General features: G+C 72.3%; 45 protein-coding genes, 1 tRNA gene and 2 pseudogenes (1 of these 48 cut by a window edge). 24 read left to right on the top strand and 24 right to left on the bottom strand.

From position 1 onward, the window contains the following. Positions 1 to 193: the 5' portion of an LCP family protein gene (locus ACIRFL_RS07805; RefSeq protein ID WP_404025110.1), read on the bottom strand. It extends 1,388 nt beyond the left edge of the window; 193 of the gene's 1,581 nt are visible here — the first part of the coding sequence; it begins with the start codon at positions 191 to 193; the stop codon falls past the left edge of the window. A gap of 155 nt (positions 194 to 348) precedes the next feature. Here ACIRFL_RS07805 and tatA point away from each other — a divergent pair. Then, positions 349 to 504, top strand: a pseudogene (gene tatA / locus ACIRFL_RS07800) (Sec-independent protein translocase subunit TatA); the annotation flags it as partial. A gap of 532 nt (positions 505 to 1,036) precedes the next feature. Further along, positions 1,037 to 2,155, top strand: coding sequence for an acyltransferase family protein (locus tag ACIRFL_RS07795; RefSeq protein ID WP_404025304.1), 1,119 nt, complete (start codon positions 1,037 to 1,039; stop codon positions 2,153 to 2,155). A 40-nt stretch (positions 2,156 to 2,195) separates the two neighbouring features. Here the strand turns inward: ACIRFL_RS07795 and ACIRFL_RS07790 are convergent, their stop codons facing one another. The 6 genes from ACIRFL_RS07790 to ACIRFL_RS07765 all read right to left on the bottom strand — a co-directional run bounded on the left by ACIRFL_RS07790 (position 2,196) and on the right by ACIRFL_RS07765 (position 9,434). Beyond that, positions 2,196 to 4,178: an N-acetylmuramoyl-L-alanine amidase gene (locus ACIRFL_RS07790; RefSeq protein ID WP_404025109.1), complete on the bottom strand. Its 1,983-nt coding sequence runs from the start codon at positions 4,176 to 4,178 to the stop codon at positions 2,196 to 2,198. Positions 4,179 to 4,371: 193 nt separating this feature from the next. Next, entirely contained in the window at positions 4,372 to 5,874 is a 1,503-nt protein-coding gene (locus ACIRFL_RS07785; RefSeq protein WP_404025107.1) for a M1 family metallopeptidase, read from the bottom strand. A gap of 127 nt (positions 5,875 to 6,001) precedes the next feature. Further along, positions 6,002 to 6,856 (bottom strand): hypothetical protein, encoded by an 855-nt coding sequence (locus ACIRFL_RS07780; protein ID WP_404025105.1) that lies wholly within the window; start codon positions 6,854 to 6,856, stop codon positions 6,002 to 6,004. 286 nt (positions 6,857 to 7,142) lie between these two features. Continuing rightward, positions 7,143 to 7,724 (bottom strand): hypothetical protein, encoded by a 582-nt coding sequence (locus ACIRFL_RS07775; RefSeq protein WP_404025102.1) that lies wholly within the window; start codon positions 7,722 to 7,724, stop codon positions 7,143 to 7,145. Positions 7,725 to 7,801: 77 nt separating this feature from the next. Further along, on the bottom strand, positions 7,802 to 8,269 hold the full coding sequence (locus tag ACIRFL_RS07770; RefSeq protein WP_404025100.1) for a hypothetical protein: 468 nt from the start codon (positions 8,267 to 8,269) through the stop codon (positions 7,802 to 7,804). A 424-nt stretch (positions 8,270 to 8,693) separates the two neighbouring features. Continuing rightward, entirely contained in the window at positions 8,694 to 9,434 is a 741-nt protein-coding gene (locus tag ACIRFL_RS07765) for a DUF4142 domain-containing protein (protein WP_404025098.1), read from the bottom strand. A gap of 212 nt (positions 9,435 to 9,646) precedes the next feature. Here ACIRFL_RS07765 and ACIRFL_RS07760 point away from each other — a divergent pair, with 212 nt between their 5' ends. From ACIRFL_RS07760 to ACIRFL_RS07740, 5 genes are all read left to right on the top strand, one after another. Further along, positions 9,647 to 10,255, top strand: a complete 609-nt coding sequence (locus ACIRFL_RS07760; protein WP_404025095.1) for a dienelactone hydrolase family protein — start codon at positions 9,647 to 9,649, stop codon at positions 10,253 to 10,255. A gap of 124 nt (positions 10,256 to 10,379) precedes the next feature. Continuing rightward, the gene (locus ACIRFL_RS07755; protein ID WP_404025093.1) at positions 10,380 to 10,955 is read left to right on the top strand and encodes a TerD family protein; all 576 of its coding nucleotides are present in this window, start codon (positions 10,380 to 10,382) and stop codon (positions 10,953 to 10,955) included. A gap of 305 nt (positions 10,956 to 11,260) precedes the next feature. After that, entirely contained in the window at positions 11,261 to 12,622 is a 1,362-nt protein-coding gene (locus tag ACIRFL_RS07750) for a hemolysin family protein (protein ID WP_404025090.1), read from the top strand. Then, complete coding sequence (locus ACIRFL_RS07745; protein WP_404025087.1) at positions 12,619 to 13,665, top strand: hemolysin family protein; 1,047 nt, start codon at positions 12,619 to 12,621, stop codon at positions 13,663 to 13,665. Before ACIRFL_RS07750 ends, ACIRFL_RS07745 begins: the two co-directional genes overlap by 4 nt. Before the next feature lie 330 nt (positions 13,666 to 13,995). Continuing rightward, a complete protein-coding gene (locus ACIRFL_RS07740) occupies positions 13,996 to 16,200 on the top strand; it encodes an N-acetylmuramoyl-L-alanine amidase (protein ID WP_404025303.1) in 2,205 nt (734 codons plus the stop codon). 147 nt (positions 16,201 to 16,347) lie between these two features. On the opposite strand, the gene ACIRFL_RS07735 is transcribed toward ACIRFL_RS07740, so the two are convergent. Continuing rightward, positions 16,348 to 17,238 carry an alpha/beta fold hydrolase gene (locus ACIRFL_RS07735; protein WP_404025085.1) on the bottom strand — a complete coding sequence of 297 codons (891 nt, stop codon included), beginning with the start codon at positions 17,236 to 17,238 and terminating at the stop codon, positions 16,348 to 16,350. Between the two features lie 105 nt (positions 17,239 to 17,343). Between ACIRFL_RS07735 and ACIRFL_RS07730 the strand changes: the two genes are divergently transcribed. From ACIRFL_RS07730 to ACIRFL_RS07705, 6 genes are all read left to right on the top strand, one after another. Then, positions 17,344 to 19,305, top strand: coding sequence for a BTAD domain-containing putative transcriptional regulator (locus tag ACIRFL_RS07730; protein ID WP_404025083.1), 1,962 nt, complete (start codon positions 17,344 to 17,346; stop codon positions 19,303 to 19,305). 420 nt (positions 19,306 to 19,725) lie between these two features. Then, positions 19,726 to 20,031: a trypco2 family protein gene (locus tag ACIRFL_RS07725; protein WP_351742983.1), complete on the top strand. Its 306-nt coding sequence runs from the start codon at positions 19,726 to 19,728 to the stop codon at positions 20,029 to 20,031. Positions 20,032 to 20,038: 7 nt separating this feature from the next. Then, positions 20,039 to 25,633, top strand: a complete 5,595-nt coding sequence (locus ACIRFL_RS07720) for a trypsin-like peptidase domain-containing protein (protein WP_404025081.1) — start codon at positions 20,039 to 20,041, stop codon at positions 25,631 to 25,633. A gap of 363 nt (positions 25,634 to 25,996) precedes the next feature. Next, entirely contained in the window at positions 25,997 to 26,836 is an 840-nt protein-coding gene (locus ACIRFL_RS07715; protein ID WP_404025079.1) for a lysostaphin resistance A-like protein, read from the top strand. Continuing rightward, positions 26,833 to 27,987 (top strand): sensor histidine kinase, encoded by a 1,155-nt coding sequence (locus tag ACIRFL_RS07710; protein ID WP_404025076.1) that lies wholly within the window; start codon positions 26,833 to 26,835, stop codon positions 27,985 to 27,987. The genes ACIRFL_RS07715 and ACIRFL_RS07710 overlap by 4 nt, the downstream gene beginning before the upstream one ends. After that, entirely contained in the window at positions 27,984 to 28,646 is a 663-nt protein-coding gene (locus ACIRFL_RS07705) for a response regulator (protein WP_404025074.1), read from the top strand. The genes ACIRFL_RS07710 and ACIRFL_RS07705 overlap by 4 nt, the downstream gene beginning before the upstream one ends. Positions 28,647 to 28,999: 353 nt before the next feature. On the opposite strand, the gene ACIRFL_RS07700 is transcribed toward ACIRFL_RS07705, so the two are convergent. From ACIRFL_RS07700 to ACIRFL_RS07675, 6 genes are all read right to left on the bottom strand, one after another. Then, positions 29,000 to 29,908, bottom strand: coding sequence for an alpha/beta fold hydrolase (locus ACIRFL_RS07700; RefSeq protein ID WP_404025071.1), 909 nt, complete (start codon positions 29,906 to 29,908; stop codon positions 29,000 to 29,002). A 331-nt stretch (positions 29,909 to 30,239) separates the two neighbouring features. Beyond that, on the bottom strand, positions 30,240 to 30,614 hold the full coding sequence (locus ACIRFL_RS07695; protein ID WP_404025068.1) for a hypothetical protein: 375 nt from the start codon (positions 30,612 to 30,614) through the stop codon (positions 30,240 to 30,242). A 37-nt stretch (positions 30,615 to 30,651) separates the two neighbouring features. Continuing rightward, positions 30,652 to 33,030 (bottom strand): tetratricopeptide repeat protein, encoded by a 2,379-nt coding sequence (locus ACIRFL_RS07690; RefSeq protein ID WP_404025066.1) that lies wholly within the window; start codon positions 33,028 to 33,030, stop codon positions 30,652 to 30,654. Then, positions 33,027 to 33,443, bottom strand: coding sequence for a hypothetical protein (locus tag ACIRFL_RS07685; RefSeq protein ID WP_404025063.1), 417 nt, complete (start codon positions 33,441 to 33,443; stop codon positions 33,027 to 33,029). Before ACIRFL_RS07685 ends, ACIRFL_RS07690 begins: the two co-directional genes overlap by 4 nt. A gap of 497 nt (positions 33,444 to 33,940) precedes the next feature. Continuing rightward, on the bottom strand, positions 33,941 to 34,444 hold the full coding sequence (locus tag ACIRFL_RS07680; protein ID WP_404025062.1) for a DUF3592 domain-containing protein: 504 nt from the start codon (positions 34,442 to 34,444) through the stop codon (positions 33,941 to 33,943). A gap of 199 nt (positions 34,445 to 34,643) precedes the next feature. Next, positions 34,644 to 34,874 (bottom strand): hypothetical protein, encoded by a 231-nt coding sequence (locus ACIRFL_RS07675; RefSeq protein ID WP_404025061.1) that lies wholly within the window; start codon positions 34,872 to 34,874, stop codon positions 34,644 to 34,646. Here ACIRFL_RS07675 and ACIRFL_RS07670 point away from each other — a divergent pair. Next, positions 34,862 to 35,041, top strand: coding sequence for a hypothetical protein (locus tag ACIRFL_RS07670; RefSeq protein WP_404025058.1), 180 nt, complete (start codon positions 34,862 to 34,864; stop codon positions 35,039 to 35,041). The genes ACIRFL_RS07675 and ACIRFL_RS07670 overlap by 13 nt on opposite strands. Positions 35,042 to 35,487: 446 nt before the next feature. Here ACIRFL_RS07670 and ACIRFL_RS07665 read toward each other — a convergent pair whose 3' ends face one another. Beyond that, positions 35,488 to 38,538 carry an FG-GAP-like repeat-containing protein gene (locus ACIRFL_RS07665; protein ID WP_404025056.1) on the bottom strand — a complete coding sequence of 1,017 codons (3,051 nt, stop codon included), beginning with the start codon at positions 38,536 to 38,538 and terminating at the stop codon, positions 35,488 to 35,490. Positions 38,539 to 38,888: 350 nt separating this feature from the next. On the opposite strand from ACIRFL_RS07665, the gene ACIRFL_RS07660 reads away from it, so the two are divergent. From ACIRFL_RS07660 to ACIRFL_RS07645, 4 genes are read left to right on the top strand one after another with little or no spacing between them, the layout of a single operon-like run. Continuing rightward, positions 38,889 to 40,400: an SDR family oxidoreductase gene (locus ACIRFL_RS07660; protein WP_404025053.1), complete on the top strand. Its 1,512-nt coding sequence runs from the start codon at positions 38,889 to 38,891 to the stop codon at positions 40,398 to 40,400. Positions 40,401 to 40,416: 16 nt separating this feature from the next. After that, a complete protein-coding gene (locus ACIRFL_RS07655; protein ID WP_404025052.1) occupies positions 40,417 to 41,784 on the top strand; it encodes a cryptochrome/photolyase family protein in 1,368 nt (455 codons plus the stop codon). A 55-nt stretch (positions 41,785 to 41,839) separates the two neighbouring features. Further along, on the top strand, positions 41,840 to 42,106 hold the full coding sequence (locus ACIRFL_RS07650) for a CopG family transcriptional regulator (protein ID WP_404025049.1): 267 nt from the start codon (positions 41,840 to 41,842) through the stop codon (positions 42,104 to 42,106). Continuing rightward, a complete protein-coding gene (locus tag ACIRFL_RS07645) occupies positions 42,103 to 42,546 on the top strand; it encodes a PIN domain-containing protein (RefSeq protein ID WP_404025047.1) in 444 nt (147 codons plus the stop codon). The genes ACIRFL_RS07650 and ACIRFL_RS07645 overlap by 4 nt, the downstream gene beginning before the upstream one ends. 535 nt (positions 42,547 to 43,081) lie before the next feature. Here the strand turns inward: ACIRFL_RS07645 and ACIRFL_RS07640 are convergent. After that, the gene (locus ACIRFL_RS07640; protein WP_404025044.1) at positions 43,082 to 43,432 is read right to left on the bottom strand and encodes a MerR family transcriptional regulator; all 351 of its coding nucleotides are present in this window, start codon (positions 43,430 to 43,432) and stop codon (positions 43,082 to 43,084) included. Between the two features lie 557 nt (positions 43,433 to 43,989). Between ACIRFL_RS07640 and ACIRFL_RS07635 the strand changes: the two genes are divergently transcribed. After that, positions 43,990 to 44,364, top strand: a complete 375-nt coding sequence (locus ACIRFL_RS07635) for a hypothetical protein (protein WP_404025042.1) — start codon at positions 43,990 to 43,992, stop codon at positions 44,362 to 44,364. 246 nt (positions 44,365 to 44,610) lie between these two features. Here ACIRFL_RS07635 and ACIRFL_RS07630 read toward each other — a convergent pair whose 3' ends face one another. From ACIRFL_RS07630 to ACIRFL_RS07615, 4 genes and pseudogenes are all read right to left on the bottom strand, one after another. Continuing rightward, positions 44,611 to 44,859: a CBS domain-containing protein gene (locus ACIRFL_RS07630; protein ID WP_404025040.1), complete on the bottom strand. Its 249-nt coding sequence runs from the start codon at positions 44,857 to 44,859 to the stop codon at positions 44,611 to 44,613. Between the two features lie 164 nt (positions 44,860 to 45,023). Then, the gene (locus ACIRFL_RS07625) at positions 45,024 to 46,514 is read right to left on the bottom strand and encodes a DEAD/DEAH box helicase (RefSeq protein WP_404025037.1); all 1,491 of its coding nucleotides are present in this window, start codon (positions 46,512 to 46,514) and stop codon (positions 45,024 to 45,026) included. Between the two features lie 178 nt (positions 46,515 to 46,692). Beyond that, positions 46,693 to 46,896 (bottom strand): cold-shock protein, encoded by a 204-nt coding sequence (locus ACIRFL_RS07620; RefSeq protein ID WP_030224351.1) that lies wholly within the window; start codon positions 46,894 to 46,896, stop codon positions 46,693 to 46,695. Between the two features lie 371 nt (positions 46,897 to 47,267). Then, positions 47,268 to 48,107: pseudogene (locus ACIRFL_RS07615) on the bottom strand (IS982 family transposase); the annotation flags it as partial. 128 nt (positions 48,108 to 48,235) lie between these two features. Here ACIRFL_RS07615 and ACIRFL_RS07610 point away from each other — a divergent pair. From ACIRFL_RS07610 to ACIRFL_RS07600, 3 genes are all read left to right on the top strand, one after another. Then, a complete protein-coding gene (locus ACIRFL_RS07610; protein ID WP_404025035.1) occupies positions 48,236 to 48,700 on the top strand; it encodes a helix-turn-helix domain-containing protein in 465 nt (154 codons plus the stop codon). A gap of 13 nt (positions 48,701 to 48,713) precedes the next feature. Next, entirely contained in the window at positions 48,714 to 49,283 is a 570-nt protein-coding gene (locus ACIRFL_RS07605; RefSeq protein ID WP_404025034.1) for a PIN domain-containing protein, read from the top strand. A 357-nt stretch (positions 49,284 to 49,640) separates the two neighbouring features. Beyond that, entirely contained in the window at positions 49,641 to 49,904 is a 264-nt protein-coding gene (locus ACIRFL_RS07600) for a hypothetical protein (protein WP_404025032.1), read from the top strand. A gap of 460 nt (positions 49,905 to 50,364) precedes the next feature. Here ACIRFL_RS07600 and ACIRFL_RS07595 read toward each other — a convergent pair. Continuing rightward, positions 50,365 to 50,438 (bottom strand) — tRNA-Gly (locus ACIRFL_RS07595). A gap of 681 nt (positions 50,439 to 51,119) precedes the next feature. On the opposite strand from ACIRFL_RS07595, the gene dcd reads away from it, so the two are divergent. Continuing rightward, on the top strand, positions 51,120 to 51,695 hold the full coding sequence (gene dcd / locus ACIRFL_RS07590) for a dCTP deaminase (RefSeq protein WP_404025030.1): 576 nt from the start codon (positions 51,120 to 51,122) through the stop codon (positions 51,693 to 51,695). Between the two features lie 5 nt (positions 51,696 to 51,700). Further along, on the top strand, positions 51,701 to 52,198 hold the full coding sequence (locus tag ACIRFL_RS07585; RefSeq protein WP_404025028.1) for a phosphoribosyltransferase: 498 nt from the start codon (positions 51,701 to 51,703) through the stop codon (positions 52,196 to 52,198). Between the two features lie 20 nt (positions 52,199 to 52,218). Here ACIRFL_RS07585 and ACIRFL_RS07580 read toward each other — a convergent pair whose 3' ends face one another. The 3 genes from ACIRFL_RS07580 to ACIRFL_RS07570 form a co-directional block, all read right to left on the bottom strand. Continuing rightward, a complete protein-coding gene (locus ACIRFL_RS07580; RefSeq protein ID WP_404025025.1) occupies positions 52,219 to 53,268 on the bottom strand; it encodes a YIP1 family protein in 1,050 nt (349 codons plus the stop codon). Positions 53,269 to 53,547: 279 nt separating this feature from the next. Continuing rightward, positions 53,548 to 54,891, bottom strand: coding sequence for an FG-GAP repeat domain-containing protein (locus ACIRFL_RS07575; RefSeq protein WP_404025023.1), 1,344 nt, complete (start codon positions 54,889 to 54,891; stop codon positions 53,548 to 53,550). A 79-nt stretch (positions 54,892 to 54,970) separates the two neighbouring features. Next, positions 54,971 to 57,238 (bottom strand): heterodisulfide reductase-related iron-sulfur binding cluster, encoded by a 2,268-nt coding sequence (locus ACIRFL_RS07570; RefSeq protein WP_404025020.1) that lies wholly within the window; start codon positions 57,236 to 57,238, stop codon positions 54,971 to 54,973. Positions 57,239 to 57,671 lie beyond the last annotated feature (433 nt).

The following is a 57,671-nucleotide window of genomic DNA, read 5'->3' as shown; positions in this document are numbered from 1 at the left end:
TCAGCTTGAGGTAGATCCAGCCGAGGCCGGCCGTGCCGAGCACCACCAGGGCGAGGGCGACCAGCAGTGCGGTGCGCCACGGACTGCGTCTGCGGCCACGGGTTGCGCGCCGGCCGTGCGGGGCGCCGCGCCGGGACGGTGCGTCCCGGCGCCGGTGAGACGAGGGTGTGTCAACGTCCCTGGTGGTGGTCATCCGCGCGCCCTCATCCGTCCGACTCGTACAGACTCATACACAGGGGACGCCCCGCCCCGCCCTATGGTTGTACAGTTGCGCAATGTAGCAACGATGGCAGATGGTACGCCGCCCGGGTCCGTGCCATTGCCCGGCGAGGAAAAGGGGAGGGCCGGATGCTCCGCAACGGACTGGAACCGTGGCACCTGCTGATCGTGGCGGTCGTGATCATCGTGCTGTTCGGTTCGAAGAAGCTGCCCGACGCGGCCCGTGCGCTGGGCAAGTCGATGCGCATCCTCAAGAGCGAGGCCAAGGCCATGAAGGCAGACGACGACTTCACCCCCGAGCGCCGCTGAAGCAAGGGGTTGGACATGCGCCCTGAGGGGGCGCGGGGCTGTATCGATATGCGGCTCCGCCGCGTGGGCGCGACAAGCCACAACGAACCCGCACCCGACCGACATCGCACACCCCCCTGCTCAAGCAAAGCTAAGGGCTCGCGATGTCGTACCCGTACCGCAACGGCTCGTCCTTCACCCGAAAGTCCCGCCGGTACACAAAAACCGCCTCAGCCCGAACCCCCGGCCAAGCCGGAGCATCCACCCCGCAGGGGAACGCCACCTGGATCACCCGCGGCCGCCCGAAGACCGTCATCCGCAGCCCGTCCGCGGGCCCTCCGTCGAGTACCGCACTCTCCCCGCCCGTCACATCGCTCGCATCCACGGCGACAGTTTAGAGGTTGCGCAAGTTTCCAGGAGTTGTGACCCCCGTCACGGTCGGGTTTACGAGTGCGACGACGGGTGACTACGGTGCCGGACGGGGACCGCAGCCGTTCCCCGCGTGACCGATGCGAAGGGGTGTTCCGCTCTGTCCGGTATCTCCGGGGTCTCCGGTTTCCGACGGGAAGGGACCGTCACCGACACGCCGCCCTCGGGCGGCCCCCGTCCGGAACCGGCCGCGCCGCCGGACCCCGGCGGCCGACGTGACGCGTTCTTCGACAACGCGAAGTACGCGGCCATCGTGCTGGTAGCCGTGGCACACGCCTGGGAGCCGCTGCGCTCGGACAGCCGCGCCGTCACCGCCCTCTACACGCTCGTCTACGCCTTCCACATGCCGGCGTTCATCGTCATCTCCGGCTACTTCTCACGGAACTTCGACGCGAGCCCGGCCCGGCTCAAGCGGCTGATCACCGGGGTCGCCCTGCCCTACGTCGTCTTCGAGGTCGCGTACACCTACTTCACGCGGTGGACGGACGACGCCCCGGACCGGCCGATCAGCCTGCTCGACCCGCTGTATCTGACCTGGTTCCTGGCCGCCCTGTTCATCTGGCGGCTGACCACACCCATCTGGAAGCTCGTGCGGTGGCCGCTGCCGGTCGCCCTCGGCATCGCGATGCTCGCCACCCTGACGCCGTCCATCGGCAAGGACCTCGACCTCCAGCGCGCCCTGCAGTTCCTGCCGTACTTCGTGCTCGGCCTGTGCCTGCGGCCCGAGCACTTCCGGCTGGTGCGGCGCCGCGCCGCGCGGATCGCGGCCGTGCCGGTGTCCGCCGCCGCGCTGGCCGTGGCGTACTGGGCGGTGCCGCGGATGAACTACGCCTGGTTCTTCCACCGCACGAGCGCCGAGCAACTGGCCGCGCCCTCCTGGTACGGGCCGGTGATGACGCTCGCCACCTTCGGCTGCTCGGTGACCCTGGTCGCCTGCTTCCTGGCCTGGGTGCCGGGGCGCCGGCTGTGGTGCACCGCGCTGGGCGCCGGCACCCTGTACGGCTATCTCCTGCACGGCTTCGTCCTGCAGTGGTCCAAGCCCGCGGGCTGGTACGACCCCGAGTGGATCTACCGGCCGGCCGGCGCGGTGGTGGTGACCCTGCTCGCCGCGGCCGGGGTGACCCTGCTGTGCACACCACCGGTGCAACGCATGTTCCGCTTCGTCATGGAACCGAAGATGGCCTGGGCGTTCCGCCCCGACCGCACCACCCCGCGCTGACCCTTTGGTCCGGGGTTCGCTTCGGCCGCAGGGGCGGGGGTCACTTGGGCTGGGGCTCGGTGGGGTGGGTGGGGGGTGTGCCCGGGGCGTTGATCACGTCCACGTCGTCGGCGCGGACGTAGGCGAGGCGGTGGCCGAACTGGATCTCGTAGTACTCCTCGCTGCCCTTGACCACCGGGCTCGGTGAGTAGACGAAGGTGGACCGGTCGGTGTACGAGCCGGTCAGGCGGGCCCCGGTGACATAGCGTTGGCCCGCCTCGATGGTGTACGGCAGCGGCGCCTCGGTCGCCTCCTCGATGCCCGCCGGGTAGGCGTCGCCCTCCGGCAGGGCCCGCCCGTACACCGGGATCTCGGTCAGCCCGTCCTTCGGCGTCACCATCTTGCCCGCCGCGCCGACGGCCGTCGGGCTGCCCTTCGGGTTCTTGAACCACGCCTTGCGGCCCAGGTACCAGATCGCCGTCCAGTCGCCCTGGCGTCCGGCGACCGCGTACGTCTGGCCGGCGGAGACCCGCGAGCCCAGGTCGTTGACGTCCGTGGTGGAACTCTCCCCGTCCGGGCGCCGGCCCCGGTCCTGGATCAGCGGGGCGCTCTCGCGCGGCTCGGTGTGCAGCCGCACGGCGGAGGAGCCGTGCGGCGCGCACGGCAGGCCGTCCCCGGCGCAGCCCGTGTACGTCGGCCTGTGCGTGGCGTAGTCCGGCAGGATGGTCACCATCGCGCTGTCCGCCCCGGCCGTGGCCTTCAGCGGCGCGCCGAGCAGGTCGAAGTAGTGCCGCCAGTCCCAGTAGGGGCCCGGGTCGTCGTGCATGTCGGGAATGGTGTCGCCGGTCGGTGCGGGCACGTTGTCGTGGCCGAAGATGTGCTGCCGGTCCAACGGAATGCCGTACTTCTGCGCGAGATAGCGCACGAGCCGGGCCGACGACCGGTACATCTCCTCCGTGTACCAGGCGTCGGGCTGGGTGAGGAAACCTTCATGCTCGATGCCGATCGACCGGGCGTTCACAAACTGGCTGCCCGAGTGCCACGCCTCGTCCTTGGTCCTGATGTGCTGGGTGATGTGGCCGTCGCTGGAGCGCACCGAGTAGTGCCAGGACGCCTCCGTCGGGTCCTGGATGGTCTTGAGCATGGAGTCCAGGGACGCCTCGGTGTCGTGGATGACGATGTACTCGATCTTCTCGTCGCGGGGCCGGTCGGCCAGGTCGTGGTTGCCGTACTCGTCGTCGAACTGGACGTACGGCGCGCTCAGCCAGGAGCAGGTCACCTCCTGCGGGCACTCGACCTGCTCGGGCCGGTCCGGGTCCTTCGGCGCCGGCTGCGGGCGCGGGCGCACGCTCGGCTGGGCGGCCAGGGTGATCTGCTGCCCGTCCTCGGTGGTGCGCTGCGCGCCCTTGCGGATCAGCGCGAAGACGTCGTTCGCGAAGGTCGTCGCCGTGGCGGCGTCGGTGGAGCCCGGGAACCGGGCCACCGCCTCCCACCAGTCGGCCGGATTGTCGCTGAGCGGCTTGCCGAGTTCCCGCTGGGTCGCCGCGAGCACCGCGGCGCCGCCGCGCACATTGGCGCCGGGGTCCGTGCGCACCCGCTCCGCCGGGACGCCGATCAGCCGGGCGGCGCGGCGCAGTTCGGCCGGTTGCAGGGACGGGCGGCTCATCGGGAGCGGTGCCCGCGGCGGCGGCCCGGCGAGGTTGCGTTCCTCGGTCGGCGGCGGCCCCGAGGAGGCGGTGGGCGGCATCCGGGCCCCGTCCACCAGGTGCATCGGCCCGTACCCGCCGGCGACGCTCGGGGCGCCGGAGTGCGTGTCCCAGCGTGACTGCAGATAGGAGACGCCGAGGAGCACGCTCTGCGGCACGTGGTACTCCTTCGCGGCGGCCTGGAAGTCATGCTGCAGGCTCCGGTCGTCCGGCGTGTCGCCGCCACTGGGCGGGATGACCAGCAGGGGGAGCGCGAGCACCGACGACGCGGCCACACAGACCGTCAGCCGGCGGCCGCGCAGGGCGATGAGGACACGGGAGGCGACACGTTTCTTCATTGCAGGTGACTCCAACGGGCTCGTCGCAACATGGACAAGCGCAACCAGGACAAGGGAGTTGCCCCGCACGCCACCTCTCATACGTTTCCCTGACCGGCGCGCAGGCGCGCGCCGAGAGTCACCGGCGTGGACCAGCCGCACGGCACAGGCCACCCGGTCGGCGGCAGCGTGTCCGGCGTGGCGACGGCCCCGTTCAGCCCTCGACCGGACTCACCTGCCATTCGGGGTGCCCGGGCATCGGCGGGGTGTGCGCGCCGTACAGCCACGGGGTCAGAAACGGTTTCAGGTCACGGCCCGCGACCTCGGAGGCGAGCGCGACGAAGTCGCGGGTGCCGGCGGCCCGGCCCTGATAGCGCGTCACCCAGGTGCGTTCGATCCGCTCGAAGGTCTGCTCGCCGACCTCCTCGCGCAGGGCGTAGAGCACCAGCGCCGAGCCGTCGTAGCGGATCTGACGGAACAGCGAGGGCCCGGTGGGCTCGGCGGGCGCCCCGTCGTCGTGCCGCCACCGGTCGTGCTGCTCGTACGCCGAGCGCATCGCGTCCTCCAGGCCGGGGCCGCCGTGCGCGTCGGTGTACAGGCGCTCGTAGAAACGGGCGTGACCCTCGCTCAGCCACAGGTCGGACCAGCGCCGCAGGGCGACGCTGTTGCCGGTCCACTGGTGGGCCAGCTCGTGCACCAGATCCCGTTCGGCGGCGACCCGGTCACCCAGCAGGGTGGCGCTCGGCAGGACGGACAGCGACTGTGTCTCCAGCGCCACCGGCAGGTCGGCGTCGCCGACCAGTACGCCGTAGCGCCGGAAGGGGTACGGGCCGAGCCGCTGTTCCAGCCACTCCAGATGCTCCGGGGTGAGCGCGCGGTACGCGGCGGTGTCGCCCACGAGGTGCTGCGGCACCGCGTCCCGCACGGGCAGCCCGCGCGGCCCTCGGCCCTCGGCGAACGCGAACCTGCCGATGGCCAGCTGCACCAGCTGTGCGGCGACCGGCTGCTCGGAGTCGTAGGTCCAGCGGATCCGGCCGTCGGTCCCGCGCACCCGCTCGACCAGCCGGCCGCCCGCCACCGCGGTCAGCTCCGGCGGGGTGGTCACGCGGAAGGTGACCGGGGCGCGCAGGCTCGGGTGGTCATTGACCGGGAAGACCAGCTTGGCGCCGTCGGGCTGGAGGCACAGCACGGTGCCGTCGGCCGTCGGCATCCAGCCGTAGTCCCCGATCGCGTCGTCGCGGTGGCGCTGCTGCGTCGGGTCGGCGGTGTAGGAGACGTGCACGGTGAAGGCGGCGCCGTCGGGGATCGGCCGGGCCGGGGTGACGACGAGTTCGTCGCCCTCGCGCACCGCACGCGCGGGGGCGCCGTCCACGGTGACCGTGTGCAGCGTGTTGCCCGCGAAGTCGAGGTCGAAGCGGGACAGCGCCTGGGTGGCGGTGGCGCTGATGGTGGCACCGGCGGCGAACGGCGTACGGGGTGCCCGCCAGTCGAAGTCCAGGGTGTAACGGCGCACCGTGTAGCCGCCGTTGCCGTCGAGCGGCACGAGCGGGTCGCCGATGCCCGGGGCGCCGGGGGACGGGGCCGTGACCGGCGCCTGCGCACCGGAGCGGGCGGGGGCGCGGCGGCCGTCGTGGGGGAGGGTGCCCACGAGAAGTGCGGCACCGGCGATCCCGACGGCACCGGTGAGGACGAGGGACGACGCCTTCGTGATCTTCATGGCCGCACTATGGCAGCGCCGGGTGGTCACAGCGACTTAAGTCCCCATATGCCCCTTCTGTGCGTATCCCTTCCGGCGGATGAGGGGGCGTGCGGGGGCCGAAGGCCGGCGGGTGCGTGATGCGGCGTCAGCCGAGGCACAGCACCAGCACGCACAGCCGCGGCGGCTGCGCGGACGGCGCCGCCGGCTCGGGGCTGCTGGTCTGCGGGGTGTCCGGGGCCGGCGCGGGGGTGGTTGCGGTCTCGGGCGCGCTCGGCTGCCGCGCCGCCGTACTGGTACGGGCCGGGTCCGACGCCGCGGCGGACGGCGTGGCACCCCGCTGCGCCGGTACGGAGGTGACGACCGGGCGGGGCGCGCGTGCGGCGTCCGGGTGGGTGGCCGACGGCGTCGCGCGCGGGGCGGTGGCCGCCACGGTCCGCTGCCGCGGGACGCCGCCGGTCCCCGGGTCCTGCGAGCGCGGAGCGCCGGTCGAGGGGTGGTCGGCGGTCGGCGTCGCCGCGGAGGGCTGCTCCGGCAGTTCGTCCGCGAGGCCCATGCTGCGGTTGTCCGGAGCCGCCGTCGCCTGCGGCCGGGCGGCCGAATGACGGTCCATCGAGACGACGGTGAGGCCGCCTCCGACGAGCGCGACGGCCGTCGCCACCACGGCCCGGCGCTGGCTCTTCTTCCACCGGGCCCGCTGCCGGCGGCGCGCGGCGCGTCCCTCGCCCGTGGGCGCCGGGCTGTCGACGTCGTCGGCCGGGGGCACCGCGTCGGTGGTGTCCGTGGTGTCGGGCGCGGCGCCGGGTTCGTCCGGCGGGGCCGTGTCGTCCCAGGAGTCCCACGCCGCGGGCGGCCTCGCGGCCGGGGCGTCGGCCGCGAGGACCGACAGGGCGGGGGCGGGGAGCGCGGTGGTGTGCGGTGCGATGTCGGGGGCGTAGGCGCCGCATCCGGGACACACCAGGGCGCCGTTGAGGTATCGACGACACGAGGAGCAGTAGTCCATGCGCGGGCTTCCTGGATAGCTGGCGCCGTGCGCCCGTTGGGGCACGGTCTGGTCGCGCTCGCACACCGGGCGAGCGGCCAGCAACGGTAACGAGCCTTTCGAAAGTCTGTGTGCAGCCCGTGTGCCACTCCTGCGCAGATTCCCCGCACACGGTGGGCGCCCACGGCACTGCGGGGGTGTTTGCGGGGGCGTGGGTGGCTGAGGCGGTCCGCGGAGGGCGGGGCGTCTCTCGGCCGGCTGCGCGGTGGGTGGGCAGCGGTGGGATGTGCACATGTGGGTGTGGAGGTCAGCCTGTTTTGCCGCCCCAGCGGGTGTCTACGCGCTCCCATTCCTTCGCCCACTGCTCCATACGGCGGTGCTCGAGCCGGGAGCGGGCGAACTGGGCGCAGCCTGCCACACCGCCGGCCGTGGCCACCGCCACCAGGACTCCGGTCCAGGCCGACTGGAACGTCGCGTCACCACCGGACAGCGGCTTCGACGTCAGCTTGCCGTGCGCGTCCGTCCACACCGTGACCCGCGTGCCCTGCGGTGCGCCGGGCGGCACCTCCGTCCGGGCGAGGTGCGTCGAACCGTCCGGGGACTGCCAGCGCACGGGGGCCCAGACATGACCGCCGTCCAGGGTCTGCGCGGACGGGCCGGCCGGCGCGTCCTGGGTGACGACGGCCGCGACCGGGTGCCGCTCCGCCCGCTGCTGGGCCAGGTCCCTGCCCACCGTGGACGCCGCCGCGACTCCGGCGAGCGCGCTGCCCAGCAGGGCGATCACCCACGCCGCGAGCACGAGCCAGGCTTCGACCAGGTCACTGCGGCGCCTGAGCGGATTGCGGCGCCAGCGCCAGGCCCGCACCCGGCAGAGCTGTGTCCTTGCCATGGTCGACACCCCCTTGCGGCACCGACAGGCCACCCCTCGCCTTTCAGTGTCCTCCTGTGACGGCGCGATGGCAGGTCCTACCCGGAGTGGTCCCTCGGCGTCGGCCCGGGCGGCGTCGGTACGGTCGGCGAGGCGGTCGCCGTGGGCAGCGGCTCGGGGACGTCCTCGGACCGCTGCGAGGTCGCGTCGTCGGGGCCCGCCGGGGCGCCGCCCGTGCCCGCGGGCAGCAGCGAGAGGGCGGACAGGGCCAGCGCGGCCCCGGCGATCGTGCCGAGGACGCGGCCCACGCGGCGGCGCCGGGCGGGGCCGTCCAGGTCCCGCCAGGCCGGGCCGTACGACAGCTCCCGCGGCTGCCACAGCTCGCCCACCGCGTCCGGCTCCGGTGCCGCCGAGGCCCGCTCCCGCGCGGACGGCTCCCTTGGCGCCGACCTGCGGATGGCCCGCTCCGAGTCGTCCAGAAACCGCTGCCACACCGTGTCCGGGACGGGCGGAGCGCCGTCGTCCCCGCCCGTCGGTCCGTCGCTGTCCGGTTGCCGAGTGGACACGGCGCCCCCTTCTCCTCGCCCGTCGCATCCCCACCCGGAGGACGGCACCGGACGCCGCCGCGTTCCCTTTCGCCGTCACACACATACGGGTGCCGGCCGGCGGACGGGCGGGAGCGGTGCGGCGTACGCGGAGAAAAACGCGGGGGAAAGAGACGTACGCCGGAGCTTGGGCCCCCGGTGGAGTGCCTGAACGACATCGACGCCTCACCAGGGCGGCCCCGCTGTCCGCGCTCCGCCGGCCGGCGGTGCCGCAGGCGTGATCGCCGGCTGGGAGCAGGTGCGTGCCGCGGTGTCCGAAGGTGGGGCCGGCGAGCCGGGACAGGGCGACACGGACCGAGACGACGGCGTGCCAGGGCGCCGCGTGGCTCGCGGCGGCGACCCGCAGGGGTCGGCGACGGCGGTGCGGCTCCTTCCGGGGAGGGCGTCAGCCTGATGACGGGCTTGGGGTCGGGGACTTGGTGTTGATGTTCAGGTCGGGGCGGGGGGTCAGGGCGACCACCGGGGCGCCGGCCTGGGGCGGGGGCGGGGTGAGCTGGTCCTTGGGGAGCTTGGGCGGGGTGGTCTGCTGGAAGTTGACCTGGTCGAAGTTGATCACCCCGGTCTTCTCCAGCACGGTGATGTGGTCGAGAACGGTGTCGTTGGCGAGGTCGGCCAGCTCGCGCACGAGGGTGTTCTGCGTCTTGGCGCGGATATTGGCGATCGCCGGGAAGATCTGCCCGTGGGTGATCCGCATGATGTTGGCGGCGGTCGTGTCGAACTGCCTGCCGGACTGCGCGGCCGAGGTCTCCACGAACTGCTGCTGTTGCGGCGTGGCCTGGTTGGGCAGGGTGATGCCGAGTTCCGGGGCGATCTTGCGGCACAGCTCGTCCAGCCCCGCGTGCCCCACGATCAGATGTTTGCCGGCCTCCTTCATCTGCGGGGTGGACCCCTTCTTCAGGGCGATCTCGCCCAGCGGGTACTCCCACAGCCCGGCGGAGCGGACCTTGACGACGAAGTCGCGGTCGGCCTCGGTGAGCGGCCCGTAACGGGTGTTGGCGATGATCCTGGAGGGGCTGCTCGACGTCTTCTGCACGCCGAGCATCGCGGGATAGGCGAGGGCGGTGAGGGTCATGCCCAGTGCGCCGGCCACGAAGACGGTGCCGATCGTGCTGCGGGACATGCGCATGGTGCCTCCTGGGGCGAACGACTCGTACCACGAGGTACGCGGCGACCGCGACGGCCGATCATCGCGCCCGGGTAAAAAGTGCCGCCCGCTGTGTGGTGTGCATCACATCGCTACCGTGCGGGCGGCACGGACGCCGAGGTGAGGGGGCGTTGTCGGTGCGGGCGAGTAGGTTCGGGCCGATCGCAGTCGCCGACGCACAGCAGGAGGCAGGGATGGCCGAGGTCGTCCTGTTCCATCACGCACTCGGGCGCACCCCGGGGGTGACCGGCTTCGCCGACGAGCTGCGGCGGGCCGGGCACACGGTGCGGACCCCGGACCTCTTCGAGGGCCGTACGTTCGACACCCTGGAGGAGGGGATGGCCCACGTCCGGCGGATCGGATTCGGCGAGGTGATCGAGCGCGGCGCCCGCGCGGTCGAGGGCCTGCCCGCCGAACTGGTCTACGCCGGGTTCTCGCTGGGCGTGCTGCCCGCGCAGATGCTGGCGCAGACCCGGCCGGGGGCGCGCGGGGCGCTGCTGTACTACGCGTGCGTGCCGGCCGCGGAGTTCGGCGCCGGCTGGCCCGAGGGCGTACCGGTCCAGGTGCACGGCAAGGAGTCCGACCCGTTCTTCGCCGGTGAGGGCGACCTCGACGCGGCGCGGGCGCTGGTCGCGTCGGCGGACCGGGCCGAGCTGTTCCTCTACCCGGGCGAGCAGCACTATTTCGCCGACCGCGCGCTCCCGTCGTACGACGCCGAGGCCACACGTCTGCTCCTCGACCGCTCACTGGCCCTGCTGCACACCCTGGACGACCCGACGCCCCGGCGGACCCCGGCTTCCTAGGACTGCCCCGGCCCTTGCCGCGCCCGCGAATACTTTCGTTGTTGCGCAAGGATTGGAACCGTGCGGGCGGGGAGCGCGTTGGGAGGAGTGACGGTATCGACGGATCACACCGGAAGGACCAGCCGTGGGAATCTCCCTCGCCAAGGGCGGCAACGTATCGCTGAGCAAGGAGGCGCCGGGCCTGACGGCCGTACTGGTCGGCCTGGGCTGGGACGTGCGCACCACGACCGGCGCGGACTACGACCTGGACGCCTCCGCGCTGCTGCTGAACACGTCCGGCAAGGTCGCCTCCGACGCGCACTTCGTCTTCTACAACAACCTCAGGAGCCCGGACGGCTCGGTGGAGCACACCGGTGACAACCTGACCGGTGAGGGCGAGGGCGACGACGAGAGCATCAAGGTGAACCTCGCGGCCGTACCCGCCGACATCGACAAGATCGTCTTTCCCGTCTCCATCCACGAGGCGGAGCTGCGCGGACAGAGCTTCGGCCAGGTGCGCAACGCGTTCATCCGGGTGGTGAACCAGGCGGGCGGCCAGGAGATCGCCCGGTACGACCTGTCGGAGGACGCCTCGACCGAGACGGCGATGGTCTTCGGCGAGCTGTACCGGCACGGCGCCGAGTGGAAGTTCCGCGCGGTCGGCCAGGGTTACGCCTCCGGCCTGCGCGGCATCGCCGCCGACTTCGGCGTCAACGTCTGACACGACGACGCCCGCCCCCGGCCTGCCCGCGGTCGGCACGATCGCGGGCGGCCCGGCGGCCCGGCGGCCCGGCGGCCCGGCGGCGCGGCGGCGCGGCGGCCCGGCGGCGCGGCGGCCCGGGGGCGCGGGCGCGGGAACCTGTCGGTGGCCGCCGTCGTTGCACCGGTTCCACCCTTGTTCACCGGTTCCACCCCCCTTCGAGGAGCACCAGCCTTGTCCGCCAGACCGACGGACCCCCCGGGGCACAGTCCCCGACCATCCCGCCAGAACGATTCCGGGCACGGCACGCGGCGGGGTGGTGTTCGATGAGTGCCGCGAGCGCATCGCTCGGCCTGTTCGCCGTGTTCGTACTGACCGCCGCCACCGGCTATTTCGTCGCCCAGGAATTCGCCTACGTCTCCGCCGACCGGCTCGCCCTCGCACGCCAGGCCCAGGCCGGCGACAAGAAGGCCGCCCGCGCCCTGAAGGTGCTGGAGCGGCTGTCGTTCATGCTGTCCGGCGCCCAGCTCGGCATCACCGTCACCGGACTGGTGGTCGGCTTCATCGCCGAACCGTCGGTGTCCGCGCTGCTCCGGCCGGCGCTGTCCGGGCTCGGCCTGCCCGGCGCGGCGGTGAGCGGAGTCTCCGTCGTGCTCGCCTTCGCCGGGGCCACGGTCGTCCAGATGGTGCTCGGCGAACTCGCCCCGAAGAACCTCGCGATCGCCGTGCCGGAGCGGCTGGCCAAGGCGCTGGCCGGGTCCACGCTGGCGTACCTGAAGGTCGTCGGCCCCGTCGTGCACGTCTTCGACGGCGCCGCGAACAGGCTGCTGCGCAAGGCCGGCATCGAGCCGGTCGAGGAACTGCACCACGGCGCCACCCTGGAGGAGCTGGGCCATCTGATCGGCGAGTCCCACCAGCGGGGCGAACTGCCCAAGGACACCGCCGAACTCCTCGACCACGCCCTGGAGTTCTCCGAGCGCACCCTGGACGAGGTGATGGTGCCGCGGGCGGACGCCGTCTTCGTCCGCAAGGACGCCACCGCGGCCGAGGCGGTCGACCTGATCGCCGCGCACGGGCACTCCAACTACCCCGTGCTCGGCGACCACCCGGACGACGTCACCGGAGTGCTCGGCGTACGGGAGCTGACGGCCCTGCCCGCCGGGCGCCTCGCCGCCACGGCCGCGGGCGCGCTGGCCCGGCGGCCCCTGCTGCTGCCCGACACGCTGCCGCTGCCGGATGCCGTGCGCCGCATGCGCGAGCAGGACGACGAGTTCGCGGTCGTCCTGGACGAGCACGGCGGTGTGGCCGGCGTCGTCACCTACGAGGACATCGCCGAGGAACTGGTCGGCGACATCGCCGACGAGAGCGACACCGTGACCGAGCCGGCCGTGGCCGACGGCACCGGCTGGCTGGTGGACGCCGGGCGCCGGCTGGACGAGATCGCCGAGGCGACCGGGATCGAACTGCCCGAGGAAGAGGACTACGACACGGTGGCCGGCCTGATCGTCGACCGGCTCGGCCGCTTCCCCGCCGTGGGCGACCGGGTCACCGTCCGTCTCGCCGACGGCGGCCGGGCCGTCCTGGAGGTACGCGGACTCGACCGGCACGTCCCCGAACGGGTCCGCCTGGAACGGGCGCCCACGGACGGCGCCGGCACCGGGGCCGCGCACGAGGAGGGGCAGGCATGAGTTTCCCGATGGCGCTCTTCGTCACCGTGCTGCTGCTGATCGGCAGCGGATTCTTCGTGGCCGCCGAGTTCGCGCTGGTGGCCGCCAAACGGCACCGCATGGAGAAGGCCGCGGCCGACGGGCGGCGCGGTGCGAAGGCGGCGCTGGCCGGCATGCGCGAGCTGTCGCTGATGCTGGCGGGCGCCCAGCTCGGCATCACCGTGTGCACCCTGGGCCTGGGCTCGGTGTCCAAGCCCGCGATCTCGCACGAACTGGACCCGCTGCTGCACCGGGTGGGCCTGCCGAGCGGAGTCAGCTACGGCGTCTCCTTCGCCGTCGCCATGATCGTGGTGGTCTTCCTGCACATGGTCGTCGGCGAGATGGCCCCCAAGTCGTGGGCCATCGCCCATTCCGAGCGGTCCGCCATGCTGCTCTCCCCGGCCTTCCGCGCGGTGGTGCGGGTCGTACGGCCGCTGATCCGGGTGCTCAACCGGATGAGCAACGCGCTGGTCGCCCTGTGCCGGGTCACCCCGCGCGACGAGCTGGCCGCGGTCCACAACCGCGAACAGCTCACCCATCTCGTCGCGGAGTCCGAGCGGCTGGGCCTGATCAGCAAGGGCGACTCACAGCTGCTCACCAGCTCGCTGACCGAACCGCTGAACCCGGTCGCCGCGCTCCAGGTGCCGGCCGCCCGGATCACCGCCGTGCCCGCGGACGCGGACGCGGACACCGTCCTCGCCACCGCCGCGGCACACGACCGCAACCGGCTGCTGGTCCGTGCCGGCGACCGGATCGTCGGCTCCGTGCACGCCCGCGACGCGCTGATCGCGCGGTCCCGGGGGCGTGGCGTCACCGCTCGTGAACTGGCCCGGCCCGTACCGGAGTTGACCGAACGGGACACGGTGAGCGAGGCGATCGAGCAACTGCGCAGGCACCGGGCCTCGCTCGCCGTGGTCCGCGACGGCGACGGCCGCCTCACCGGCCTGGTCACCCTGGACGACCTGCTCACCCGCCTCCTCCACCCCCAGCCGACACCCCAGCCGACACCCCGTCCGACCCCCTGACGACGACGCGTGCGGACGACCCCATGTGAGCAGCGCCACGACGACGCCCGCGTGACTGCCCACATGGGGCGGCGCCGCGAGCACGGCCACATGTGGGCGGCACCGTGACGATGGCCACATGTGTGCGGCGTCGTGGCACCAGGCGCCGCCGTTACATTGAGGTCCGGGTGACGTTCGGTGCTGCTGGTGCGCTGAAGACAACAGTGCACCTATGTGTCTGGTGTGCTTCCCGTGACATCTACCGCGGGTCCTGTGTGACCCTCAGCGGCCTTTTTAGGGGTGGATTACGTCGTGAGTCGTCGTACGTCGCATGCGTACAGACCGTTGAGCCTGAAGCGCCGGGTGTGGCTGACGCTGGGGGCGGTCGTCCTGGGCGGCGGAGGCGTGGTGACCTACGCCGTCGCCAGCCCCGCCGACGGACACGGAGCCGCGGCCCGCGCCAAGCGCCCCGCGAAGGTCTACGCGCTCGCCCTGAAGGGCGCCGCGAGCAACAAGCGGGAACTGGCACGGACCAGCACCCAGCAGTTCTCGATGCTCGGCGTCTCCTGGAAGGGCGCCGCCCAGCGGCTGGACGGGACCGCGCAGGTACGCACCCGCAGCCTGGCCACCGGCGAGTGGGGCGCCTGGCACGACCTGGAGGTGAACACGGACCCGCCGGAGGCCCCCGAGGCCGAGGCGCGCGGCGCCTCCGAGCCGCTGTGGGTCGGCCCCTCCGACGGCGTCCAGGCTCAGGTCGTCCGCAAGGACGGTGCGACCCGCGCGCTGCCCCCGGGACTCCAGGTCAACCTGGTCGACCCGGGCGTGGTGACCGACGCCGAGACGAAGTCCGGCGGCGACGCCGACCCGGCCGCCTTCGCCGTCGCGGAGAACCCCGACGCCACCTCGACCGACTCCGCGTCCCCGACGACGAGCGCGTCTCCCTCGGACTCCGCCTCCGCCTCCGCCTCCGCGTCGGCCTCGGCTTCCGCGTCGGCTTCCGCGAGCGCGTCCGCGAGTCTTCCCCCGGCGCCGCCGTCCACCGTGCCGCAGCCCTCGATGGTCTCGCGGGCCGGCTGGGGCGCCGACGAGTCCATCAGCCCCGACCCGTCGGAGTACAACGCGGACGTCAAGTCCGTGTTCGTGCACCACACGGACAGCGCCAACGACTACTCGTGCGCCGACTCGGCGGCGATCGTGCGGGGCATCTACACGTACCACGTGAAGACCAACGGCTGGAACGACATCGGCTACAACTTCCTGGTCGACAAGTGCGGCACCGTCTTCGAGGGCCGCAAGGGCGGTGTCGACCGGCCGGTGCTCGGCGCCCACACCTACGGCTGGAACCGGGAGTCCGCGGGCATCGCGGTGCTCGGCACCAACACCACCGTCAGCGCCTCGGACGCCGCGCTGACCTCGATCGCCCGGGTCGCGGCCTGGAAGCTCGGGCAGTACGGCGCCGACCCCGCCGGGACCGTGCAGCTGACCGCGGGCGCGACCCAGAAGAACTACTTCGGCACCAGCTTCACCGCGGGCACCAAGTACACCTTCCCGCGGATCTCCGCGCACCGTGACGGCTACAACACCCAGTGCCCCGGCAACGCGCTCTACGCGCAGCTGCCGACGATCCGCACCCTGGCGGCCGGTCCGGTGCAGGGCCTGAAGGTCTCCTCGGTCTCCGGCGCCACCCAGAACGGCTCGACGTACTACACCAAGGGCGCCGTCACCGTGAAGTGGTCGGCCACCACGCCGGCCTCGCTCATCTCCAAGTACCAGCTGCTGGTCGACGGCAAGACCGTCGCCACCCTCGCCGGCTCCGCCACGTCCGCCGGCACCACGCTGGCCGTGGGCAGCCACACGGTGGCCGTGCGGGCCGTGCACCAGTCCGGCAGGACGGCCACCAGCGCCTCGGTGAAGGTCGTGGCGGACACCACCGCACCCACCTTCACCAGCTCGCCGAAGCTGTCCCTGCGCACCGGCACCGTCAACACCACCGCCGTCCCGGTCACGCTCGGCTGGAAGGCGGCCGACGAGACCGCCCTGCGGCAGGTGAAGCTGCTGTCCCCGACGGCCGTCACCTTCGGCCCGACCACCACCAGCTCCAAGCGCACCGCCGCGTCCGGCTCCGCCACCACCTGGTCCATGCGGGCCTACGACTGGGCCGGCAACTACCGCACGTCCTCGCCCTCCTACACCCCCGTGATCCTCCAGGAGAGCTCCGCCACCAAGACCGGCACCTGGTCCACCCGCTCCAGCTCCAGCTACCTCGGCGGCAAGTCGTACTCCAGCTCCGCCAAGAACGCGAGCCTCACCTGGACCTTCACCGGCCGCTCCGCCGCCTGGGTGGTCTCCCGCGCCTCCGGCTCCGGGCAGGCGTACGTGTACGTCGACGGCACCAAGGTCGCGACCGTCGATGTGAAGTCGTCCAGCACGCTGTACCGACAGGCCATCTGGACCAAGACCTGGTCCAGCAGCGCCAAGCACACCGTCAAGATCGTCGTGGTCGGCACCAGCGGCCGCCCGACCATCACCACGGACGGCCTCGTCTACCTCAAGTAGCCGTCCTCAAGCAGCCGTCCTCAGGCAGCTGTCACCAAGGAGCCGTCACACACCGGTCGTACACGGTCCCGCGGAGCGCGTTCCCCGTGCTCCGCGGGACCGTTCGTGTGTCGCCCGGAAGGCCGGAAGGCGCCCGCGGGTGCGCGGTCAGCGCTTCAGGAGGTCGCGCAGCGCCGCGGTGACCGCCGCCGGGTCCTCCTCGGCCATGAAGTGCCCGCACGCCACGGTGCGGTGGTCCAGGTCCGGGGCCCAGGCCCGCCACAGGGCCGCCGCGTCATAGCCGAGGGCGGCGCCCCAGTCCTGCTGGAGCACCGTGACGGGCATGCGGAGCACGGCGCCCGCCTCCCGGTCTGCGCGGTCGTGCGCCACGTCGATGCCCGCGGAGGCCCGGTAGTCGGCGACCACGGACGGTACGGCCGCCCGCGCCGCCGCCAGATAGACCGCGCGCACCTCGGCGGGGATCGCCCCGGGGTCGCGGGTCCACACGTCGAGGAAGTGGCCGAAGAAGGCGTCCGGCGCGCCCGCGATCAGCCGCTCGGGCAGGCCCGGCGGCTGCGCCATCAGATACAGGTGGAAGGCGACGGCCGCCGAACTGCCGTGCAGGACCTCCCACATGTCGAGGGTCGGCAGGACGTCCAGCAGGGCCAGCCGGTCGACCGCCCCCGGATGGTCGAGGCCGGCCCGGAAGGCGACCAGCGCACCGCGGTCGTGCCCGGCCAGGGCGAACCGCTCATGCCCCAGGGCACGGGCCAGCGCGACGACGTCGGCGGCCATGGTGCGCTTGGCGTACGTCGTCCCGTCGGGGCTCTCGGCGGGCTTGTCGCTCGCGCCGTAACCGCGCAGGTCCGGGCAGATCACGGTGTGGTCGGCGGCGAGGCCGGCGGCCACGTGCCGCCACATCAGGTGGGTCTGCGGGAAGCCGTGCAGCAGCACCACCGGGGTGCCGCTGCCGCCGACGGCCGCGTGCAGGGCGACGCCGTCGGCGACGGGGACGCGGTGCGTTGCGAAACCGGGGATCGTGGTGTCGTGTGCATCCATGGCACCGAGGCTGCCGCCCGTGAATCAGCATCCGGTCAGTACGGCGCGGCACACGGCGGCGGGCGGCGGCACGGGGTGACGCGGCGGACACAGGGAGGCGGACGCATGGACCCGGTGGTGTTCCGGGTGCTCGGCGCGGTCGCGGCCGAGCGCGAGGGTGTCGCGGTCGCCCTGAAAGGCCCGCGTCACCGTGCGGTGCTGGCCCGGCTGATCCTGGCCCGCCGCCGGGTCGTGCCCGTCGACCGGCTGGTCGCCGACCTGTGGGAGGAACCGCCGCCGAACGCCGTCGGCGCCCTGCGGACCTTCGTCGGCGACCTGCGCCGCGCCCTGGAGCCGGAGCGTGCGCCGCGGGCGCCCGCCCGGCTCCTCGTCACCGAGGGACCCGGGTACGCGCTGCGCGCCGCGCCCGGCTGCGTCGACGCCCGGCGGTTCGAGGACGCCGTCGCCGACGCCGCCGCGCTGCCGCCCGAGCCGGCCCTGGAACGGCTCGGCGCTGCGCTCGCGCTGTGGCGCGGACCCGCCTACGCCGACTTCGCCGGCCAGGACTGGTGCCGGGGCGAGCGGGCCCGGCTGACCGAACTGCGGCTGCACGCGGTGGAGCGGCGGGCCGAGACGCTGCTCGCGCTGGGCCGGCCCGCCGAGGCGGTGCCCGACCTCGACGCGCACACGGCCCATCACCCCTGGCGAGAGCACGCCTGGCGGCTGCTGGCGCTTGCCCTGTACCGCACGGGCCGGCAGGCGGACGCGCTCGCCGTGCTGCGCCGCGCCCGCACCAGCCTGGCCGACGCGCTCGGCCTCGACCCCGGCCCGGAACTGCGCCGCCTGGAAGCGGACATCCTCGCCCAGGACCCGCGCCTGGAGGGCCCGGCCGAGCCTCCGGCGGCGGCCCGGTTGTGGGCGCGGGCGGCCGAGGCGTACGACCGGACGGTGGCCGCCGGCGCCCGGGCCCGGCTCGAGTCGACCGTCGGCCTGCTCAGGAACCTCGCGGTCACCGGCGGCGGCGGACTCGCCGAGTCCCGCGAGCACCGGCTCGCGGCCGTGACCGCGGCGGAGGAGACCGGCGACGCGGAGCTGACCGCCCGGGTCATCGGCGCCTTCGACGTGCCCGCGCTGTGGACCCGCGCCGACGACCCGCAGGCCGCGTCCCGCATCGTCGCCGCGGCCGAGCGCACCCTGGCGGCGCTGCCGCCCGACGAGTCGTACGAGGCGACCCGCTGCCGTCTCCTCGCCACCGTCGCCGTGGAGATGCGCGGCACCCGCTCGCCGCGCGGCCCGGCCGCCGCCCGCGAGGCCGAGCGGACCGCCCGCCGTCTCGACGACCCGGCCCTGCTGGCGTTCGCACTCAACGGCGTGTTCATGCAGTCCTGCACCCGCGCGGGCCTCGCCCCGGTACGGGACGCGACCGGCGCGGAACTCGTCGCCCTCGCCACCCGGCACGGCCTGGTCACCTACCAGGTGCTCGGGCATCTGATCCGGATGCAGGCCCGCGCGGCCCTCGCCGACTTCGCGGCGGCCGACGCCCACGCCGCCGCCGCGGACCGGCTGTCCCGGCGGCACGAACTGCCGCTCGTGGCCGTGTTCACCACCGGGTACGCGGCCCTGCGCGCCGCCGCCACCGGGACCCCGGCGCCGGCCGAGCGCGCCTACCGGTCCCTGTACGCGGCGCTCGCCGACTGCGGCATGCCGGGCCTCACGGCGGGCCTGGTCCCGCTGACCCGGCTCTCCCTGACCCTGCGTCCGGGCCGCCGCCCGAGCGAGACCGACGTCGACCTCGCCGAGGACTGGGGCCCCTACCGCCCGTGGGTCCGGCCGCTCGCCCTGCTGCGGGCGGGCCGCACCGAGGAGGCCCACGCGGCGCTACGGGCCCTGCCGGAGCCGCCGGCCGACCTGACGTACGAGGCGCTGTGCTGCCTGGCGGCAGCCGCCGCCCTGCACCTCGACGACCCGGCCCTGCGCACCACCCTCGCCACCCGCCTGACCCCGGCCACCGACGAGCTGGCAGGAGCAGCAACCGGCCTCCTGACCTTCGGCCCGACTTCCACCTGGACCGAAGCCCTACTGACCTGACAGCCGAGCGGGAGGTTGGCGCGAGGGCTGTTCTGCCGGTGGTCCGGCCGGGGGTCGGTGCGGGTGTGCTTGGTCCGTCTCCCGGCCCCCTTCCCCGCCCCCGCCGGACGCGCGTCGATGGCCCCCGCGCCGCGCAGCCCCACCGGCCCTCAGCCGAAGTCCGGCCCCACACAGGCCGTTTCACCTGAGGAGGGGGTGGAACGCCGGTGTGAGCGTGGCTGGTTCGGCTCTCCGTCGTGCTGTCCGCGTCTGCCGTCGGCCCGGTGGGCGTCGTCGGGGATGGCCGGCCATGGCCGAAGTACCGTGCTGGGGACGGCGGTTCGGTTAGTGGTCGGTTCGGGTTGTCGTTACCTTGTTGTCTGAGACACTGCACTCACGCCACAGGCGGCAGACTGATTCCGCGTCGTTCCGGGGGACCGTATGGACATCGAACTGGCCGATCTGCTCACGTCACTTCGGTCGGAGATCGACCGTGCCCGGCTGGCGGCGGCCGGCCAGGACGTACGGTTCCGGATCAACTCCATCGACCTGGAACTCCAGGTAGCGGTGGAGAAGACCGCCGAGGCCAACGCAGGCGTGCGGTTCTGGGTGGTGTCCCTCGGCGGCAAGGGCGGCGGCAAGTCGGCGCAGACGCACACGGTCAAGCTCAGCCTGGCCGCCGAGACGGACACCGGCGAGCAGGTCCTCACGGGCGACGACGTGTCGAGCCTCTTCCCCACCGGCTGACCGCTGGATGAGCTCGCTCGACAAACGCAGGGTCGCGCAGGTCGTCGTCAGACGGGACGGCACCATCGAGTACGGCTCGGGCTATCTGATCAGCGCCCGGCTGGTCCTCACCGTGGAACACCTGCTCGGCCCGGCCACGGACCCGGCGTGCACGGTGATGCTCGGCCGGGACAAGGAGGAGCTGCCCGCCACCGTGGTGTGGCGGGGCACCGGGCAGGACATGGCGCTGCTGCGCCTCGCCGAGCCGCCCGCGGGCCTCGGCGCCGTACCGCAGGTCGTCTTCGGCAGCCTCCCGGACGCGGTGGGCGGTGTGCCGTTCACCGGCATCGGTTTTCCCGCCTTCGCCCAGCGGGCCGCCTCGCAGCGGTTCGAGGGCTTCGACCGGCGGGACACCCACGAGGTCACGGGACGCGTCCAGCTCGGTTCCAACATGAAGTCGGGGCTGCTCGACCTCGCCATCACCTCGCGTTTCCCCCACGAACGGGGCCCCGAAGGCCAGGACGCCTGGCAGGGCATGTCCGGCACGGCCCTGTTCGCCCACGACAGGTTCCTGATCGGGGTGCAGTCCCACCGGCTGCGTGCCGCGGGGCCGAACAGCGCGGAGGCCCAGCCGGTGGCCGAGGCGCTGCGCGACCCGGAGTTCGTCGCCGTACTCGCCGACAACTTCGTACGGCCCAGCGCGGTGCCGCTCGACCCGCCCGTCCAGGAACCCGTGCGCCGGCTGCGGGCGGTGATCTCCCAGAGCGAACTCATCGAGGGCTTCAGCGACTTCGAGAAGAACCTCACTCCGGAACGGTTGCCGTTCGTCTCACCGGGCAGCGACAACGAGGCATCCCCGAAGAAGCTGCTGACCCGGCTGGTGATGTCCGAGGACCGGGGCGTGCTCCTGGTGGGCACGGCCGGCACCGGCAAGAGCCGCACCGGCCTGGAGGTGGGCCGGCTCGCGCTGGAACAGGGCTGGCGCGTGCTGCACGTGCTGCCCCACAAGGAGAAGGAGAAGGAAAACCAGTCGGTCATCGAGCAGATAGCCGACCAGGTCTTCGCCGAGCTGACCCCGGTCCTGCTGGTGGTCGACCTCAACGAGACCAGCCTCGACCTGCTGGCCCTGCGCCACCACCTGCTGCCCGAGGCCCGCCGCCGCGGCGTCCCCCTCGCGCTGCTCGCCTCCGCACGGCCCGGCTGGCTGCTGAAGGCCGATCGCGCCCTGGTGTACGAGCTGTTCGACGAGGTGAAGCTGCGCCAGGACGAACCGTTCCAGCGGCAGGTCACCGACAATGTGCTGCGGACGCTCGCCCCCACGGCCATCCGGCAGCTGGGCCGGGACCGGATGCTCGCGGTCAGCGGCGACCGCCCCATCGTCGCCCTGCTGATCGCCCGCGAGATCGAGCGCCGCGTCAACGCCGGGATGCTGTCCATGCCGGAGACGGCGGGCCTGCGGGCCGGCGGTGAACTGCCCGCCTGGCTGCACAGCCGGCTCAGCGAGGACGAACTCGCCGTGCCCGGCCGCCCGAACATCTACACCCCCGCCCGCGCCTCGCACGGCCTGGTGGCCGCGGCGGCCGCCGCCGCGGCCTGCCCGCAGGAACACGCGGAGGTCGTGGCGGCCGCGCACGCGGCGGTCGTCGGCGCCACCGGCGAGGTGCCCGCCGCCGCCGACGTGGTGGCGACGCTGGTGTCGCTGGGCTGGCTCGAGGACGAGGACGGGGTGCTGTCGGTCGCCCACGACATCGTCGCCGACCAGCTCGTCGAGTCGGTCATCCTGCCCGAGCCCGACTCCGCGCCGGACGTCCCCGGCACCCACGCCCTGCTCGCCGGCTGCCTCACCGGCGCCCGCACCGTGGGCCGCTTCGCCGTCACCATCGGCCGGCTCGTCAACGACCTGGTCCTCGCCGACCGGGCCGCCGCGAGCGCGGCCGTGCTCGACGCATGGTTCACCGCACACGCCACCGACATCGGCCGGCTGATGCGGCACGACTCGGACGTCGGCGGCTACGCGCTCGGCGCCATCTGCTCCGGACCGCCCTGGTCCGCCTCCGCCGTGCACAACTGGGGTCAGGTCGTCAGCCCGTGGCTCGCCGACCACGGCGCCGGCCACGACGCCCGGCACGTGCTCCACCGCGGACTGCGCCATCTGCCAGGCGACGGTGCCCTGCTGCTCGTACCCACCGCGCTGGCATGGCTGAAGACCCACGGCCTGACCAGCGAGGCCAACTATGTCGCGGGCCCGCTGCTCTCCCGCACCGACGTGCCGACCGAGGCCGTGCGGCAGGCCGTCACCATCGCGCTGTCCTGGCTCGACCGGCACACCACGCACGCCGGCGCCGGCTACGTCATCAGACCGCTGCTCGCCCGCGCCGATCTCACCCCCGACGACGCCCAACGGGTCCTTGCCGCCGCGTTCGTGTGGCTCGACCGCTACACCGCGACGCACAGCGCCGGCTATGTGCTCAGCACCCTCCTGCCGCGCGCCGACCTGAACGCCGCGGACGCCGGGCGGATGCTGTCGGTCGCCCTGGCCTGGCTCGACCACCACGCGACCGCGCCCGACGCCGGACACATCCTGCGGCCGCTGCTCTCCCGCGCCGACCTCGGCACCGCCGACGCGGGCCGGGCCGTGCGGGCCGCGCTCACCTGGCTGGACCTGCACGGCATCACCGACCGGGCCACGTTCGTCCTCGCGCCGCTGCTCGCCCGCACCGACACGGACGCCGACGCCGACGCCGCCCGGCGGGCACCGGCCGCGGCCCTGCGCTGGCTGGACCAGCACGCCACCACCGCGGAGGCCCGGTTCGTGCTCGGCCCGCTGCTCGCCCGCACCGACCTGGCCGCCGAGGACGCCGCCCAGGTGCTGGCCACCGCGCTGGCCTGGCTGGAGCGGCACGCCACCGCGGCCGACGCCGAGTCGGTCCTCAGCCGCCTCGTCCAGCGCTCCGGCCTGGCCGCCGAGGACGCCGCGCGGGTGCTGGCCGCAGCGCTGGTCTGGCTGGAGCGGCACGCCACCGCGGCCGACGCCGAGTTCGTCCTCAGCCGCCTCGTCCTGCGCACCGATCTCACCGCCGCCGACGCCCAGCGGGTCACCCGCGCCACCCTCGCCTGGCTCGACCAGCACACCACCGCCGAGCGGGCCAAGTACCTCCTCGGCCGCCTGCTCACCCTGCCCGGCCTCGCCGAGGCCGATGTGCGCCGGCTGGTGCTCGCCGCCCTGGCCTGGCTCGACCAGCACGCCGCCGACGACTCCGGGCACGTCCTCGCCCCGCTGCTCTCCCGCGCCGACCTCACCCCCGAAGAGGCCCGGCAGGCGGTGACGGCCGCCCTGACATGGCTCGACCAGCGCATGATCGGCGACGCCGGCTACGTCCTCAGACCGCTGCTCGCCCGGTCCGACCTCACCGCGGCCGACGCCCAGCGGGCGATCAGCACCGCGGTGACCTGGCTCGCCCACTACGAGACCACGCTGGGCGCCGGTTACGTCCTCAACGTCATCCTGGCCCGCGGCGACCTGACCCCCGACCAGGCCCGGCGGGCGCTCGCCGCGGCCCGCGTCTGGCTGGAGCGGCACACCGCCACACCCGACGCCGGCTACGTCTTCGGCCGGCTGCTCGCCCACCCCGACGTACCGCCGGGCGAAGCACAGGAACTGCTGCCCGCCGCCCTCGCCTGGCTCGGCGACCACTTCACCGCGCCGGAGGCCCGCCATGTCTTCGACGCCCTGGACTCCCGCACCGACCTCGGCACGGACGACACCCAGCGGTTCGCGTCGACCGTGCTGAGCTGGCTCGACCACCACGCCGGGACCCTGAGGGCGCAGTCCGTGCTCAACGCGCTGCTGGCCCGGAGCGATCTCACCGCCGAGGACGTCCGGCGGGCCGTCGCCGCGGCGCTGCTCTGGCTCGACAGCCATCTCGCCGGGCCGGGCGCCGGCTACGTACTCAAACCGCTGCTGGCCCGCGCCGACCTGCCGTACGACGCCGCCCGGCGGGCCGTCACCGCGGCCCTGGCCTGGCTCGACGACCACGCCACCGCACAAAGCGCCCAGTTCGTCCTGAACACCTTGCTCGCCCGCCCCGACCTGACCAGGTCCAGTGAAGTCCGCGGCGGTTCGACGGCGCCCCGAAGGGGCGCGGGGAACTGCGCGACCAGCCACGACGGTGCCGCAGACGACCGACGGCACAGCGCGGCATGTCCGGCGGAGCGCTCAGGCGCCGACGAGGCACCGCGGGCGCGGGCCGCCGCGTACCGCTGGCTGGACGAGCACGCGGCCCTGCCGGAGGCGCGGTTCGTCCTCGACCCGCTGCTGGCCCGCTCCGACCTCGGCCCGGAGGGCGCCCGGCGGGCCGTCGCCAAGGCCACGGCATGGCTCGGCCTGCACGCCGCCACGCCCGGCGCCGGCTACGTACTCGTGCCGCTGCTGGCCCGCGCCGACCTGCCCGAAGCGGACATCAGGCGGTCGGCCGCCGCCGCCCTGGTGTGGCTTGACCACCACGCCACCACACCGAAGGGCCGGTTCGTCCTCAACTCCCTGCTCGTCCGGGCCGACCTGCGGCCCGCCGCCGCCCAGCGGTCGGCCGCCGCCGCCCTGGCCTGGCTCGACCGCGGCGCCCTCGACCTCGCCGCCGGCTACGTACTCAAACCGCTGCTCGCCCGCGCCGACCTGACCGGCGAGCACGCCCGGCGGTCCGCGTCCGCCGCGCTCACCTGGCTCGACCGGCACACGCTCACCGTCGACGCCGCCTATGTGCTCGGGCGGCTGCTCGCCCGCACCGACCTCAGCGCCGAGGACGCCCGGCGCGCGCTGGCCGCGGCCTTCGCCTGGCTCGACGAGCACGCGTCCCTCACCGAGGCACGCTTCGTGCTGGACCCGCTGCTCGGCCGGCCCGAAGCGACCGCGGACCAGGTCCGGCGGTCCGCCGCCGTGGCGCTCGCCTGGCTGGACGGGCACGCCACCGCCTTCGGGGCCGGCTACGTACTCAAACCGCTGCTGGCCCGGGCCGACCGGCCGGCCGACGACGTACGGCGGGCCGCGTCCGCCGCGCTCGACTGGCTCGACCGGTATCCCGGCGCGCCGAGCGCCGCGCACGTGCTGCGACCGCTGCTCGAACGCACCGACCTCACGCCCGACCACGCCCGGCGGGCGGCCGTCGCCGCACAGCGCTGGCTCGCCGACCACGCGCCCGCCCCACGGGCCCGGTTCGTGCTCGGCCCGCTGCTCGCCCGCGGCGACCTGCCCGCCGAGAACGCCCCCGCGGTCCGCGCGCTGGCCCTGACCTGGCTGGCGGACCACGCCACCGTCGCCGGTGCGCCGATCGTCCTCAAACCGCTCCTGGCGGATGCCGGACTCGGTCCCGCCGACGCCGCGCGAACGGTCTCCTTCTCCTTCGCCTGGCTCGGCGAGCACGCGTCGGCGGCACGGGCCCGGTTCGTGCTCGGCCCGCTGCTGGCCCGCGACGACCTGTCAGCCGAGCAGACACGGCGGGCGATCGCCCTCGCCCTCGCCTGGCTGACCGAGCACGCCACGACGGACAAGGCCACGACCGTCCGCGACGCGCTGCGCGCCCGCCCCGACCTCACCCCCGACGAACTCGACCAACTGAACCACGCCTAGCGCTCCGCTGGGTGCCGTCGCTCGTCCGCGGCGCCGTTGTGGCTGGTCGCTCCCCCGAGTTCTCGGCTTCGCTCGAACAGGGGGGACCCCCATCGCGGCGGGGCCGCATATCGATACAGCCCCGCGGCACCCTTCGTGGCGGTGTCGGGCCGTCGGTCGTCCGCGGCGTCGTCGTGGCTGGTCGCGCAGTTCCCCGCGCCCCTTCGGGGCGCGCTGTCGAATCCCACAGCGCCAGGCCCGGGGCTGTCCCCCGTGCGAGCTACGTGCAGGTGTCCACTCAGTGGTGACGATCTCGGGCCGTCGGATCCCTAGCGTTCGGGGCAGCCGCGGCGCACGGGCCGCGGACCGGGTGAAGGAGTGTTCATGAGGCTGGTCTGGCAGCTCGTGGCCGTCGCGGCGGTCTCGTTCGTCGGCGGGCAGGGCGTCACCGTGGCGCAGGACAAGAGCCCGTGGCTCACGCTGGTCGTCGGCGTCCTGACCGCGGTGGTCGCGGTGCCCGTCTACGGCTGGGTGGTACGGCGCACCGAGCACCGCCCGGTCACCGAGGTGGCCCGCGCCGGTGCCGGTGCCGCGATCGCCCGGGGAGCGGTGATCGGGGTGCTGCTGTGCGGGGCCGTCCTCGCGAACCTCGCCTTCCTCGGCCACTACCGGGTGGACGGCCTGGGCTCGCCTGCCGGTGCCGTCGGCCTGTTCGGCTTCATGGCCGCCGCCGCGGTGACGGAGGAACTGCTCTACCGCGGCGTCCTGTTCCGCATCATCGAGGAACGCACCGGAACGTGGCTGGCGCTGACCCTGACCGGTGCGCTGTTCGGCCTGTCGCACCTGCTCAACCCGCACGCCGACCTGTGGGGTGCCGTCGCCATCGCGGTCGAGGCCGGCGGCATGCTCGGGGCCGCGTACATCGCCACCCGCAGCCTGTGGGTGCCGATCGGCCTGCACTTCGGCTGGAACTTCGCCGTCGGCGGCATCTTCAGCACTGAGGTCTCCGGCAACGGCACCCCGCAGGGACTGCTCGACGCCGCCACATCCGGTCCGAAGCTGATCAGCGGCGGCGACTTCGGCCCTGAAGGCAGCCTGTACACGGTGGTGTTCGGCGTGCTGATCACGATCGCGTTCCTGTGGCTGGCCCGCCGCCGCGGCCACCTGGTGCCCCGCCGCCGGCGCACCGACCGGGCCGCCGCCGCCGTTACACTCGCCCGGTGATCAGCCTCAGGCGACCCGCCCGGCCGCGCGGCGGGTTCGACGTCACGGCCTGGTATCCGCTGTTCGGCCCGCTGCTGTTCGCCGCGTCGCTGGTGCCGGCGTTCCACAGCCACGGCACCCAGCTCGGCGGCCTGCCACCCCGCCCCCTCGATGTGCTCGCCGTCCTGGCCATCGCCCTGGAATGCCTGCCCCTGGCGGTGTCCCGGCGGTGGCCGGTGGCCTGTCTGGCGCTGGTGTCCGCGGGCTTCGCCGTGGATCAACTGCGCGGCTACCACTCGCTCGCGGGCACCGCGCTGCCCCTCGCACTGCTGGGCGTGGGCTCCCGCCTGGAACGGCACCGGCGCGCCACCGCGCTCGGCTTCTCGGCGGCGTACGTGCCGCTGGCCGTCGCCCTGTACCGGCTCGGTACGGGCGAACCGGCGGGCGAGTTCGTGATGTTCTACCTGGCGCTGGCCCTCGCCTGGGGCATCGGGGGCTGGCTGCGCTCGGCGCGGGCCGCGGAGGCCGAACGCCGCCGCCGCGTCGCGCAGGACACCCGGACCGCCGAACGCGCCCGTATCGCCCGCGAGTTGCACGACGTGGTCACCCACCATGTGACCGCGATGGTGGTACAGGCCGAGGCGGCACGCTATCTGACCGCCGCACCCGACCGCCTCGACCAGACCCTGACCGCCGTCACCGACACCGGCCGGCGCGCCATCACCGACCTGCGCCACCTGCTCGACCTGCTCAACCCCGACCACGGCACCGGGGCCAGAACCCCGTCGGCGGGCCGGCTGCGCACCCTGGTGGACCAGACACGCGAGGCGGGCCAGCCGGTGGACTTCACCGAGGACGGCACCCCCGCCCAGGTGACCGGCAGCGCCGACCTCGTGGCCTACCGGGTGGTCCAGGAAGCACTCACCAACGCCCTCAAGTACGCGTACGGCAGCCACACCGCCGTACGGGTCCGGCACACCGAGAAGGAGATCACCGTGGAGGTCAGCACGGACGCGTCCGCCGCGCAGCCGGCCGCACCGGGCGGCAGCGGACGCGGCCTGGCCGGCCTGCGGGAACGCGTCGACGTCCTGGGCGGCGACTTCAGCGCCGGCCCGGAGGCCGGCGGCGGCTTCCTGGTACGGGCCCGCATACCCGCCGGGAACCCCTCATGACCGCCCCGATCCGCGTCCTGGTCTGCGACGACCAGATGCTCGTCCGCACCGGCCTGGTGACCATCATCGACGCACAGCCCGACCTGGAGGTCGTCGGGGAGTGCGCCGACGGGCGGGCCGCGGTCGACCTCGCCGGCCGGCTCCGCCCGGACGTCGTCGTCATGGACGTCCGCATGCCCGTGCTCGACGGCATCGAGGCCACTCGCCTGCTGGCCGGCGCCGGCGTCCCCCACCCCGCGAAGGTCCTCGTGGTGACCACGTTCAACCTGGACGAGTACGTCTACGAGGCGCTGCGTGCCGGCGCCAGCGGCTTCCTCCTCAAGGACGCGCCGCCCGCCCAACTCCTGCACGGCATCAGGACCGTCGCCACCGGGGCGGCCCTGCTCGACCCCGACGTCACCCGCCAACTCGTGGGCCGCTACGCCGCCCGGATCCGACCCGCCGAGGGCGGCGGCACGAACGGCATCCCCCTGACCCCACGCGAACTCGAGGTGCTCCGGCTGATCGCCGACGGCCTGTCCAACAGCGAGATCGCCGGAACCCTCCAGATCAGCCCGGAAACCGTGAAGACCTTCGTCTCCCGCATCCTCACCAAACTGGACCTACGCGACCGGGTCCAGGCCGTCGTCTACGCCTACCGCCACGGCCTCGCCACCTGACCCACCCAGCACGCCCACCCCGGTCCTTGACACATGCGCCACCGCGCCTGCTGCCCGGGGGTTCCCTGATGAGCTACCGCCGGAGTCGGTGCCGCAGGTGGCTTGCATGATGACGTGTCGGATGTGCCTGAGGTGCGGTGCCGATCCCCGCCCCGGCCGCCCGGCGTCCCGTCCGTCAGGCTGCAAGTGGGGCCTCGGCCCAGACGACGATGGGGCCGAGGGCGGCAAACCCCTTGCCGCGCCTGCCGCCGGACCGGTTCCGGTCCCGGCGACGTGACCCACCCCCGGCTCCCGCCCAACTGGCCCACGCGGCCTCCTGGGTTGACGCGCGCGCCAGCTGCCGCCCAACTGGGCTAGCGGTGGTGGGTGCTGGACTGGGACGTGACGTGTTGGATGGCCTTGATGGCGATGTCGGGGCGGTCGACGTGGATGTAGTGGCCGCTTCCCGCCGCGGTGCTGAGCCTGCTGTGGCGGGACAGGGCACGCCACCGGCGCTGTCCGTCGGACCACATCCGTTCCAGCGCGGGCCCGTATCCGGGAACCGAGTCGTACTGCTTGTCATGCTTGACGATCTCCACGGGTATGTTCCCGGCGGAACGCACCTTCGCGTCGGTGATGACGAACTTCTCCGGATTCTCGCCCTTGTTCACCGCGAGGGTCTGCGCCCGCAGTTCCGCGGCCAGCCCGGTCGCCGATTCGGGAATCACCCTCGAAATGTCGCCGGTCAGTGCCGGTATCGTCGCGTCGAGGAGCACCAGCCCCTTGACCCGGTCCTGATGGTCGGGTGCGTACCGGGCGGCGATCAGCCCGCCGAGCGAGTGGCCGGCCAGGACGACCGGACCGTCACCGGCGATCCGGTCGAGCACCGCGGTCAGTACCCTTCCGCTGCTCGCCGGTGTCTGGAGGCCGTCGGGCCGGTCGCTGGCGCCTTCGCCGAGCCGGTCGTAGGAGCAGACCCTGTCCTTCTTGCCCAGGGTCTTCTGCAGGTCGGCCATGGTGTCCAGCCCGTCGCCGCCACCGGCCATCAGGACGACGAGCGGCCTGCCGTCCGCCGGACGTCCGGAGCAGGAGACGTTCACCGAGTGGCCCGCGGCACGGATCTTCTTCGTCCCGGTGAACGGATCCCCGTGGGCCTCTCGCGCGGTCGTGGCGGACGCCGGCTGCGACTGCGTCCGGGCGACCTCCGCGCAGGCGACGATCCCCGCGCCGGCGACCGTACAGCACAGCGCCGCCATGGCGGTCGCCCTGATTGCGCGCATCATTGAGCCCTCCCGAAAGACAGTGAACCGGTGGCTGACGGCGGCGGTGCGACACATGCTCGGCACCGCATCCCGTACCGGGCCCCGCGCCGGGTTTCCCGGCCGGAGCGCCGCTGCCACCACTGAATCTATGGATCGGGCGGCCCGGATTCGTCACCCTGTGGCGGGTATCTGCGCGTAGCTCCCAGGAGGGACAGCCGCACAGGGCCGGCCACGCCGGTTCGGCCGACCACCGCGGGGGCACCCGTGCGGCCGACCCCCGCCGCCCCCTCCGTGGGGCGACCCGCCGGGCCGGGAGGGCGGGGCGTCGGCACGGGAACCCCCGGCGGGTGCGTCAGGAGGGCGGGCAGCCGAACCAGTGCACCGTGCCGTTACCGGAGGTATAGCCCAGGCATCTGACGGTTCTGCCGTGCAGGGTCTCCGTGCGGTCGACCTTTCCGTTCAGGTAGTCCATCTCGTGATGGGTCTGCACGAGCGTGTCGATCTCGATGGTGTACCAGCGGCGCTTCTCGTCCGGCAGGTCGCACCGGTGGCCGATCACGTCGGTGCTCGGCCCACTGCTCCACATGATCCGTTCGGCGCGTTCGCAGTGCGCCCTGCCGCCTGCGCCGCCTGCGCCTGCGGTACCGGCGCCGGCGCCGAGCAGGGCAGCCGCGCCGGTGGTCACCGCCGCGGTGGTGCCGAGCAGGCGCTTGAGAGTGATGTTCATCGATCGTCCTCCATGGTGACCGTAGGGAGAGGAGAAGTCACCTGGAGTGATAGTCACATCGATCCGGAAGGGTCGGCTCGGCGGCCGGAGGCGCAGTCCGCCGACCCGGTGACGCCGGTGACGCCAATGCAGCACCGGACTGCCGCACCGACCGGGCCTGACGGCGGGCACCGGCGAGGTTGTTGCGCGCGGTCACGGTGTCGGGGTGGGCGTCACCCAGTACCCGCTCGAAGCCGGCGACGGCGGACTCGTACAGCGGCATGGCCCGTGCCGGATCCCCCGTGTTCTCGTAGGCGATGGCGAGACTGGCGCGCGTGCGCAGGGCGGCGGGGTGGGCGGGGCCGAGCAGCCGCTCGCGCTGGGCGAGGGTGGCCTCGTACAGCGGGACGGCGCGCGCCGGCTCGCCCGCCGCCAGGTAGGCGCCGGCGAGGTTGTTACGGAAGGTCAGGGTGTCCCGGTGGGTGGCGCCCAGCACCCGTTCGGCCTGGGCGAGGGCGGTCTCGTACAGCGGGACGGCGCGCGCCAGGTCGCCCGCCGCCCGGTAGGCGCGGGCGAGGTTGTTGCGGCTGGTCAGAGTGGCGGGGTGAGCACCGCCCAGCACCTGTTCGCGCTGGGCGAGGGTGGTCTCGAACAGTGGTACGGCGCGCGCCAGGTCGCCCACCCTCATGCAGGCGAGCGCCAGATTGTTCCGGCTGGTCAGGGTGGCCGGGTGGGTGGCGCCCAGCACCCGCTCGCGCTGCGCGAGGGTGGCCTCGAACAGCGGGACGGCCCGCTCCGAATGCCCTGCCTCGCTGTAGGCGAGGGCCAGGTTGTTGCGGCTGCGCAGGGTGGCGGGGTCATCGTCGCCCAGGACCCGCTCGCGCTGCGCGAGGGTGGTCTCGAACAGCGGGACGGCCCGCCCCAGATCCCCCGCGTCCTGGTGGGCACCGGCGAGATTGTTGCGGGCGGTCAGCGTGTCGGGGTGGGCGTCGCCCAGCACCCGCTCGCGATGCGCGACGACGGCGGTGCGCAGCGGGACGGAGTCGGCGTTGCGGCCCTGTCGGTCAAGGTGGTGGGCCGCATCCTCGTACAGGTCGGCCAACTGGGCTGAGACCGGGCGCTCGGGCGGCGCGGACGCGGCCAGGGCGAAGACGTGGGGGAGGAGGCGTTCCCAGCGCGCGTCCCGCTCCGGCCCCACGGCGTGCGCGTCGGGCATGGCGTGGCACAGCCCCTGCTCGGCCTCCTGCCGGCCCTTGACGGCGGTGCGGGATGCGGCGGTGGCCCGGATGCGGAGCACGGTCTGCACCAGGCGGTGCACGGTGAGACCCTGGCGGTCGGCGGTGAAGGCGATCATGTTGTAGGCGTGCAGGACACCCAGCGCGTCGCCCAGCGCGACCGGGTCGGGGGCCACCGGAGCGAGGAGCGTCCGGGGGAGGTCGTCGGGCGCCAGCCACGCCATCGTGTGGAGCAGCCGGACGGCCAGCGGGTCACGGCCCTCGATGGCGCTCAGCGTGTGGTTCCAGACGCGGGCGATCGTACGTTCCGGATCCGTGCCGTCCGCCGCTCTGTCCACGACCCGGCCCAACAACCGCCGATATGCGTCCAGTTCGATGCCGGTCTGGTGCAGATAGGCGCCCGCCTGCTCCAACGCCAGGGGCAGGTACCCGAGTTCCGCGGCCAGCTCTTCGGCCTCACGGCGCTGTTCCGCGGTCGGCGACCGCCCCGGCCCGAGGGCGAGGGCGCACAGCAGGTCCGCGGAGGCGTCCGGGTCGAGCAGGCCCAGGGCCATGGTCGGGGCGATGTCGTGCCAGCCCGTCGCCTTGCGGCTGGTGGCCAGATGATGCCCGTCGGGCAGTGACCCGAGGCAATGCCGCAGATCCTTCGGGTCCGCCACATTGTCGAAGACGAGCAGCCAGCCCGGATGCCATTGCAGCCAGAGGATCGCCCACGCCGCCCGTTCCGGCACGCCCACCGCAGCCGCCCACTGCGGGCACAGCCGTAGTGCCAGGGCGGCCAGGCCCGTGGTGATCTGTTCGGCGGACTCGGCGGTGATCCACCACACGAGCGTGTACTCGCTCCGGTACTCGTGGGCGTAGCGCAGCGCGAGGGAGCTTTTCCCGATCCCGCCGAGCCCGTGGATCGCCCGGGTCCGGGACGCGGACGGGGTCACCGCGGCCTCGCCCTCCCGGGCCAACAGCTCCCGCAGCCGCGCCAGTTCCCGGCCGCGGCCCATGAACACCCCGGACGCCGATCCGGGCAGATTCGCCGCCCCGGGCGGCGCGTTCACCTCACGCGCCCAGCGCACCGCCTCCGGCGGAAGCATCACCACGCGGGCGCCGTCACCGGTGATCGCCACCTCGATGCCGCCGCCGGCCGCGACCGATCGAGGGCCGGACGCCTGGGGTCCGCCCGGCGGCGCCGGATGGGGCCCGCTCACGGCCCGAGCGTGGTGTTGTCACCGGTGACTGCGGTACCGATCGTCTGGGCCGCGATGGACCGCTCACCGGACGCCGTCACCGTCACCGGCCCGTTCACGGGTAGCAACGCGGCGAGTTCGCGCAGCAGTTCGGCGTCCTCGCGTACCGTCCGCCTGATCTGCTGGCGCAGCGCGGCAGCCGCGTCGGTGTCCTCGGCGTCCTCGGCCGCGTCCTGTACGGCCGCCTCCAGCTCGGCACGTCCCTGCTCGTCCCGGCGCCGCCACACCGCTTGCAGCATGCGCCGCCCCACGTTCGCCGTCGCCTCGACCGCGGCGTCCTCGGTCCGGGCCAACACCCCCGCGCCATAGGCACCGAGGGCCGCCGTCAGATACGGGCCCGCCTGCCCCATGAACTGCACGATCTCCGTGCTCATCCTCAACTCCTCGGCCCGCGAACCGACTCGTACCGCAAACCCAGCGTACGGAAACGCGTCCGCAGCCCAACAACCCCCAGAAGCACCGCACCGCCCCCGAGCCCCAGGCCAAGTCCTCCAAGGGGCTGCTCTGGTGGGGGAAGGCAACCGTCAGGAGGGGCCGGTACCGGCCCGGTCCGCGGCGGTTGGGAAAGCCGCTGGACGGCCGCGACGACGGAGACACGGCGGGCCGCCACGGACGGGCGCGGACAGATCGGCGCCCGCAATGCCGAGGCGCGCACGCCCACTTGGACCTGACACCGGCCCCGCCCGTGACACCGCCTGCCGTGGTTGTGACCGCTCACCCTTGCCGTGACCGCCGCCCTTGCCGTGACCGCTCGCCCACGCCGTGACCGCCTGTCCCGACCGAGACGGCCCGCCCCCGGCCGGGGCCGCGGGCCGGGGCCGCGCACCGTCGCTCGGTCGGGCCCGTTCCACGGGGGACCGTCACCGAGGGCTCACCGGCGGGTGGACACGTACCGGGAGCGGCCCCGTGTCGCCATCGCGACGCCCGTTCCGATTCCCGCGATCACCAGGCCGATCCCGCCGAAGACCAGGGGCAGCAGCCACAGTGAGGCGAACCCGTTGATCCGCGCGTCCTCGGGGGAGTCCGCGCGGTACAGCACCTCGACCCCGTCGCCCTCCTCGTGCGCCGGCGGGTTCGCACCCGTGTCGCTCCGGAACGTCCTGCGTATGCCGTCCGCCGACACGAACTCGACCACCGGGTACGCCACGGGTTCCTCACGCACCCGCCTGGTGCGCGATACGCCGCCGCTGTCGCTCCGCTGCTCGTACCGCCAGTCCAGGCCCACCACCGTGCCCCGGGCGTGCTCCGCAGACGCCAGGAACGACACCGACATCCCCGTCAGGACCAGCCCGATGCCCAAGAACAGGGCCCCGAACGCGATGGCCCCCCACACGATCCACCGGCGGGCCCCCAGCCCGCCCGTCAGAACCTTCACGGCATCCCTCTCACCTGTACGGAGTGAGTACGGACGCTATCCCAGCCACCCCACCGCCCACGCCCGGCCCCAGGCCCCGGCCCGGAACCGCGGCCCACCCCAACCGGCCGACCACGATGCCCCGTTGGGAAACGGCGTCACCACAAGCACCGGCCCCCGCCCCGTTCCCTTGCCACGGGGCGGAGTACGGAGGGGAGGTTCAGGAGACCGTGAAGTGCTGGACGGCGGAGTTGACGCTGCTGCCGGAGCCGTAGTGGCCGAGTGCGTACACCTGGAGATCGCAGGAACCGGTGCGGCTCGGACGCCAGGTGACGGTGCCGGTCTCGCCGGCGAGCCGCTGCCAACTGGTGGAGCCGCAGTCGCCGTAGAACCGCCATTCGTAGCCGCTGAGTCGGTGGTCCTTGTCGGCCTCGGCGGGTGCCACGTCCACCACGAAGTCCCGAGTCCTGCGCGTCGGCCACCGCCTGCCAGCCGACCCGCACGGTCGCCGCGCTCACCGTGGCGGTGACGGACCGCGGCGCGGCCGGGGCCGTCCTGTCGACGGTGGTGGCGCCCGCGTCGGCGGTGCCGGAGGACTCGTTGCCCGCCCTGTCGTAGGCGCGGACCTCGTAGGGAACCGGACCTCACCGGCAGCGGACTGCCCGCGCTGGCTACGGGACGGAGCAGGCGCTGGAGAAGGTGGCAGAACGGGTGCTGGAGCAGTTGGCAGAGCAGGCCGAGCGGCACCGCCCGCCTGCGCCGGTCGCCGCCCGCCGACGTGCCGCGCCGGCCGCTGAGACGTGCTGAAGCACCTCTGCCCAGTGCACTTGATCCCCCCGATCACGGGGCACACCGCCCCGCCAGATCGTCCGTCACCCCGGCGGCCCACGGCAACCCCTTTGCCCGCGTACGGGCTCGGCGCGGGTGCGCCCGGTCTTCGGCGGACCGCTGCGAGTAGGTCCCGGGCACACGGCATGGAACGGGCCCGGACGAAGCACGTCGTCCGGGCCCGCGGTGCGGCGGTGAAGGCCGGCTCAGAACAGGGCCGTGTCCCTGCAGCCGGTTCAGAACAGGGCCTTGTACCCCTGCCAGCCGGTGGCGATCTTCGTACGGCCGCCGAAGGAGCCCTTGCCGTTGCCGTTGTTGCGCCACAGGACGCCGGAGGTGTCGCGGGAGACGATGTCGGCCCGGCCGTCACCGGTGATGTCGCCCACGCCCACGATCACGTTGTACGACGGGCCCCAGTCGTTGAAGACCTTCACCCGGCTCTTGAACTTGCCGGTCGCGGTGCCGTCGTAGCGCCACAGCTCGTTCGACTTGTCCTGCGCCAGCAGGTCGCCGTAGCCGTCGCCGTTGAGGTCACCGGCGCCCACGATCTTCTTGTAACCCGTCCACTTGGACGCGATCTTCACCCTGGCGGAGAACTTGCCCGTGCTCGTCGCCTTGTAGAGGTAGACGTCGCCGGTCGAGGCCTTGCGGGCGATCAGATCGGCCCGGCCGTCACCGCTGATGTCCCCGGGCGAGGTCAGCACGTCGTACTGGTTCCAGCCCGTACCCAGCGAGGTGTACGCGGTGGACGGCGTCGGCGCCGCCCCGCACGCGGGCCGGTAGGCGCGCAACGCGCCGCTGCTGAACCGGACGAGCACGTCGTTGCACCGGTCACCGCTCAGGTCGCCGAACGGCACCGCCTTCACCGTCGTCGGCCATCCGGAGCCCGTGCGCTTCCCGGTGAACGTTCCCTTCCCCGTCCCGTACTGGTACGTCAGCCCGCCCGAGCCGTTCAGCGTCACCAACTCGCCGAAGCCGTCCGAGCCGACGAAGTCGCGGCGGGCCGCTGCGGCCCCGGTGACCTTGACCGTGCCCTTCTTCGTCAGCGCCGCGCCCCGCCCGTCCGCGGGGGTGACGGTCAGCGTCCACGTGTAGGCGCCGTTGGGCACGAGACGGCCGGAGCCGTCCTTGCCGTTCCACGCCGGGGCCACCACACCGCGCGCCAGACCGCCGGAGAGCGTGCGCACGGTCGTACCGGCCTTGCCGGCGATCAGGAGCTTCCAGGAGGCCGCGGACTTGTTCAGCCACCACTTCGGGCTCCACTGCGCGGCGCCGCCCTTGACGTCCACCGAGGCGGCCACGGTCGCGTCACGCTGGACGAGGGCGGAGACGGGGACGCCGCTCGGAGTCAGACGGACGGTGTTGTCGGAGCGGAGCTGGGCGATCACGCCGGTGTACGGGTCGACGTCCCAGGCGTTCCCCTCGAACGCCCCGGCGGTGTGCGACACGGGTGTCCCGCTGCGGACGTCGATCACCTTCAGCTGCCCGGCCTCGACCGTCGCGACGAAGCCGTCGCCGAGCTGCGCCTGTTCCCAGTCGGGGCCGGAGACGAGGGTCAGGTTCCGCTTGGTGACGGTGTCGTAGACGCCCAGGCCCTCGGAGCCGCGCACGCAGTTCCACAGCAGCCACCGGCCCACCGCCTGGAAGTCGTTCAGCAGACAGCCGCTTCCGAACCACACCGGCTCGCCCCGCCGCCCGGTCAGCAGGTCGACGGGGACCGCGGTGTCGTTGCCGGACGTCACCCACAGGGTGGTGCCCCACAGCGCCCGCACGCCGTCCGTCGTCGTGAACACCGTACGCCCGGAATCGAGGTCGACGACCCGGGTCTCCGCCGTTCCGTCGCTGGCCCACGGCCTGGTCAGGGCGGCGAAACGGCCACTGGCCGCGGACGCGGACTGGTAGACGCGGGAGCTGTCGATCCGGGTGCCGGGCAGCGACTGGGTGGACCCGAGGAGGTAGGGCTGCTGGGCGGCGCTCGTGCCGTAACCCGAGATGACCGTCCGGCCGTCACCGGTGTCCAGGAGGCGCGGGCGGCCCTGTGAGTAGTTCTCCGGCGCGATGCGGCCCCGGGTGGTGCGTGCCCCCACCGTGGGGACGCCGGTCGCGCCGGTCTCACGGGTGTGGAGATACGTCCACTCCCCCTCGGGATCCTGCTCCACGGTGGTCAACCGCCCCTGGGTGAGGGTCAGTTGGGAGACCTTGTGGACGGTCGGCCGGGGGTAGGCGTCCGCGACCCTGCGCACGGTGACCCCGCCGCCTTCGGCCGGCTCGACGAGGGAGACACCCCATTGGTCGGTGCCGGCGCCGCCCGGCACCAGCAGCCCGCCGTCCGGGGTCGGCACGGCCTGCCGGGACGTCCTGGCCAGCAGCGTCCGCGGCGCGGAGCCGTCGAGGGGCACGGCGTCGACCCGCCAGACCGGGAGGTCGGTGTTGTAGCGGCCCAGGGAGGAGTCGTACCGCGACACGATGACGCTGTCTCCGACCAGGCCCAGCACCTGCCCGACGTCGGCGAGCGGCATGGTCCGCGGGGCGGCGGTCAGGTCCTTGCGGGAGGCGATGTGCAGAGTGCCGTCGTACCACCACACCAGATGGGTGGGGCTGAGCGCGACAAGGGAGTACCACGACTGCACGGCGTACGGCAGCGTCGTCAGGCGCCCCTGCGCGACATCGAGCCAGCCGGTGAAGTCGTCGTCGCCCTTGCGGTACCGCACGACCTGCCCGTGCGCGTCACCCAGCGACGTGGAGGACGACAGGTAGACGCCGGAGGGAACGCCCTCCACCGTACGGTCGGCGACGGACCCGTCGTCCCGGACGTCCAGCAGATGCCACACGGCGTCGGTGCCCTGTGTTCCCGCGGTCGTGACGACCGTGGACCCGAGGGTGCTGAAGTACCGCTGCCCGTCCGGGAGCGCGACCGTGCTGACCTTGCCGGACGTCATGTCCCGCAGGGTCACGGTCCGCGCGGAGTCGTCGTAGCGGGCGACGACGTCCGAGCCCGCGCCGGCACTCGGGCCCTCGGCCCCGGCCGACGCGGACGCGTCGACGACCGTGTCGACGCCGTCGTACGTCGTCCACAGCTGGCCGCGCCCGTTCTCGTAGCGGAGGAACCCCGAGGGGCCCGCGCTCAGCAGACTGGTCTGCGGCAGCAGGGCCGGGGTGGCCGGCACGGTCACCTCCCCGGTGGCCGTCTCACCGTGCGCGCTGCCGACCGTCAGCGAGCCGAGGCCGAGGGCCAGAGTGAAGGCAACGGCGGCGGTGGCGCCTCGTACGAGCGCACGTCTACCCATGCAGGACCTCTCCGGGAACGGTAGGCGAAGGCCGGGAGAGCTCATGCGCACGCCGCGCGAACCGCACGCCATGGGCGCGCGACACAGACGACGTTCAGACATCCCCCCAGGCAAGTGGCCGGATCGTAGCAGTTGCCCTGTCCATGACCTGTGAGGTGGTGACCGCTTGTGCAGGAGAGCCGGCGAGGTTGCGGCGCTCGTCCCCGGCCGCAAGCATGGCATCAGGGGAGCAGCGGCAGAGCACATCGCACCGCACGCCCCGGGAGGACATGAGCCATGACGTTTCCCGTGCCCCGGTCCGCCGGCCGTCGCCGGACAACGCGCACTCGACAGGCATGTGTGCGAGCGGCATGAGCGACGACGACCGGCCGCTGCGCAGTCTGGTCACCGGCGCCACCGGCTACCTGGGCGGCAGGCTGGTGCCGGAGCTGCTGGCCGCCGGGTATTCCGTGCGATGCCTGGCCCGCTCACCCGGCAGGCTACGGGACCATCCGTGGGCCGGGCGGGCGGAGATCGTGCGCGGTGACGTGACGGACGAGGGCTCCGTGCGCGCGGCCATGGAGGGCATGGACGTCGCGTACTACCTGGTGCACGCGCTGGGCACCGGCCGGGACTTCGAGGAGACCGACCGGCGCGCGGCCTGCATCTTCGGCGAGCAGGCGCGCGCCGCCGGAATCCGTCGGATCGTCTACCTCGGCGGTCTGAGCCCTTCGGGAGTACCCGAGCACGCACTCTCACCCCATCTGAGGTCCCGCGCCGAGGTGGGCCGCATCCTCCTGGCCTCGGGCGTGCCGACCGCCATACTGCGGGCAGCCGTGATCATCGGTTCGGGTTCGGCCTCGTTCGAGATGCTGCGACATCTGACCGAACGGCTGCCCGTGATGGTGACCCCGAGCTGGGTGCGCACCCGTATCCAGCCGATCGCCGTCCGCGACGTGCTGCGCTACCTCGTGGGATGCGCGAGGCTGCCGTACGACGTGAACCGCGCCTTCGACATCGGCGGACCGGACATCGTCACGTACGAGCAGATGATGCGGCGGTACGCCGTCGTCGCCGGTCTGCCGAAACGCGTCATCGTGCCCGTTCCGCTGCTCACGCCCCGGCTGTCCAGCCTCTGGGTCGGTCTGGTCACCCCGGTGCCGGGCGCTCTCGCGCGCCCGCTGGTCGAGTCGCTGAAACACGAGGTGGTCTGCGCCGAGCGGGACATCGTCCGCTACGTGCCCGACCCCGCGGAGGGACCGGTCACCCTCGACCGGGCGATCCGGCTGGCTCTGCGGCGCGTACAGGACACGGACATCGCCACCAGGTGGTCCTCAGCCTCGGCTCCCCGCGCACCCAGCGACCCGCTGCCCACCGACCCCGACTGGGCGGGCGGAAGCCTCTACACGGATCACCGCGAGCGCACGGTCGCGGCGTCGCCGCAGGTGCTGTGGCGGGCGGTGGAGGCGATCGGCGGCGAGAACCCTTGGTACTCCTCGCCGCGGGCCGGGTCCCTGCGTGGCCGGCTGGACACCCTGGTGGGCGGTGTCGGCCCGCGCCGGGGCCGCCGGGACGCGACCCGGCCGCGGATCGGCGACAGCCTGGACTTCTGGCGAGTGGAGGAGATCGAGCCGGGCCGGCTGCTCCGGTTGCGCGCGAAGACGCGGTTGCCGGGCCTGGCCTGGCTGGAGATGGCCGTCGACCGGGATCCTCAGGGGCGCACGGTGTACCGGCAGCGGGCCCTGTTCCATCCGCACGGCCTGGCCGGATACGCCTACTGGTGGGGCCTGGCCCCCTTCCACGCCGCGGTCTTCGGCCGCATGGCCCGCAACATCGCCGCCGCGGCCGAATCCGCCGGCCCTGAACCGGCCCGTACGCACTGAGGGGGCTCAAGGAGCTGTGCGCGTCTCGGTCGCCCTGTTCACCGCCGACCTGCGGGTGCACGACAACCCGGTCCTCCAGGCCGCCCTGCGGGACGCGGAACGTGTCGTCCCGCTCTTCGTCGTCGACAGCGGCATACGCCGCACCGGCTCCGCCGTACCCAACCGCGTGGCGTTCCTCGCCGGCAGCCTGGCCGACCTCGACGCGGCCCTGCGGGCCCGGGGCGGCAGGCTGGTGGTGCGCGTCGGCGACGTGGTCGAGGAGACCTGCCGGGTGGCGGCGGAGACCGGGGCGGCCGTGGTGCACATCGCGGGCGGGGTGAGCCGGTACGCGGCGCGGCGCGAGGACCGGCTGCGTGCCGAGCTGGCCGGCGACCGACGCGAACTACGCGTCCACGACGCCTCGTTGACGGTCGTACCGCCGGGGGCACTGACACCTCAGGGCAAGGGCCACTTCGCCGTCTTCACCCCGTACTTCCGCCGATGGGAGTGCTTCCCCGTGCGCGGCGTCCTGCCGGCCCCGGACGCCGTACGGCTACCGGACGTGGGCTCGGCCGGCCTTCCTCGCGCACCGTCCCTCGCGTCCGGCTCCACGTCGCCCGGCCTGCCCGCCGGCGGGGAATCCGAGGCCCGCCGCAGGCTGCGGTCATGGCTGGCGGGCCCGCTGTCCGCATACGCCGACCGGCACGACGACCTGGCCGCCGACGCGACCTCCCGGCTCTCCCCCTACCTGCACTTCGGCTGCCTCTCACCCACCGAACTGCTGCACCGGGCCCGCGCCCAGGACGATCCCGGTGCGCACGCCTTCGTCCGCCAACTCGCCTGGCGGGACTTCCATCACCAGGTTCTGGCCGCCCGCCCCGACGCCGCCGACCACGACTACCGGCCCCGGCACGACCGCTGGCGCCGCGCCACGAAGGAGTTCGAAGCCTGGCAGGACGGCCGCACGGGCTACCCCGTCGTAGACGCCGCCCTGCGACAGCTGCGCCACGAGGGCTGGGTGCCGGGCCGGGCCCGCCTGCTCGCGGCGAGCTTTCTCACCAAGACGCTGTACGTGGACTGGCGGGTTGGAGCCCGCCACTTCCTGGACCTCCTTGTCGACGGCGATGTGGCGAACAACCAGCTCAACTGGCAGTGGGCCGCCGGGACCGGCACGGACACCCGCCCGAACCGGCTCCTCCACCCACTCGTCCAGGCACACCGGTACGACCCCCGCGGGGAGTACGTACGCCGCTGGCTCCCCGAGCTGAGCCACCTCGACGCCACCGCGGTCCACGGCGTCCCCCACCTCGACGCGGCCACCCGTGCGGGCCTGGACTACCCCGCCCCGATCGTGAACCTCGCCGAGGCGGCCACCCGCTTCAGAGAACACCGGAGAACCGACTGACCGGGCGGCCCGCCGGGCGGATACATCAATCCGGTACATGGACCACTGTCGGTACATGTCCATGAAGCGCACCAACGTCTATGCCGACCCGGAGGACCTGGCCATCATCAAGGAGGCCGCCAAGCGCCGGGGTATAAGCGAGGCCGAGATCATCCGTCAGGGCATCCACCTTGCGGCCATGGCGAACCGGGTCTGGGACGAGCCGCTGTTCTCGCGCACCTTCGAGGGGCCGGGGCGCACGCTGTCCAAGCCGGCGGTCCGCGACACGGTCGCCGAGGCCGTCCGGCGTGAGACCGGCTCGGGTTCCGGATCCGCTGCGTGATCATAGTCATCGCCGATACGTCCGGCCTTCTGGCAGCCCTGGACTCCGCTCACCCGGAACACCGGGCGGCGAACGAGGCCATCATGGCGGCGGGTCTGCTGGTCATGTCGCCGCTCCTGCTGGCCGAACTGGATCACGTGGCGACGCGTGAGCTCGGCAGGGAGGCTGCCCTCAGCGTGGTCGACGACCTGCGGCGCTGGATGAGCCGGAGGCGTGTCGTCCTGCCGGAGATCACGGAGGACCACCTGGGCGCCGCCCAGTCCGTCCGTGTCCGCCATCGCGCGCTGGACCTCGACCTCGCAGACGCGTTGAACGTGGCGCTTGCCGCCGACTACGACACGGACGCGATTCTCACCCTGGACCGACGAGTCTTCCGGGCCGTACGCCCGTTGGGCCGCTACAAGGCATTCCGGGTACTCCCGGACGACCTCCCACTCTGACGCAGCGTTCTTGGCGGTCGGTTCGTCAATACCGGCCGCCGGCCCTCACGACGAGCGCCTACCCCCTGCCTCGCGGCCACCTCACGCGGGCCCCACAACGAGCACGGCCTGTCCGAGCCCGCCCCTGGCCGGTGAGAGGGCCGGGAACTGGCAGCGCTGGTACGACATCAATGGTGGCTGAAGCCGTGCCGGTGCAGCGGGGATGGGGTGCGCCTGCCCCGTTGCATGGGCCTGTGGATACCGCCGGTGGCCCTGGTTGTCCGCTCTTGTGGGCACGCTGTGGTCTTGTGAGCACGCTGTGGGCACCGCGTCGAAGGACGCCGGCCGAAGCGCTTGCGGGAACGGGCTCTGCGCTCGGCGTCCTGTCTCCGTCGACCGGTCTGGCGACCCTTGGCGAGTGCACAGCCGTTCCGGCGGGGGGCGCCTCGCGGGGCGAGGGCGGTGTTTATTTGGCAGCGGCGGACCGGGGACTTTCCGGGCCGTGCTCTCCTTCGGCCGCGAGACGGCGTTCCGAATACGGCACGCGCCTGCGCGTTCAGGAGGAGTCGGAGCCGGAACCGCCCGCCGATTGGCTGGCCGCGCGGCGGTACTCGGCGTTGATGCGCTGCGCTTCCTCAAGCTGGTCCTCCAGGATGACGATGCGGCACGCGGCCTCGATCGGGGTCCCCTTGTCGACGAGTTCGCGGGCGCGCGCGGCGATCCGCAGCTGGTAGCGGGAGTACCGGCGGTGTCCTCCCTCCGAGCGGAGCGGAGTGATCAGACGAGCCTCACCGATGGCTCGGAGGAAGGCCGGGGTGGTGCCGAGCATTTCGGCTGCCCGGCCCATCGTGTACGCGGGGTAGTCGTCGTCGTCCAGACGATCATTCAGAGGGTTGTCCGATGTCATGTCACCTCGCTGTGCAACGCGTCGAGGGGCCCCGGCGCCGTACGGCACCAGGGCCCCGAAGGGAATTCAACACCATCTGTCGGCCCTACTGCTGTGCCGACCTTCTGTTTCCGCTACCCGGCCCGGCAGGGCGGAGCGGGGGATCGCAACTGCGTGACCGGGGACCACCATCCCTTCCGGGACCAACAACCGAATGAACAGGTACCGCTGTTGGCGGCTCCTCGACGTGCGAGCCGCCCAGTGCGGCTGTCAGCCCCGTCACCGTTATGGGAAACGCTGTGGCTTCGAGGCTCGACAGCCGCACTGACCTGCGTACTTCGTACTAAGCCACCCGCCAGTTCGTGTCTGGCGGGTCTCCTTCGACCGTGTCTATGGTGAAGAGCGTACCCACGACGCGTACGAAAGTCTACTGCCGCAAGAATAGATTTCACCCTTCTGGTGGAGGAAGAACCCTGCCGTGATCGGCCCGCACCGGGTGCCGGGAGGCCGCCTCCCGCGCAACCCCCTACAGCCCTGCGGCGGTCCGGGCACGGGCGGGCCGCATAAACTCTGCTGTCATGTCGAACCCTGATGAGCTGCTCGTCGCCATCTCCGCCGCGGTGGAGTCCGAGCAAAGCAATCAGATGTCGCTGACCGTGGTCGTCGGCGGCGCCGTCATCACCGGCCGGCTGGCGCCAGAGGCCGTGTGGAGGGAGCGGGTGGCGGAGGTCCTGAAGGGCTCGGACCGTCTCGGCCCGTTCTCGGACGTCTTCACCCGCGGCCCGCGAGGGAGCCGGCCCGGTCGCGGCGAGGCGCCCACGCACCTGCACTTTCATCTCGCCCGGATCCTTCAGGGAAGCCTCGGCATCCCGGAGACGGGCGGCATGTACCGAGTCGCGATCAAGGACGTCAGCGCATGGACCGTAGGCGATCTCAGCTACGTCGACCGCTGAGGCGCGGTCTCCGCCCCGTAGCCCGGCCGGCAGTTGACGAGCGGAGGGCGACACAGCGGTGGGGGCCCTGCCGACGCGCGTCGGCAGGGCCCCCACCGGGATCCTGAGGGCGGTGTCCCGCCCGTTCTCATACCTCCACGGGGCGAGTGCCGCCGAGCACCGCCGATGCGGTCCGCAGCGGAGTGGGACCGCCCACGCCCGCGACCTCAGGACGCTCGTGGCAGGTGAAGCGCGGGGCGCGGCGTATCAGCGAGAGAGGGCGACGCCAGGAACCCGGCCGTACTCACCGACGCCGCCGGGACGGGCGCCGGGCAAGGGCGGCGATCCGTCGAGGACGTCCCGCAGCCGGATCCGGTCCGTGTACGTGGAACTGTCGCGGACAACGGCGAGCCGGACCAGGGTGACCAAGTCCGTGCTCTCGTCGTCCGCGTCGCACACGGTCAGGTACTCGACCCGGGCACCCGCCATGACGGCCAGAGCCACCTCGACGGTCATGTCGTCACATACCCGAGGCCCGTGCCCTTCGCTGTCGTCGACCACGGGGGGCCTGCCGTACTGCGTCCGCGCTGGCGTCAAGGGTGTCTCCTTCGGTGAGGCTGGTCGGCCTGATGGCCTGTGCGGCCCGGGGAAGCCACAGGGGCTCCCGGGGCCGCGTCGGCCTAAGCAGCTGACTCGTGGCCGGGCCGCCGCTGTGCCCTGCGGCTCATCCCCGCGCCGGCGGTGCGGCCCCGACCGGTGCGGCCCCGGCGGTCCCAGGACGGCGAAGAGGTGCGGCGGGCGCGTTCCACGACAGGCGCGGTGATGACCACCGGGACACCGGAGGGCGCCTGGGCACCCGTGATGCGGCTCAGCTCCGCATCGCCCGAGCGGACCGGGGTGATGCGCGGGGTGATGCCCGCCGAAGCCAGCAGTCGGCTCATGTCGCGGCGCTGTTGGGGGGTCACGAGGGTGACGACGCTGCCGGACTCCCCGGCGCGGGCCGTACGGCCGCCACGGTGCAGATAGTCCTTGGGGTCGCTGGGCGGATCCACGTTGACGACCAGGTCGAGGCTGTCGATGTGGATGCCGCGGGCCGCGACGTTGGTGGCCACCAGGACGGTGACGTGACCGTCCTTGAACTGCGCCAGGGTCCGGGTGCGCTGCGGCTGGGACCGGCCACCGTGCAGGGCCGCGGCGCGGACACCGCTGCTCAGCAGGTGCTTGGTCAGCCGGTCCACGGCGTGCTTGGTGTCCAGGAACATGATGACCCGGCCGTCCCGGGCCGCGATCTCGGTGGTCGTGCGGTGCTTGTCCGCGTCGTGCACGTGGAGTACGTGGTGCTCCATCGTGGTGACGGCACCGGCCGACGGGTCCACGGAGTGAACCACCGGGTCGGTCAGGTAGCGGCGGACCAGCAGGTCGACGTTGCGGTCCAGGGTGGCCGAGAACAACAGCCGCTGACCCTCGGGACGCACCTGGTCGAGCAGGGCGGTGACCTGGGGCATGAAGCCCAAGTCGGTCATCTGGTCGGCCTCGTCGAGAACCGTGGTGCCGACGTCGACGAGCCGGCAGTCGCCCCGGTCGATGAGGTCCTTGAGCCGACCGGGCGTCGCGACGACCACCTCGGCGCCGGCGCGCAGCACACCGGACTGCCTGCCGATGGACATTCCGCCGACGACGGTGGCGAGCCGCAGGCTGACGGCGCGGGCGTAGGGAGCGAGCGCGTCGGTGACCTGCTGGGCCAGCTCACGGGTGGGGACGAGGATCAGGGCCAGTGGCCGGCGCGGCTCGGCGCGGCGACCCGCCGTACGGGCCAGCACCGCCAGGCCGAAGGCGAGGGTCTTGCCCGATCCGGTGCGGCCGCGACCGAGTACGTCACGGCCGGCCAGGGAGTTCGGCAAGGTCGCCGCCTGGATCGGGAACGGTACGGTCACGCCTTCCTGGCCGAGCGTGGTCAGCAGCGGCGCCGGCATGGCGAGATCGGCGAACGACTCGACGGCGGGCAACGCGGGCGTGACCGTCTTCGGCAGGGCGAACTCGGCCCGCGCCGGCTGTCGGTTTCCGTAACCGTTGGAGCGACGTGGTACACCGGAGCGGCCTGCGGAGGCCCGTCCTCCGAAGCGGTCGGACGGGCGATCGGTGCGTGCGCGAGTGGTACGGGTGCGGTTCATGCAGAACCCTCCTCGATGCGGGCACGTATCAAGGAGTTTCCGCAGCAGAATAAGCGGCGCAGAGAATCGCGAGAACGGGCCGAAAACGACGGGTCGAATGACCCGGGAACGAAGCGAGCTGGGGCCCGCACCCCAAGGTGCGGGCCCCAGCTGCGAAGTATGCGTCAGTGCCGGTGCGTCAGGCGGGAACGATGTTCTCGGCCGTCGGGCCCTTCTGGCCCTGCGCGATGTCGAACGACACCTTCTGGCCTTCCTGCAGCTCACGGAAGCCCTGGGCGGCGATGTTCGAGTAGTGGGCGAAGACGTCGGCGCCGCCGCCGTCCTGCTCGATGAAGCCGAAGCCCTTTTCTGCGTTGAACCACTTCACAGTGCCAGTAGCCATTTTGTTTCTCCTTCGGGGGACGGTTTCAGGAATACGCCCTGTGCGTATTTCGTGTCACCGATGATCGGCCGTCGGAAAAACCTTCTGGCAACCACACCTGCAACTGACGACGATACTAACACGTCGGCGTCGGCCCTGCGCGGCGAATAATTCCGCACCGCCTGTGGCCACAGGAATGTTTGTCGTGCGCCGCGTCGATTTCTTACGCGGCCACAACAGATATTGACTTCCGGGGGTGCAGTATTGCCGTCGAGTGTTTCCACGCGCGGTGCTGTGACCTGCTGCGACGGTGCGCACGTGACCACTGCCGTCACCGGGGAGGGGACACCGCGATCGAGGGCTGTTTCCTCGAATGCGAGGTACGTGTCCGTGTCGTAGGCGGTCAGTGACCGCTTGGTCGGCTGTCCGGTTTTGTCGTTGTGCCAGATCACCGCTGTGAGTGCGAGGATCCGGCACAAGACGCGGGCCGCCACCCCTGCCGGGCTCTTGGCGCCGTGTCGCTCGAGGTCGAGCTGGCCTTTGAAGGTCTGGTTGACCGACTCGATGACCTGCCGCGGCGGCTTGAACAGGTGTGCCCCGGCCCGCTCGGGTTCGCCCTTGCGGGCCGGCCGCAGCAGTTCCAGGTGACGCTCGGCAAGGTCATGCTCGAACTCGCGGCCGTAGTAGTGATTGTCGCCGATGATCGTCTGTCCGGGATGGGAGGCGGTCACGTCAGGTGCGGTGTCGAGCATGTCGCGCAGTGTCTCGCGTTCGTCGGCCTTCGCGCCGGTCAGAGCGAACAGGACCGGCAGCCCGCCGAGTGTGCACACCAGGTGCAGTCGCAGGCCCCAGAGGTACCGTGAGTGCGACGCGCAGCATCCGTACTGAGCCCACCCGGCCAGGTCCGAGCGCTTGGCTGTCTCGCGGGAGCAACTGCAGTCGACGGGGCTTGAGTCCACGAGCCACACGTCGTCGTTCCACAGCGAAGTGTCACGGGCCAGGATCCGGATCATGCTGGTGAGCAGGGAGGACGCGGAGCGCAGACGCTTGCTGTAGCCGGACTGCCGGGGCACGTAGGGGAACAGGCCGCGGAAGTCCCGGTCGACGCGGCGCAGCCAGCGCCGCTCGGAGGTGTAGCCGAGCAGCGCTGACATCACCGCGAGCGTGAGCAGTTCCGCAGCACTGAGCGTGGGCGCGATCCCGAACTTCGGCCGCCAGGGGATCGGTCCCAGGCCCCGCGACTCAAGCGGCCGCCCGGCTGGATCAGCTTACGCTTCCTCCGTTCGGGGATCGTTACCGCAGTCGGGTTGCGCTCGCTTCGTTTGTTGCGAATAATTCGAATACAACAGTGGAGGGCGTCATGGGGACTGCAACAGGCAAGAAGCTCGAACCAGGCGTAGTCGACGCAGGTGATGCGCAGCGAGCGCTGCGGCGGATCAACGACTACCTCTCACGCACAGCTCAGAGCAATGACGACATCCAGGTGCACCTGGAGACCGGAGCCGGTGACGAAGCGCTTGTTCTGCCGCGGCCTGTGGCGGAGATGTTCGCCTCGATGCTGGCAGCCCTGGCCAATGGCCAAGGCGTCCAGATCATGCCGGTCGACGCTGAGCTGACAACTCAGCAAGCTGCCGACATGCTGAACGTGTCCCGCCCATACCTGATCGGTCTCCTTGAGTCTGGGGAGATCCCCTTCAGGCTTGTGGGCCGTCACCGCCGTATTCGCTTTGCCGATCTGCGTCAGTACCTGCGTGAGGACGACGCTAGGCGCAATGGGGCAGCCGACGAACTGATGGAACTGGATCAGGAGCTGGGACTGCTCTGACATGACATTTGTCGTGATCTACGACGCATGCGTCTTGTACCCCAACACGCTGCGGGACCTGCTGATCCGTGTCAGCCAGAGAGGCTTCGTCCGTGCTAGATGGACAGAGGTGATCCTGGATGAGGTAGACCGGAACATCGCACGGGACTACAACATCGCTCCCGAAACCCTGGCGCGCCGTAGGTCCCTCATGAACCAGGCGGTACGTGACTGTTTGGTCACGGGCTTTGAGCCCCTCATCGAGGGGCTCAAGCTGCCCGACATGGACGACAGGCATGTGCTGGCCGCGGCCATCCAGGCGAGCGCCCAAGTGATCGTTACGAACAATCGTAAAGACTTCCCGCCCGACTATCTCGCCAACTGGGGCATTGAACGCAAGTCCGCTGACGATTTCATGATGGATCTCATAGGGCTGGACGATCGCGTCGTGTACGCCTGCGTGCAAGAGATCGCCACCTCCCGACGGCGCCCGCCGCAGACGTTCGATGACGTGCTGGGCCAGCTGGAGAGGTCAGGACTGACCGAGTCCGTGGCCGCCCTGCGCCATGGACCGGGAGCCGTGAGCTCGCCCAGCGCCTACTGAGCCGTGAGGAGGGACCGGCCTGCTTCATCCGCCGGTGAGGAAGGGTCGGCTGCGAGGTCAAGGCCAGCCGCTTCTCGGAGATGGCCGTGGCAGGGCCTGTCGCAGGCACTACCCTGCGTGCGGCACTGGGAGACCTGGTGCGCGCCTGAGGCCAGGGTTTGGGCTCTAGGCTGCCGCGCCCTACGTGATCAGTCGAAGAACAACGTGGCCCAGGGACGCGCGGGGAGTACACGGTGTGAACATGCTCCCCGTCGGCCGATGGAGCTGGACGGCCAGCCGTCGCTGCAGTGAGCGGGTGAGGGCATCTCCACCTGGCTTACCTCTGTAGGCGCCTGATCTATGAGGGTGGCCTCGGCGATGAAGTTCGTTGTCGAAGCACTCCTGATGGTCGAGAACGATGCGTGCAGCCTGGCCAGCCCGGTCGCGTTCTTTGGTGTACGCCGTTGCTATGTCCAGCTCGGTGGCCGATGTGGCCTCGTGGATTCCGAGATCGTCGGGGAGCTTGGTCCCGAGCTGCGGGATGGTGATGTTCGGGTCGCCGGCGAACACCAAAGGAATCCGTTCGGCGCGGGCCTTGTCGCTCAGCTCAAATGCCTCGGTTCGGTATGGCTGGCACATTGACTCGCGCTGATCGTCCGCTGTTCTCGTTCTGCGTGCTGCCTCGCCCTCTCGGCCCGAGCTTTCGCCTCCTCAGCGGCAGCTTCACGCTCAGCTTGAGTGGCGTGGTGCCGACAGCCTCGGCCGATCTCCTGGGGGAGCTTGTCAGGGCGTCCCCTTCTTCGTGGGACGCCCACAACGCGATGACGTTCGGCGTCTTCGAGAACGGTCGTACCTGGTGGGCTGGCGCGCATTGTGAACCAGCCGCTCACGCTGCCGCTGCGGAACGACCGAAGTGCAGTCCGGATGGTCGAAGCTGCGCGCCTGCTCGTAAGTCGGCCTCTGCGTAAGCGACTTCAACGCCATTTGCGTGACATGCGGCGCGGGGGCGATTCCCCTCGACTTAGGGCACACGGAGGGCACGCCACCCCGAATTGAACTAGACAACAAACAAACCCCAGGCCACCGACCTGGGGTTTCTCTCTGGAGCGGGTGACGAGAATCGAACTCGCGCTCTCAGCTTGGGAAGCTGATGTTCTACCATTAAACTACACCCGCGTAAGACGCCGACCCGAGTCGGTGTCCGAACGCTCGGTTACTCTACCTCATCGCAGGCCCCCGGTGCTGACGCCGTGGGCCTGAGCGCGTTTCAGGGGGTGGGATCCGGGTGCGGGGGGCCGGAGTTGGGGCGTACGGTGGGGGCGCGGAAGAGGGCCCGGGTGGGGCCGGAGTGCCGCCTGGAGAGTCGTCTCTTTGATCCCGTAATGTGGCTTTTGTCGTCAGGGTAGTTGGCCAGACGCGGCTCTTGGGGAAGGGACTCTTGGACTTGATGGAACGTACCGTCGTCCGCTGTGCCGATGGGCACGTGTTCAGCACCGCTTCGTTCCCGATGCAGCAGGCCGAGCGGCTCGGACCCGGCCGGCTCGTCCGGTGTCCGCGGTGTGCCCGGCTCCGCAGCGTGGTGCCGGTCGCGCTTGAGAAGCAGTGATGTAGTGATGCAGTGATGCAGAGAAGCCGAAGCAGAAGCCACAGCAGAAGCAGAGGCAGAAGCAGTAGTAGCAGCGGGACAGTGCAGTAGGCAGTAGCCGCAGGGGCTCACTGGAGCTTGTGGCTGTCGGGAAAGTGAGAGGTGGTAGCCGCCGCCGAGCGGGGGCGTACCGGCGCTTCGCCGGCCGCCCCGTCCGCGCGCGGAGTCGTCACGATTGTCACGGCTCCGCGCGCCTTGCGTATCCTCGGGACGTGCTTCTCTCAGACAAGGACATCCGGGCCGAGATCGACGCCGGGCGGGTGCGGATCGATCCCTACGACGAATCCATGGTGCAGCCGTCGAGCATCGACGTGCGGCTGGATCGGTTCTTCCGGGTGTTCGAGAATCACCGGTACCCGCACATCGACCCCTCCATCGAGCAGGCCGATCTGACCCGGCTCGTGGAGCCGGACGGCGACGAGCCGTTCATCCTGCACCCCGGGGAGTTCGTGCTCGCCAGCACGTACGAGGTCATCACGCTGCCCGACGACCTCGCCTCGCGGCTGGAGGGCAAGAGTTCCCTCGGGCGGCTCGGGCTCGTCACACACTCCACCGCGGGCTTCATCGACCCCGGGTTCTCCGGGCACGTCACGCTGGAGCTGTCCAACCTCGCCACCCTGCCGATCAAGCTCTGGCCGGGCATGAAGATCGGGCAGCTGTGCATGTTCCGGCTGAGCTCGCCGGCCGAGTCCCCGTACGGCAGCGAGCGGTACGGCTCGCGGTACCAGGGGCAGCGCGGGCCCACCGCCTCCCGCTCCTACCTCAACTTCCACCGGACGCAGGTGTGAGCGACGTGAGCGACATACGCGAGAGCCTGACCTACGAGCGGTTCGGCGACGCCGTGCGCGAGCTGGCGCAGACCATCGCGGACGACGGGTACGAGCCGGACATCGTGCTCAGCATCGCGCGGGGCGGGGTGTTCCTCGCGGGCGGGCTCGCCTACGCCCTCGACTGCAAGAACCTCCACCTGGTGAACGTCGAGTTCTACACCGGTGTGGGCACCACGCTGGAGATGCCGGTGATGCTCGCGCCCGTCCCGAACCTGATCGACTTCTCCGAGAAGAAGGTCCTGATCACCGACGACGTCGCCGACACCGGCAAGACGCTCAAGCTGGTGCGCGACTTCTGCCTGGACACGGTCGCCGAGGTGCGGTCCGCCGTGATCTACGAGAAGTCGCAGAGCCTCGTGAAGTGCGAGTACGTCTGGAAGCGCACCGACGACTGGATCAACTTCCCGTGGAGCGTCCTGCCGCCCGTGGTGCGGCGGGCGGGGCAGGTGCTCGACGCCTGAGCAAGGGGGCGTGCGGTGGGTTAGACGGTGCCCAGTTTCACGATCGACAGCAGGGCGATCAGCTGGATCGCCGACGCGCCCAGGGCCCGCGGCCACGGCAGGTCGTGGGAGCGGCTGACCATCAGGGTCAGCAGCGCGCCGCCCGCCAGCCAGGTGGCCCAGCCGAGGAGCTGTACGAAGCCCGCGTCGCCGCCGAAGAACATGGCGACGACCAGGCGGGGCGCGTCCGTGACGGACATGATCAGCATGGACAGGCCCACCGTGGGCTGCCAGGCGCCGTCGCCGCCGAGCTGGCGGGCCAGGGTGTGGGTGACCACGCCCAGGACGAACGCGCTGAGCACCATCGCGACCGCGGTGATCAGAACGATCGGGACGGCGTTGGAGAGCGTCGCGTTGATCGCCTCCTCGCGGGCCCCGTCGAAGCCGAAGACGGCGAGGAGACCGTAGAGGAAGGTCACGATGAGGGCCGGGCCCCACATCGTGTAGTCCCGCATCCGCAGGAACGTCTGGTTGGGCGCGACGACGATGCCGCGCAGCAGTTCCTTCCAGTGCAGACGCGGGCCGATCGGACCGGCCGGGGCCGAGCCCGCGCGGTAGGTCCCGCCCTGCTGGTACGGGTCCTCGTCTATCGAGAACGCCTGGGTGTGGCCCGGCTGGTTGGCCGCGTACGGGTCGGGGCCGCCCTGCGGGTAGCCGTTCTGCGGGTAGCCGCTCTGTGGGTGGGCGCCCTGGTGGCCGTAGCCGTCGCCGAAGTACTCGGGGCCGTCGCCGCCCTGGCCCGGGTGTCCGCCGCCCGCCTGCCGCCACTGGCCGCCGTCGCCGTACCGCGGCCGCTGCTGCGGGCTCGGCGCGGGGGGATAGCCGTACGACTGCCCCTGCCGGCCTCGCGCCGGGCCCTGCGGGGCCTGCTGTCCGTACGGGGGGTTCTGCGGGCGCGCTTGCGGGGCCCGGTCGTCCCGGCCGCCGCGTCCGATCCTGAATCCAGCCACGCCATCGAACGTACCTGGTCCCGCCGAGTGGCGTGCGGGGCCCGGGCGTTCGGGGCCGCCTTTGCGGCCGAGCTGTGACATCCCCTAGGGGCTCCACTAGGGGTCCCCTGGGAGGACTTCAGGGGCCCCAGGGAGGAGCACGCCGGCACGGGGAGGACGGGCGCCGACGAAGTCCGTAGCGGTCCGGCAGCGCCCCGAAGGGCGCGGGGCTGTATCGATTTGCGGCTCCGCCGCGCGGGCGCGAGCAGCCACGATGGTGCCGCAGCCGCCCGACGGCACGGCACGGCGCGGCGCGGCGCGAGCAGCCACGACGGTGCCGCAGACGACCGACGGCCCATCGCGGCAAAACCCGCGGAGCACTCAGCGGGGCAGGAACTCCGAGCTGGAGAAGGTGACCGCCGGCCTCGGCTCGACCAGGCCGCTGCGCGCGCCCCGGTACACGGTGATGGTGTCCCTCGTCTCGCCGCGGTACGTCCGCAGCGCCAGGTCGGCCCGTCCGTCGCCGTCGAAGTCGCCCACGGCCAGCACGCGGGTGGTGCCGCGGGCGGGCGGGGTGACGGTGACGGTGTCCCGTGCCGCGAGGCCCGCCGTGCCGCCGGGCACGATCCGCAGCCGGGACCCGCTGGAGACGAGGTCGTCGTGGCCGTCGCCGTCGAAGTCGGCGGTGTCCAGCAGGGAGCCGGGAGCGGCCAGGGTGGCGCGCAGGGGCGTGGGCAGGTCGTAGCGCAGGGCCGTCTCCGCCATGCCGCCGATCGCCGCGTCCAGGGCCGGACCGCGGCCGAAGCGGCCGATCGCCACGTCGCTGCCGGCGGGCAGTCGCACGCCGGTGCGGGTCGGGCCGTCGGGGCCGCCGTGGACCACCGCCGAGGCGGCGCGGCCGGTGGCGGCGCGGACGACCAGGTCGTCGTAGCCGTCGCGGTCGATGTCGACGGCGGGCCCGGTGGGCGCCTCGCCCGGGGCGGGGATCGGCGCGGCGGCCGCGTGCGGGACGCCGGCCCGGCTGAACGGGCCCCGCAGGTACGACAGCCGGCCGACGGAGGCGTGCACCACGAGGTCGGCCCTGCCGTCCCCGTCGAAGTCGCCGCACACAGGCTGGTCGGGCCAGTCGTCGCCGAAGCGGGCGCGGGCCGGGACGGTGAGCGGGACGGCCCGGCCGGTCAGGCCCGCGGGGGAGCCGAACAGGATCTGCAGCGGCACCGGGGGCGCGCTCTGGCCGTCGTAGGGCGGGTCGGTCGACACGACGAGGTCGGTGAAGCCGTCGCCGTCCAGGTCGCAGCTCGCCTCCGGGTCGAAGACGGCGGGGAGCCGGCCCTTCGTCGGCGCGGCCTGTTTGCGCGGGCTGAGCAACTGCCGTGCGCCGGGCCGGAGTCCGTGTGCGCTGCCGTACACGATGCCGATGCCCGCGTCGTCCGCGTGGCTCTGCGCCTTCACGAGGTCGCCGAGGACGAGGTCGCGGTGGCCGTCGCCGTTGAAGTCGTCGGGGACCTCGCTGCCGGTGCCGCGCGGTACGGGGAGCAGGGCGGGGGCGTCGGCGATGGTGACCGGGGCGCGGTCGGCGGGGCCGGCGTCGGGGGTGCCGGGACCGCAGGCGGCGAGGAGCAGCCCGCCGCAGCCGAGCGCCACCGCCACCGCCGCCGTCCGTCTCCCGTACGTCCGCACGCGCACCGCCCGCCCCGTCAGTCCCGTCGACAACGACCCGGCCATGATGCACGTGTGCCAAGGACGGCGACACCCCCGGGCCCGCCGGGGCGCGAGGGTGTCGGTACGTCCGGGCTTCGCCGGGTCACTTCACCGGTTCGGGCTCCGGTGCGTCCTCGGTCTTCGGCTCGCCCGCCGGGTCGATCGGCGTCTTGACGGAGTCGAGGAGCAGCTGGGCGACGTCCACGACCTGGATGGACTCCTTGGCCTTGCCCTCGTTCTTCTTGCCGTTGACCGAGTCGGTGAGCATGACCAGGCAGAACGGGCAGGCGGTGGAGACGATGTCCGGGTTCAGGGAGAGGGCTTCGTCGACGCGCTCGTTGTTGATGCGCTTGCCGATCCGCTCCTCCATCCACATGCGGGCACCGCCGGCGCCGCAGCAGAAGCCGCGTTCCTTGTGGCGGTGCATCTCCTCGTTCCTGAGGCCCGGGACCTTGCCGATGATCTCGCGCGGGGGCGTGTAGATCTTGTTGTGGCGGCCCAGGTAGCAGGGGTCGTGGTAGGTGATGATGCCCTCGACCGGGGTGACGGGGATCAGCTTGCCCTCGTCGACGAGGTGCTGGAGCAGTTGGGTGTGGTGGATGACCTCGTAGTCGCCGCCGAGCTGCGGGTATTCGTTGCCGATGGTGTTGAGGCAGTGCGGGCAGGTGGCGACGATCTTCTTCGCGGACTTCGGCTTCTTGGTCGACTCGTCCTCGTCGTCCTCGCCGAAGGCCATGTTGAGCGCGGCGACGTTCTCCATGCCCAGTTCCTGGAACAGGGGCTCGTTGCCGAGGCGGCGGGCGGAGTCGCCGGTGCACTTCTCGTCGCCGCCCATGATCGCGAACTTGACGCCCGCGATGTGCAGGAGTTCCGCGAAGGCCTTGGTGGTCTTCTTGGCGCGGTCCTCCAGGGCGCCGGCGCAGCCGACCCAGTACAGGTACTCGACCTCGGTGAGGTCCTCGATGTCCTGGCCGACGACGGGGACCTCGAAGTCGACCTCCTTGGTCCATGCCAGGCGCTGCTTCTTGGCCAGGCCCCAGGGGTTGCCCTTCTTCTCCAGGTTCTTGAGCATCGTGCCCGCCTCGGACGGGAACGCGGACTCGATCATCACCTGGTAGCGGCGCATGTCGACGATGTGGTCGATGTGCTCGATGTCGACCGGGCACTGCTCGACGCAGGCGCCGCAGGTGGTGCAGGACCACAGGACGTCCGGGTCGATGACTCCGTTGTCTTCGGCGGTGCCGATCAGCGGCCGTTCGGCCTCGGCGAGCGCCGTCGCCGGGACGTCCTTCAGCTGCTCGGCGGTGGCCTTCTCCTCGCCCTCCATGGTCTTGCCGCCGCCCGCGAGCAGGTACGGCGCCTTGGCGTGCGCGTTGTCCCGCAGGGACATGATCAGCAGCTTCGGGGAGAGCGGCTTGCCGGTGTTCCAGGCCGGGCACTGCGACTGGCAGCGGCCGCACTCGGTGCAGGTGGAGAAGTCCAGCAGGCCCTTCCAGGAGAACTGCTCGACCTGCGAGACGCCGAAGACGTCGTCGTCACCGGGGTCGGTGAAGTCGATCGGCTTGCCGCCGGAGGTCATCGGCAGCAGTGCGCCGAGCGAGGTCTCGCCGGTGGCGTTGCGCTTGAAGAAGATGTTCGGGAACGCGAGGAAGCGGTGCCAGGCGACGCCCATGTCGGTCTTCAGGGCGACCGTGATCATCCAGATGAAGGACGTGGCGATCTTCAGGCCGGCGAAGAAGTAGGTGAGGTTCTGCAGCGTGGAGACGTCCATGCCGCTCAGCCAGGAGACGACCGGGTACGAGACGAAGAAGGACGCCTCGTAGCCGTTCACGTGGTGCTGGGCGCCCTCCAGGGCGTGCAGCATGAAGATGCAGACGCCGACGATGAGGATGACGGCCTCGACGAAGTACGCCTGGCCGAAGTTGGAGCCCGCGAAGCGGGACTTGCGGCCCGGCCGGCGCGGGTGGCTCAGCTGGCGGACGGCGATCAGCACCAGGATGCCGAGGACCGTCATGGTGCCGATGAACTCGACGAAGACGTTGTACGGGGCCCAGTCGCCGATGACCGGCAGGAGCCAGTCCGCCTGGAACAGCTGGCCGATCGCGTTGACGATCGTCAGCAGCAGGGTGAAGAAGCCCACCGCCACGAACCAGTGCGCCACGCCGACGACGCCCCAGCGGTTCATCCGGGTGTGGCCGAGGAATTCCTTGACCACGGTGAGGGTGCGCTGCGTGGGGGCGTCGGTCCTGGTCCCGGCCGGCACCGGCTGGCCGAGGCGCATGAAGGCGTAGAGCTGGAGGAGGGCGCGGCCGAACAGTGCCACGCCGACCACGATCAGGACCAGCGACACGATGATCGCGGCGAGTTGCATTGGGGCTCCTGAGGCGGCCTCGAAATTACTAAGCGGTAACTTATGCAGTCCGTCTGAGACTACCCCCATCTTCCTTCGCACTGTAGCCGGGCACGAGGTGATCTGAGTCGCTGCCCACCCCCAGGTCCGGCGCCCCAACCGAGCTGGACGGGCCCCCCGAAGGGGCGCGGGGAACTGCGCGCTCAGCCCGGACGCGCCCGCACTCGGCGGATGGCGTGCCGCCCCTCGGCGGGTGGCCGAGCCCGGGCGGGCGGCACGGTTTCGCTTGCCGTCGGGGCCAGGGTTAGCCCCCGAAGGGGCGCGGGGAACTGCGCGCTCAGCCCGGACGCAGCCGCGCTCGGCGGATGGCGTGCCGCCCCTCGGCGGGTGGCCGAGCCCGGGCGGGCGGCACGGTTTCGCTTGCCGTCGGGGCCAGGGTTAGCCCCCGAAGGGG

The organism is Streptomyces sp. NPDC102462 (assembly GCF_044765425.1).
Classification (GTDB): Bacteria; Actinomycetota; Actinomycetes; order Streptomycetales; family Streptomycetaceae; genus Streptomyces.
This window is presented reverse-complemented; position numbering and strand designations above follow the sequence as displayed.

What these genes read in the sequence shown, in the direction of transcription:
- ACIRFL_RS07790 (WP_404025109.1), bottom strand. Translation starts at nt 4,178, where the DNA reads ATGAAGAAACGTGTCGCCTCCCGTGTCCTCATCGCCCTGCGCGGCCGC.
- ACIRFL_RS07785 (WP_404025107.1), bottom strand. Translation starts at nt 5,874, where the DNA reads ATGAAGATCACGAAGGCGTCGTCCCTCGTCCTCACCGGTGCCGTCGGG.
- ACIRFL_RS07780 (WP_404025105.1), bottom strand. Translation starts at nt 6,856, where the DNA reads ATGGACTACTGCTCCTCGTGTCGTCGATACCTCAACGGCGCCCTGGTG.
- ACIRFL_RS07775 (WP_404025102.1), bottom strand. Translation starts at nt 7,724, where the DNA reads ATGGCAAGGACACAGCTCTGCCGGGTGCGGGCCTGGCGCTGGCGCCGC.
- ACIRFL_RS07765 (WP_404025098.1), bottom strand. Translation starts at nt 9,434, where the DNA reads ATGCGCATGTCCCGCAGCACGATCGGCACCGTCTTCGTGGCCGGCGCA.
- ACIRFL_RS07760 (WP_404025095.1), top strand. Translation starts at nt 9,647, where the DNA reads ATGGCCGAGGTCGTCCTGTTCCATCACGCACTCGGGCGCACCCCGGGG.
- ACIRFL_RS07750 (WP_404025090.1), top strand. Translation starts at nt 11,261, where the DNA reads ATGAGTGCCGCGAGCGCATCGCTCGGCCTGTTCGCCGTGTTCGTACTG.
- ACIRFL_RS07745 (WP_404025087.1), top strand. Translation starts at nt 12,619, where the DNA reads ATGAGTTTCCCGATGGCGCTCTTCGTCACCGTGCTGCTGCTGATCGGC.
- ACIRFL_RS07735 (WP_404025085.1), bottom strand. Translation starts at nt 17,238, where the DNA reads ATGGATGCACACGACACCACGATCCCCGGTTTCGCAACGCACCGCGTC.
- ACIRFL_RS07730 (WP_404025083.1), top strand. Translation starts at nt 17,344, where the DNA reads ATGGACCCGGTGGTGTTCCGGGTGCTCGGCGCGGTCGCGGCCGAGCGC.
- ACIRFL_RS07725 (WP_351742983.1), top strand. Translation starts at nt 19,726, where the DNA reads ATGGACATCGAACTGGCCGATCTGCTCACGTCACTTCGGTCGGAGATC.
- ACIRFL_RS07720 (WP_404025081.1), top strand. Translation starts at nt 20,039, where the DNA reads ATGAGCTCGCTCGACAAACGCAGGGTCGCGCAGGTCGTCGTCAGACGG.
- ACIRFL_RS07715 (WP_404025079.1), top strand. Translation starts at nt 25,997, where the DNA reads ATGAGGCTGGTCTGGCAGCTCGTGGCCGTCGCGGCGGTCTCGTTCGTC.
- ACIRFL_RS07705 (WP_404025074.1), top strand. Translation starts at nt 27,984, where the DNA reads ATGACCGCCCCGATCCGCGTCCTGGTCTGCGACGACCAGATGCTCGTC.
- ACIRFL_RS07700 (WP_404025071.1), bottom strand. Translation starts at nt 29,908, where the DNA reads ATGATGCGCGCAATCAGGGCGACCGCCATGGCGGCGCTGTGCTGTACG.
- ACIRFL_RS07695 (WP_404025068.1), bottom strand. Translation starts at nt 30,614, where the DNA reads ATGAACATCACTCTCAAGCGCCTGCTCGGCACCACCGCGGCGGTGACC.
- ACIRFL_RS07685 (WP_404025063.1), bottom strand. Translation starts at nt 33,443, where the DNA reads ATGAGCACGGAGATCGTGCAGTTCATGGGGCAGGCGGGCCCGTATCTG.
- ACIRFL_RS07665 (WP_404025056.1), bottom strand. Translation starts at nt 38,538, where the DNA reads ATGGGTAGACGTGCGCTCGTACGAGGCGCCACCGCCGCCGTTGCCTTC.
- ACIRFL_RS07660 (WP_404025053.1), top strand. Translation starts at nt 38,889, where the DNA reads ATGAGCGACGACGACCGGCCGCTGCGCAGTCTGGTCACCGGCGCCACC.
- ACIRFL_RS07650 (WP_404025049.1), top strand. Translation starts at nt 41,840, where the DNA reads ATGTCCATGAAGCGCACCAACGTCTATGCCGACCCGGAGGACCTGGCC.
- ACIRFL_RS07640 (WP_404025044.1), bottom strand. Translation starts at nt 43,432, where the DNA reads ATGACATCGGACAACCCTCTGAATGATCGTCTGGACGACGACGACTAC.
- ACIRFL_RS07635 (WP_404025042.1), top strand. Translation starts at nt 43,990, where the DNA reads ATGTCGAACCCTGATGAGCTGCTCGTCGCCATCTCCGCCGCGGTGGAG.
- ACIRFL_RS07630 (WP_404025040.1), bottom strand. Translation starts at nt 44,859, where the DNA reads ATGACCGTCGAGGTGGCTCTGGCCGTCATGGCGGGTGCCCGGGTCGAG.
- ACIRFL_RS07625 (WP_404025037.1), bottom strand. Translation starts at nt 46,514, where the DNA reads ATGAACCGCACCCGTACCACTCGCGCACGCACCGATCGCCCGTCCGAC.
- ACIRFL_RS07620 (WP_030224351.1), bottom strand. Translation starts at nt 46,896, where the DNA reads ATGGCTACTGGCACTGTGAAGTGGTTCAACGCAGAAAAGGGCTTCGGC.
- ACIRFL_RS07610 (WP_404025035.1), top strand. Translation starts at nt 48,236, where the DNA reads ATGGGGACTGCAACAGGCAAGAAGCTCGAACCAGGCGTAGTCGACGCA.
- ACIRFL_RS07600 (WP_404025032.1), top strand. Translation starts at nt 49,641, where the DNA reads ATGAAGTTCGTTGTCGAAGCACTCCTGATGGTCGAGAACGATGCGTGC.
- ACIRFL_RS07580 (WP_404025025.1), bottom strand. Translation starts at nt 53,268, where the DNA reads ATGTCACAGCTCGGCCGCAAAGGCGGCCCCGAACGCCCGGGCCCCGCA.
- ACIRFL_RS07575 (WP_404025023.1), bottom strand. Translation starts at nt 54,891, where the DNA reads ATGGCCGGGTCGTTGTCGACGGGACTGACGGGGCGGGCGGTGCGCGTG.
- ACIRFL_RS07570 (WP_404025020.1), bottom strand. Translation starts at nt 57,238, where the DNA reads ATGCAACTCGCCGCGATCATCGTGTCGCTGGTCCTGATCGTGGTCGGC.